The sequence below is a fragment of the Microbacterium sp. genome (assembly GCF_036566905.1).
Classification (GTDB): domain Bacteria; phylum Actinomycetota; class Actinomycetes; order Actinomycetales; family Microbacteriaceae; genus Microbacterium.
In genome coordinates this window covers 1-56,451 of record NZ_DATCVK010000224.1, presented here as the reverse complement: position 1 = coordinate 56,451, position 56,451 = coordinate 1, and the positions used below count along the sequence as shown (strand labels likewise).

Below are 56,451 nucleotides of genomic sequence, written 5' to 3'. Positions count from 1 at the left end.
AGCGGGTTCACCGCGATGATCGTCGCACCGCGCTGCTTCGCCTTCTCGAGCGCGGAGAGCATTCGGGGGTGGTTCGTGCCGGGGTTCTGCCCGGCGACGATGAGCAGGTCGGCCTCGTGGATGTCGTCGATCGAGACGGTGCCCTTGCCGATGCCGATCGTCTCGGTCAGCGCCGAGCCGGAGGACTCGTGGCACATGTTGGAGCAGTCGGGCAGGTTGTTCGTGCCCAGGCCCCGCACCAGCAGCTGATACAGGAACGCCGCTTCGTTCGAGGTGCGGCCCGACGTGTAGAAGACGGCCTCGTCGGGATCGTCCAGCGCCCGCAGCTCATCGGCGACCAAGGCCAGCGCGTCGTCCCACGAGATGGGCCGGTAGTGCGTCGCACCCTCCTCGAGCACCATCGGGTGGGTCAGCCGCCCCTGCTGTCCGAGCCACCAGTCGTCGTGGCCGCGCAGCTCGTCGAGCGAGTGCGCGGCGAAGAATTCCGGGCCGACACGGCGCAGCGTCGCCTCCTCGGCGACCGCCTTGGCGCCGTTCTCGCAGAACTCCGCGATGTGCCGCTTGTCCTCCTCGGGCCAGGCGCAGCCGGGGCAGTCGAACCCGTCCTTCTGGTTGACGCGCAGCAGCGTCTGCACGGACCGCGCCACACCCATCTGCTCGTTCGCTATCTCGAGCGCGTGCAGTATCGCGGGCACGCCGACGGCGACCTTCTTGGGCCGTGACACGTGCACGCGGGTCTCGTCGATGTCGGCTCTCGGGGGCTTCGTCGCCATACCTCCAGGCTATGCCTCGCGAGACCGTCGAGGGCGCCTCACGACGCATGAGCAGTACGCCTTTGCATGACGGACGCGGCGACCGCGGGCATCCGTCCGTGCGCGTCGTCCGGCGCGCTCAGCCGCCCCACCACGCACGCGCGGTACCGCGTAGGTCGTCGCGTGCCACGGCCCCACGTCCCGGCGCCGACACCGACTCGCGGGAGTCGGCCGATGCGGCCCGGTTGTCGCCCATGACCCAGACGGCACCTTCGGGCACGGCGACACGGAACGGGATGTCGCCACCCGGCCGCACCGCACCGGCATAGGCCTCCTCGATCGGCGCGCCGTTGAGGAGCAGCCGGCCGGTTCCCGCCTCGCAGCACACCACGACGTCGCCCGCGACGCCGACGACCCGCTTCACGAGGAGCGCGCCCTGGGTACCCGACCATCCTTCGCGGTCGACGAGGAGCACGACGTCGCCGCGCCCGGGCGGGCTCCACCGGTCGAACAGCACCGTGTCGCCGCTGTGCAGCGTCGGGTTCATCGAGTCGTTGCGGACCGTCGCGACACCGAAGGCCGCGGTGAGCGAGAGGGCTGCGCCCGTGGGGATCAGAAGCGCTGCGAGCCAGACGAGCACCCGTCGCCGGGCGCCGAGCGATGGGCGGACCACGGCCGAGCCGGCGACGATCGTCACGGCGCCTCGGCGAGGAGCGCCGTCATCGCCGCGATCTCGCGCTGCTGCTCGACGAGCACGTGCTTGCCGGACGAGCGCACGTACGCATTGGATCCCTCGCGGACCGCGCTCTCGGCCATCGCGAGCGCGCCCTCGTGATGGGCGATCGTCAGGTCGAGGAACATCCGGTCGGCGGCGTCGCCCTCGGCCGTGTCGAGCGCAGCGAGCTGCTCGGCGCTCGCCATGCCCTTCATCTGCGTGTGCGGGTGATCGCCGCATCCGGTCGGCACGGCTCCGGCGGGCTGCGCGCCGCCGTGACCCTCGTGCCCACCGCTCGAACCGCCGGCGGGGATCGCGCCGCGCCACGCATTCTGCCAGGCCCGCATCGTCTCGATCTCGGCGGCCTGGTCGGCCACGATGAACTCGGCGAGCGCGCGCGTGCGCTCGCGGACCCCGGTGGCGCCCAGCACGAGGCTGCTGAGCTCGAGCGCCTGTTCGTGGTGCGGGATCATGCCCTCGATGTAGCAGTGGTCCGCCACCGTCGGATAGGCGGTGGTGGCGGCATCCGTCCTCGCACCCGCGGAGGCGGCCTGCGGCGCGGACTCCGCACTCGTCGTCAGACTCAGCCCCACGGCCCCCGCCGCCACGGTCGCGGTCGACAGGGCCAGCACGACGCCGAGGGCGGCGATACGACTGCGCATGAGGGAGGTCCTTTCAGCTCCGGATGCCGCGGGCGGAGACTTCCGCGACACAGGGTTCCCGCGGGGCGACGCGACCGGCGCGCCGCCCCGCGGGTGGGGATCAGGCCGCGGCCTGTCCCTTGGCCGCCTGCTGACGGCGCAGGTGCCACGACGTGGCCGCGAGTCCGGCTCCTGCCACCAGGAGCAGGAGGCCCGACAGCGCCCAGTTGTTCGCGTCGGTCCCGGTCGTCGCGAGTGCGCCGAAGATCGCCGCGGGCGACGCGGACGCCACCGTGAACGATCCCTGGGCGACGGCCGACGAGGTCTGCCCGGTGAGGACCAGCGAGTGCTCGCCGGCGGGCGTGTCGGATGGGACGACGAACTGGACGCTGACGACTCCCTCGCTGTCGGCGACGAACGTGCCGACGTCGACGGGGTCGGAGTGCAGCACGGCGCTCACGGTCTCACCGGGGGTGAACCCGCTTGCGGTCGCCGACTGCGCGGCACCGGGCGCGACCTCGGCGCTGCCGAAGGTCACCGGCGCGGCTGCGGGCGCCGTCGAGCCCCCGTTGCCGTTGCCGTTGCCGTTCCCGTTGCCGTTCCCGTTCCCGTTGCCATTCCCGTTTCCGTTTCCGTTTCCGTTTCCGTTGCCGTTTCCGGACTCGGTGGGCGTCGGCGTGGGCTCCGTGGTGGGCTCCGCCGTCGGGGTGGGCGTCGGCGACGCGGTCGGCGTCGGTGTGATGTTCGGGTTCGGCACCCCGCGCATGTCGCCGTTGACCCACTTGCGGCCCTCGGGGATGTTCGGGTTCTGCGCCGCGAAATCACGCGGGTAGAGGGTGAAGCCCTGCCAGTGGATCGGCATGGGGCTCTGGTCCTCGTCACGGTTGATGTGGTGGAAGCCGACGTTCACCCACGCCACCGGGTCTGCGAGCGGCTCGCCGTCGGAGATGTAGTCGGTGACCATCTGCCCCGCCTTCGACGGGATGAGGTTGTGGCTGGCGTGGATCTCGTCCGACTTGGCCGACGTGAACGCGATGTCGTAGTCGGTCTCGGGGTTGAGGTTGTACGCCTGGTCGCGCGGCACGATGATCTCGTACGAGCGGGCGTGCCCGTCGGCGTTGATGCTCTCGGGGTTCACGACCCGGTACGCCTCGCGGTTCGAGCCCATCGTCTTGGTCTCGTTCGTGATCTGCGTGAGCTGCGTCTCGAGGATCGCAGTGTGGCCGGTGTCGCCCGTGGTGCCGTACTCGCCGGTCGGCGTGGTCGCGAACTTCTCGACCTGCTGGGAGGCGCCGGAGTCGATGCCGAAGTCCACGCGCCAGAACGCCGAGTGGTAGTGGTTGACCGCGAAGTCCTCCTGGCCCGGGGCGATCGGCCACCCCTGGTTCACGACGTCGACGTAGTCGTTGGGCGAGAGGTCGCCGGTGGCGCCGAGGCGGACCGAGATCTCGCCGTCGTCGTGGAACCGGTACTCGGTCTGGTACTCGTACCAGCCGATGCGCGACACGCTGTGCAGCACGAGGTCGGTGCCCTGCGCGGCGTACAGCGCATCGTTGGTGATGTTCGAGCGGTAGGCGAGTCCCGAGTCCTCCTCGCCGATGCAGATGGCGGGGATCTCGCCGCGGGTCGCATCCACCCAGGCGCTGTGCACCTCGCCGACCGGGCAGTCGACCTCCGCGATGGCCTGCAGGCGGCGCCCGCCGACCTGGTAGGTGGTCACGTCGTTGTACTCGGTGGCGCCGGTGTCGTACGGCACGTTGAGCTGGGCGAGCGCGATCGAGTCGAGCACGAGGATCGGCGCCGCGTCGTCGCGCGGCTGGTAGGCGATCTTGTCGAGGACGAGCCCGCGGTAGGTGTCGAGGCGCCAGCACATCTGCCAGCTGGAACCGGACTCGAGGGTCTTCGAGACGAGGGAGTCGCCGGAGCAGGATGCCTCGGTGACCGTCTGGGCGGACGCTGCGGCCGGTGCGGACAGCACGAGGCCACCCGCTAGCAGCGCCATCGCGGTGCCCGCGCCGAGCAGCCGGCGGAGGGGGTTTCGTTTCATCGGGAGGGTCTCCATGGTCATGAGATGGACAGGACGGCCCGCGTCGACAGGTTGACGACGTAGGTGCTGGTGGTGAGGAAGGCGCCGCCGTCGACCTGGGCGAGCAGCTGCACGCACCGGTCGACGCCGCACGACTCGGCACCGAAGGATCCGGCATCCGTGACGAACGAGTGGGCGGTGAGCAGGACCTCTGCGGATGCCGGGGTCAGGACCGAGCCGCCGGTGAGCGCGGCGAACTCGTCGACGACGGGCTGCGCCGCGTCGGAGTCGAGCAGCAGCTCCCACGCCAGTGAGGTCTCGGCATCCGTCGGAGCGGGCTGCGTGCCCGAGGCGCGGTCCACGGACTCGACCGCTCCGGTCGTCGCGTTCACGATCATGCTGACCGTCTCGTTGGTGGCGTAGTCGTAGTACAGCGAGATCAGGCGGCGCTGTCCGTCGGTGTACGCCTGCGGGTCGGCCACGTCGGTGGAGAGGAACTGCAGTCCCGGCTCGCCGAACACGTCCTGGCCTGCCGCGAACGCCGCGTCCTGTGCGCCCACGAAGCGCACGTACTCGACTTCGGCTCCCGAGAGCGCGTCGTAGGCGGCCGCGACCGTCGCGGGCTTGGCGACCTCCTCGGCCTTCTCGGGGGCGTCCTCGTCCGTGCTGTCGGCGGCGATGGGTGTGGATGCCGTGGTCTCGGGCGACGAGGTCGCCTGGACGGCGGTCTGCGTCGCGAAGACCAGCGCGACGGCGGCGGCGGCCGCGGCGACCGCGGAGCCGATGCCGAGGGCGCGCGGTGTGAGCAGTCGGCCGCGGAGCGTCGGCCGCTGTCGCGAGGGGGGCGGCGAATCCCCCTCGGGAGAGAGCTGTTGTTCGGTCACAGGATTCCTTTCGAGGGCGGTGACGCGGCTCGCACCCGCGTCGGGGCCGATTCTTCGCCCGCGCCGTTTCCCCGCCGTATGGGGTCGCGAACGCCGAGCGAAATCCTGGTGAGACGACGCCGGCCGATTCCGGCCCGCTGATCCCACGTCGTGTCACGCGGCCGAAACATGGGCCGCCGTTTTCGGCAACGCGCGCCCGGTAGCGTCACGGCCAGCCGCACCGCGGAGAGCGCCGGGCACCGAGGAGGACGCGTGAGCACTGCACTCGCGGACGCGATCGAGCAGGCGCGGCCGAGGAACGACCTCGGGTCCAGCTCGCCCTTCGCGGGCCTGCGCCGTCGCCACGCCCACACGATCGACGTCGTCGCGCAGTCCGTGGCGGCCACCGCGCCGGCCGGCGTCCTGCTGATCCACCCCGCCGCCGCCTACGCGCGCAGCGGATCGTTCGCGTTCCTCGACATCGCGATCACGATCACCCTCGTCGTGGGCGTGGGCCTGGTGATCGGCATGTTCGCCCGCCGCATCGCGAGCACCGGCTCGCTGTACACGTTCGCGGCGCGCGGCCTCGGCTCCCACGTCGGCCTCGTGACCGGCGCGGCCCTGGGCATCGGCTACCTCGCCGTCGCGATGAACACGCTGGCGTCGGGCTCCCAGCGCCTCGCGAACCTCCTCAGCGGCGGAACCGCTCCCCCGTGGCTGGTGGTCGTCCTCATCACCGTGTTCGGCGGCATCATCGCCCTGGTGGTCGCCCGCGGACTGCGGATGTCGACCCGCATGCTCCTGGTGCTCGAGTCGATTGCGGTGGTGACGGTGCTGGTCCTCTCGATCGTCGCCCTCAGCCTCACCCGGTGGGATCTGGGCCTGCTCGTCCCCCGCCCCTCGGACTTCTCGCTCGAGGCGATCATCACGGGCGTCGCCTTCGCCCTCATCGGCTTCGTCGGATTCGAGAGCGGCGCCGCCCTCGGGCCGGAGACGCGCCGTCCGTTCGCGGCCGTGCCGCGCGCCGTGATGGTGAGTGTGGGGGCGACGGGCCTGGTCATGCTGGTCGGGACGGCCGCGCAGCTGTCCATCGTGGCCGAGCGGCCGGGCGCGGCATCCCTCGCCGCAGTGACGAGCCTCTCCGGCCTCATCGACGTCATCGTGGCGATCTCGTTCCTCGCGTGCGCCCTGGCGATGACGAACGCGGCGACGCGGCTCGGGTTCGCGATGAGCCGCGAGGGCCTGCTGCCGATGGTGTTCGGCCGGGTCTCGCGCCGCGGCGTGCCCGCGGTCGCCGGCGTGCTGCTCACGGCGGTGGTGACGGCGGTGCCGGTCACGATCCTCGCGGTCGGCGGCGGCCGGCAGGACATGCGGATCGTCACCTCGCCCGCGTCGATCATCGGCTTCGTGCTGGCCTACGCGCTGGTGTGCGCGGCGGCGCCGGTCTTCCTCGCGCGGATCGGTGAGCTCACGGTGCGCGCCGTTGCCATCAGCGCACTCCCCCTCGCGGGCCTCCTGTGCGTACTCGGCTTCTATCTCGCCGCGACGCTGCGCGACAATCCCGGTGGGCTGCTGTGGGCGGCCGGGATCCTCGCCGTCGTCGTCGGCGCCGGCTCGCTGCGACTCGCACGCCACCCGCGCGTGGCCGCGCGGATCGGCGTGCACGACTGGCCGATCGACTCGGACTGCATCGAAGGGCCGGCCCGGACGTGAGCGGCGCGGGTCTCGCGGGCGACACCCGGCTTCCGGAGAAGGGCCTCGGCCTCGCGCTGGAGATCCTGGAGCAGGTCGCGCGCGACGACCGCGGCGCCTCGGCGGCCGAGATCGCCCGCGCCGTCGGCGCCCCGCGGGCGACGGTGTACCGCGTGGTCAACTCCCTCGTCCGGGACGAGTACCTGGTGCGGCGACCGGACTTCTCCGGGTTCCTGCTCGGCACGCGCGTGCTCGAGCTCGCCGCGATCGTGGGCGCCCGCACGCGGCCGGCTCACGCCGCGGTCGTGGACCGCCTCCGCAGCGACACCGGCGAGGCGGTGCACCTGTTCGCCTTCCACCGCTCCGGGCTCCTGGTGCTCGACGAGGACGCCGCCCAGCCGCTGTCGGACCCCGATGCGCTGCTGGCGGACCCCACGCGATCGGCGATCGGACACCTCTGGCTGGTCGCCCATCCCGACCGCCGTCTGCAGCAGGCGCCGAGCTGGCGGGTCGACCCGGCGTCCGGAGACGTCCGCGCCATCCACGAGGCATATGCGGTCCGCGGCTACACCGAGCAGGTCGCGTTGCTCAGCAGCGACCGCGGCTGCCTCGCCGTTCCGATCCACGACGAGGCCGCCCGTCCGGTCGGAGCGGTGACTCTGTCGACCGCGATCTCGCGCCTCTCGGTCGCCGCACGCCACGTCGGCGCGCTGCGCGACGCGGCGCGTGCGCTCGCTCCGATCGGCGCGCTCAGCGACTGGTGACCGCAGCGCCGCAGCCCCCCTCGGAGAAGACTGCGGCGACGTCGGGCTCGGGAGCCGACGGATGCCGTCCACGCGGCACCCGGCATCCGCGATCGCGTACTGTCAGGGCCCCTGCTCGAGGATCCCGTCGATGATCGCGGCATCCGAGGCGGCCTGCTCGAGCACCCGCTGCGCCGAGTCCGCTACGGCCGGATGCGGGTCGCCGTCGAGGATCAGGGTGACCAGCGCCACCATGCCGGTGTTCTGGTCGCGCAGGATCTCGGCGAACCGGCGCTCGGCGTCGGGGTGCTGGGCGTCGACGAAGCCCTGCAGAGTGCTCCAGGCCGGCATGCCCGGCATCTGCGCGTGATCGGCGCCGTGGCCGCCGCAGGGTCCGTCGGCGGGGGGCTCGGCCGGACGCGCGTCGACCCACGAGACGTACCACTCGCGCAGGTCGTCGAGCTCGTCCTCGTCTCGAGCGGCGATCCCGGTGGCGAAGCCGCTCGCCCCGGCGTCGAGGCCCTCCTTGCGCAGCAGCGTCTGTGCGAGCTCCTGCTCCTTGACGCGGTAGTAGATCATCGCCTCGACGTAGCAGTAGTCGTCGGCCGTCACGGGGATCGAGGGCGAAGCGGATGCCGAGGGCGTGGCGTTCCTGCCCGGCGACGCCCCGGACGGCGCGTCGGTGCCGGCCGTCGTCGCGGCGACGGCGAGCGCGATCCCCGCCGCGGCGGTCGCCACGGCGAGCGTCAGCGCGACGATGGCGACAGCTCTGCGGCGCACGCGGGGGCCTTCCGGGTCGGAGGGATCCGCCCGCGGGCGTCGCAGCGCTGCGCGCAGCGCGGCGCGAGCTCGGGAACGTGCGCCGGCGGGGTCGGGATGCCTCAGCGCCTGCCGGTGCCGAAGATCCCGCGGATCACTCCCCCGAGAATAGTCTGCGTCGACTTGGAGTTCAGGATCTGGTCCAGCGGCGACTTCTGGGCGGACCGCGACGTGCGGGTCGTCCCCGCCGTCTTCTTGAGCAGCCGCTCGTACTCCTGCTGCGCCTTCTTCTCGGCGGCGGCGCTCGCCTTGTCGGCGGCGGCCTGCTGCTTGTCGATGGCGGCCTTCTGCTTCGCGTACTCCGCATCGGCCCTGGCCTTCGCGAGGGCCGCTTCCTCCGCGGCGGCGGCGTCGTCGGCGGCCTTCATCTTCGCGGTGAGGATCTCGCGCGCCGACTCGCGGTCGATCTCCGTGCCGTACTTCGCGAGCAGCGGCGACGCCTTCACCGCGGCCTCGATGGCGGGGTCGGGCGTCGGGGACATGAGGCCCTGGGGGGCGCGCAGCCGGGTCCACGCGACCGGGGTCGGGGCGCCCTTCTCGCTCATCACGGTGACGATGGCCTCACCGGTGCCGAGCTCCTGCAGCACGCGCTCGAGGTCGTAGCCGGACTTCGGGTAGGTGCCCACGGTCGCGCGCAGTGCCCTGGCATCGTCGGGCGTGAACGCGCGCAGTGCATGCTGCACACGCGAGCCCAGCTGCGCCAGCACGTCGGAGGGAACGTCCTTCGGCGTCTGCGTGACGAAGAACACGCCGACCCCCTTCGACCGGATGAGCCGCACGGTCTGCACGATCGCGGCGAGGAAGTCCTTCGACGCATCCTTGAACAGCAGGTGCGCCTCGTCGAAGAAGAAGACCAGCTTCGGCTTGTCGGCGTCGCCCACCTCGGGGAGGATCTCGAACAGCTCGGCGAGCAGGTACATCAGGAACGTCGAGAACAGCGCCGGCTTGTCGATCACCCCCGGCACCTCCAGCAGGCTGATGATGCCGCGCCCGTCGGATGCGGTGCGGATGAAGTCGGCGACGTCGAACTCGGGCTCGCCGAAGAAGACGTCGGCCCCTGCATCCGCGAACGTGATCAGCTCCCGCAGGATCACGCCCGCCGTCGCCGCCGACAGCCCGCCGAGCTCCTTGAGCTCTGCCTTGCCCTCGTCGCCGGTGAGGTGGCTGAGAACGGCGCGCAGGTCCGACAGGTCGACGAGGGCGAGTCCGTTGGCATCGGCGTAGTGGAACACGAGGCCGAGGCTCGACTCCTGCGTGTCGTTAAGGCCGAGCACCTTGCTCAACAGCAGCGGCCCGAATCCCGACACCGTCGCCCGCACCGGGACGCCCTTGCCGATGCCGCCCAGCGCGAAGTACTCGGTGGCGGACGCCTCGGGCTTCCATTCCTGCCCGATCGCCTGGGTGCGCGCGAGCAGCTTCTCGCTCGGCTCGCCCGGCGTCGCGACGCCCGACAGATCGCCCTTGATGTCGGCCGCGAACACCGGCACGCCCTTCGCCGCAAGCTGCTCGGCGAGCCCCTGCAGCGTGCGGGTCTTGCCGGTTCCCGTCGCTCCCGCGACGAGCCCGTGGCGATTCATCATGCCGAGCGGGATGCGGATCTGCGCCGACGGCACCGGGTCGCCGTTGAGCAGGGCGCCGAGATCGAGGGTGGTCTCGTCGAACACATACCCGGTGGTGATCTTCTCGATGTCTTGTTGAGTGAGAGGGCCGGATTGCGTTCGGGGGATGGTCGGCTGGTCGGGTTCTGTCGGGGTTGCTTGCGTTGCCGAGATGGTCGGTTGGGGATTTTGTTCCTGCGTCGCCGGAGGCGAGCTGGGCGCTCGCGCGGGCCCCTGGGTCGTGCCGCCGGATGTCTCCCCGGCGTTGCTGGGGCCTGCCGAATCCGTGACTGCAGCCGCATCCTGAACGACGGGAATCGGCTGCGCCGACACGCGGTCGGGGGCGCCGGTCGCCTTGGCCTTCGCGGCGGCGGCCTCGGCGGCCGCGAGCGCGGCCCTGGCCTGTGCGGCCTTGAGCTGCGCCTCCGCCGCATCGGCCTCAGCGCGCAGCCGGGCGAGCTCAGCCTCGGCGGCGAGAATGGCCGGATCGGTCGCGGTGGAATCGGGCGCGGGCGAGTCGGGCGCGGTCATGCGCTCAGCCTAGTCACGGGCGTTTCGCCGCGGCATCCGCTCCCTCCCGGGCCATCGGCAGCGCGAAGACGCCCGCCACCAGCAGTGCCGTCCCTGCACCGATCATGGCGCCGCCGAGCGTGTCGCTCAGCCAGTGCGCGTGCAGGTAAGTGCGGCTGAACGCCATCAGCAGCACCCACACGGCCCCCACGATGCCGACCCACAGCCGCGGGAAGATCACGACAGCCGCCACCGCGATCGTGGCCGCGTTGGCCACATGCCCCGACGGGTATGAGCCGTAGTCCGACAGGACGAGGATGTCTTCCGGACGCACCCGCCCGAAGGTGTGCTTGAGCACCTGCACCCCGGCGGCCGACACCGCCTCGGCAGCCAGGAAGTACGCGGCTGCCCAGGGGCGCCGAAGCACGATGAGCGCGATGGCCCCGCCGATCGGCACCACGAGCACGCTGAACCAGCCGCCGCCGACGAAGTCCATGAGGTGCGAGAAGCCGGTGAGGAAGGGGGTCCACCACTCGGCGACGAGTGCGTTCCACGCGGTGTCGACGGCGAACGGCTCCTCTCCGCGTGAGAAGATCCACCAGCCGAGCAGGCACGACAGCACCACCAGCCCCGACCCGGCGATCAGGTAGGCGACGACGGGCACCGCCACCCGCCGCTCTGTCGTGGTCATCGCCCCATTCTGCCTGGCAAGCCGCCCGATCCACCTCATCCGGGCTTTTTCCGCGCACCCCTTGACAACCTCCCGCCGCACCGGGCCACACCGACCGTGACGGCGCCGTCGGCGTCGGGCAGGATGGGGACCATGCCAGCAAAGGCCGTCGACATCGTCCGTGCCATCGTCGCGCCTCTCACCCGCACCCGGCTGTTCCGGCGCGTGCTGGGGCCACTGCTGCTGCCGCCGGTCGAGCGCTTCGTCGCGTGGATCTCACACGGGCGGGTGCAGGTGAGTGCGCTGCTGGTGCCGTCGCTCGTGCTGCACACGATCGGAGCGAAGTCGGGCGAGCCCCGCGACGCGGCGCTGATGTACACGCCCGACGGTCAGGGGCGCGCGATCGTCGCGGGCACGAACTTCGCCGGCGCCCGCCACCCGGCATGGACGGCGAACCTGCTGGCGCATCCGGATGCCGCGATCACCGTCCGCGGGCGGCGTATGCGCGTCCGCGCGACCCCGGTGCCGGACACCGAACGCGACGCCGTGTGGGCGCGCATCGAGACCCAGTGGCCCGGCTACCGCAACTACGAGCGCGAGTCCGGTCGCACCGTGCGCCTCTTCCGCCTGCAGCCGGTCGCGCAAGCGGACTGAGCCGGAATCAGGGAGCCAGCCGCTCGACCGTGCGCGGACGCACCACGAGCCACAGCGACAGCAGGCCGACCACGGCGCAGCCGACCATGACAGAGGCCATGGTCGTGGCCGTGATGCCCGCATCCTTCGCGATCCACCCGACGAGGGGCGAGATGATCCCGGCGACGCCGAAGTTCGTCGCGCCGATGATCGACTGCGCCGTGCCCGCCGCCTTGCCGTGACGGTCGAGCGCTAGCACCTGCACGCACGGGAACGTGAAACCGCACCCGGTCATGAAGACGAAGAGGGGCACGATCGTCCCCCAGAGCCCGAGGCCCATCTGGTCGGTGACGATGATGGCCGCGGCCGCCACCACGAGCACCGCGGTCGACCACGCCATGACCCACTGCGGGCCGAAACGGGCCGCCAGGCGCGACGCAGTCTGTACACCGACCACGACGCCGAACGAGTTGACGGCGAACATCAGGCCGTATTCCTGGGCGCTCAAGCCGTAGCTGAGCTGGAAGAGGAACGACGAGCTCGAGAGGTACGAGAACAGGCCCGAGAACGTCATGCCGCCGATGATGAGCACGCCGATGAACACCCGGTCGCTGAAGACGCTCCGGTAGCGCTGCCACACGGTGGTCGAGCCGCGCTCGTGGCGGCGCGCCGGCGGCAGCGTCTCGGGCAGGAACACCATCGCCGAGACGAGCATGATCGCCCCGTACACGGCGAGGACGACGAAGACGCCGCGCCACGGCATGACGGCCAAGAGCGCCGAGCCGACGAGCGGAGCGAGCACCGGCGCGACACCCGAGACGAGCGCGAGGCGCGACAGCATGACGACGAGGCGACGACCGCCGAACAGGTCGCGCACGATCGCTGCGGCCACGACGCCGCCCGCCGCGGCTCCTGCGCCCTGGAACACCCGCGCCACCGAAAGCAGCTCGAGGGTGGGGGCGAGCGCAGCGGCGACGCTCGCGATTACGTGGAGGGCCGTGACGGACAGCAGCGGCACCCGGCGACCCACCTTGTCGCTCAGCGGACCGACGATCAGCTGCCCCAGCGCGAACCCGATCATCGTGCCCGTGAGGGTGAGCTGGATCATGGCGGCCGTGGTGTCGAAGTCGGCCTCGAGCACCGGGAACGCCGGCAGGTACAGATCGATCGTGAACGGGCCGAGCGCCGTCAGGGCGCCGAGCAGCACGATGTAGAGGACGCGGCGACGATGCGGGATCGAGTCGCCGGGGTGCAGCACGATCGGCGCCGTGGCCGGGTTGCTCCCGAGCGTGCGGATCGCACCGGTGGACGTCGGGTGCGGATGCGGCAGAGGCTGAGGCTCGTGCTGGCGTTCAGCGGGTGTCTGGGGCTTCTGGACGGGGAGCGATGCGGTGTCGAGCAACAGTGGGCTTCGTTTCGTGGCGGGAGATTCGACGGCGGCGTAGGGGGAACGGCGTCGACATCGCGGCGAGGCGGTGCGGGCGCGGGAGACGGATCGAGGGGAAGCGGATCATCCGGCGCTGCCGATCGGCACCGGGATCCACGTTTCGACCGCAGGGTCGAATCGATTCGAGTTCCCATGATAACGGATGCCTCCACCCGGCCGCACGCGCGACCCGGGAGTGCCGACGACTGCTGTCGGCGCCTTCCCAGGACCGGACACATGCGCTCGCATAGGATTGTGGGCAACCCGTCATCCGCCGTCCCGCGGCATGCGCCGGGCGCCCAGACCCCTGTTCATCGATTGGCAGAGATCACGAGCATGACCCCGACCGACAAGCGCACGAGCGGCAACCCGGCCACGCAGGCGAAGATCGACCTCACCGTCAAGCAGCAGCGCGAGCAGAAGCGCCAGGAGAAGCTCGCCGAGTATCAGAAGCAGCTCGCCAAGCGCCGTCGCAGCAAGCTGGTGTGGTGGATCGTCGGCTCCGCCGCCGCCGTGCTGGTCGTGGCTGCGATCGTCGCCTCCATCGTGTTCGCGCCCGTCCCGGCGCCGTCGTACGCGCGCGGCGACAGCGACGGCAGCGGCATCGAGGGCGTCGAGACCTTCACGAACACGGCGAACCACGTCGAGGGCGATGTCGAGTACGCCCAGACTCCCCCGGCGGGCGGCGACCACAACGTCGCGTGGTTGAACTGCGGCGTCTACACCGAGCCCGTGCCCAATGTGAACGCCGTCCACTCTCTCGAGCACGGCGCGGTCTGGGTCACCTACGACCCCGCGCAGGTGTCGGACGAGGAGATCGCCCAGCTCGAGGACGCGCTCCCGTCGACGTACACAGTCCTCTCGCCGTACAACGACATGGACACCCCGATCGCCCTCAGCGCATGGAACGCCCAGCTCAAGGTCGACTCCGCCGACGACGAGCGCATCGAGGAGTTCATCAAGACGTACTGGAACAGCACGAACGCTCCCGAGCCGGGCGCGGCCTGCACCGGCGCGTTCGACGCGCCGGGTAAGAAGTAGGCGCCGCGTGTCGGACGAGGCGTCGACCGGGGCGACCCGGCGATGGCTCGTCATCGGCGTCGCTCTGGTGCTCATCGCGGCGCTGGGCTTCGCGGTCGGAAGGTTCTCGACGTTCGGCTCTCAGGCCGCCGCGACGACTCCTGGCACGAGCTCGCCGGAGGCCGGATTCTCCCGCGACATGCAGGTGCACCACGCACAGGCGATCGAGATGGCGATGGAGATCTACGGCAAGACCGAGGACGACGAGCTGCGCATCCTCGCCTACGACATCGCCACCGGGCAGGCCGGCCAGCGGGGTCAGATGTACGACTGGCTCGTGCAGTGGGGCCTCCCCCAGCGTGGCGGCCCGATGATGCAGTGGATGGATGCTGCGGCCGACGGCCACGAGCACGGCGGCGCCTCTGGCGCGGCGATGACCGAGGACGAGGCGCACGAAGCCATGGGGATGGCCTCCGCAGACGAGATCGCCGCCCTGCAGGCCGCCACCGGGCAGGAGGCGGACTGCCTGTTCCTGCAGCTCATGATCCGTCACCACGAGGGCGCGATCCCCATGGCGGACGCGCTCCTCGAGCTCGGCACCGACCCTCGCGCGCTCGAGGTCGCCGGCGCCATCAAGAGCGGTCAGACCTCCGAGATCGATGCGATGCAGTCGATCCAGACGCGCCTCGGCTGCAGCGGCTGACGCCGACGCCGCCCGCTGGACAGACGGATGCCGCGGGCCGACGTCACACGCCCGCCCGCGGCATCCGTTCTCCGGCGTGTCAGCCCTTCGTCGCGCCCGCCATGAGGCCGCGCACGAAGAACCTCTGCAGGGAGAGGAACACGATGAGCGGCACCGCCAGCACAAGGAACGCACCGGCCGAGATCAGGAACCACTGATCGCCCCACGACCCGGACAGGGAGTTCAGTGTCTGCGTCATGGGCAGCGAGGACGACGGCGCGAAGATCGTCGCCACCAGCAGGTCGTTCCACACCCACACGAACTCGAGGATGGCGAACGACGCGAGCGCCGGGGTCGCCAGCGGCAGGATGATGCGGAAGAAGATCTGGCCGTGGCCAGCCCCGTCCACCCGCGCCGCCTCAATCACGTCGGAAGGGATCTCGGCGATGAAGTTGTACAGCAGGAAGATCGCCAGCGGCAGGGCGAAGATGACGTGCGCGATCCACATCGTCGCGAAGCTGTGATCGACCTCCCGCATCTCGAGGCCGGGGAAGACCGCGACGTCGCCGATTTCGAGCCCACGCGAGAACAGGCTCAGCAGCGGCACCAGCGCCATCTGGATGGGCACGATCTGCAGCGCGAAGACCGCCACGAACAGCACGCCGCGTCCCCTGAAGTCCATCCACGCGAACGCATAGGCGGCCAGCGACGCGATTGCGAGGGCGAAGATCGTCACAGGGATCGTGATCGCGAGCGAGTTCAGGAACGACTCGCCGAGCGTGAGCGCCGTGCCGCCGGAGGTGAGGGCGGCCTGGTAGTTCCCGAGGGTGAAGTCGGGGTTGGTGAACACCGTCCACCACCCGGAGGACGCTGAATCCGCCCCTGGACGGAACGACGTGATGAGCAGCCCGAGCGTCGGGATCGTCCACAGGAAGGCGATCGCGATGGCGATCACCGTCGCCACGGGCGACGTCATGCGCTTCTGGGCCTGCGCCTCGTTGCGACGAGTCTCGCGCGCGATCTTGCGCGCGGCCGCCCTGTCGGGTTGCGGGGTCGTCTTGGAGTCGACGGCGGTCATCACCGCACCTCCCTCTGCCGGCGGAGCTGTCTGACGTTGTAGATGATCAGCGGGGTGACGAACACGAAGATCAGCACCGCGAGTGCTGCCGCATGCCCGTAGCTCTGGAAACGCTGCTGCTGGTTCACCATCTCGAAGCCCAGCACCGTCGAGTTGGACCGGCCGCCGGTCATCACCGCCACGATGTCGTACAGCTTGAGGGCGGAGATGGTGATCGTCGTGAGGACGATGACGATCGCGGTGCGGATTCCCGGCACGGTGACGTTGGTGAACCGCTGCCACGCGTTGGTGCCGTCGAGCTGTGCGGCCTCCATCTGCTCGGCCGGCACCGCCTTGATGGCGGCCGACAGGACCACCATCGCGAAACCGGTCTGCGCCCAGACGAAGGCGAACAGCAGGCAGAACGTGTTCACGAGCGGCCAGACGTCCAGCCACCTCACCGGCTCTCCGCCGAAGGCGACCACGATCGCGTTGAGAATTCCGATCTGCTCCCCCTGCCGGTAGTCGTAGACGAACTTCCAGATGAGGCTGATGCTGACCGGGGCGATGGCGAAGGGGATGAACACCAGGATCTTGAGGATGCGGTCACCGCGCGCGCGCTCCATGAAGGCGGCGTAGGCCAGCCCGACGATCGTCGCGAAGATGGGTGCGAAGATCGCCCAGATCAGCGTGTTGATGATCGACCAGAACCCCTGCGGGTTCGTGAACGCCCACACGTAGTTCTCCATGCCGACGAAGTTCTCGCCGGTCTTGTCGAAGAACGATTGGATGATCGTCGCGATCGACGGGTAGATGAGGCCGATCAGGATCAGGATCGCCGCAGGTGCCAGGAACAGCGTCAGCTGGTACAGATACCCCGCGCCTTCGCGGGCGCGGTAGTCGGCGTAGAAGAGCAGTCCGCCCGCGATGAGCGCGATGGGGATCACGTAGATGACGGCGTTCTGATACGGCCGCAGCATCATGAACGCCAGCAGCGGGATCACGAAGCACGAGACCAGTCGCAGCCAGAAATAGCCCGTGCCCTGGCGGGGCGCGTACTCGATGAGCACCAGCAGAACTGCGACCACCACGCCGAAGACCAGCAGGACGATGGGAATCTGGACGAGTGGACCCAGGTTGCCGATCCACTGGAAGAACGAGTTGAACGAGAACCCCAGCGAGGTCGGCCGGGCGTCGGGTGCCGGCGGGCTGAGGAAGAGGAAGATCAGGAGCGCCGCGATCAGGATGAAGCCGATCGTGACGACGAGCCGCGTGGTAGTCCGCGACGGCGGCTTCTTACCGCCACGCTCGGGCGGCGGCGCTGCTTCCGCCTGCTCCGTCGCTGATGTGGTCTGAGACATGTTCTGCCTTCCCCCGTCGACGCCGACGGATGACGTCACCCCGGTGCCGGGTCCGCCGCCCGAAGAGCGTGCAGACCCGGCACCGAGGCGCGGTGCGTCAGTTCTCGTAGCCTGCCTGGATGTCTTCCAGCACCTGCGGCGTCGGCTTGCCGTCGACCCAGTCGACCATCCCGCGCCAGAACGATCCCGAGCCGACGGTCGCCGGCATCAGGTCGGAGGCGTCGAAGCGGAAGACCGTCTCGGGGTCCTGCACGACCGTCATGGCGTCCGTGAGGAACTTGCTCGACGCGAGCGACGGGTCGGCACCGGTGTTGGCCGAGATGGCGCCGCCGAGCGCGACGCGCGCGTCCGCGAACTCCGGCGTCGACATGTACTCGGCCACGGCCTGCGTCGCGGCGTCGTCCGAGAAGACGGTGACGAACTCGCCGCCGCCCTCGACCGAGAACGGTTCACCCTCGAATCCCGGCATCAGGAACGCGTAGACGTCGCCATCCTCGGCGACGTCGGGCGTCGCGCCCTCGGCCGTCTGCACGGCGAGGAAGTTCGCCGTGAGGAAGGAGCCCTGGTGCGTGAGCGCGCACGTGCCGTTGGCCACCGCCGAGGCGATGGGATCGCCGAAGGCGGTCGAGTTGATGCTCTTCACGTCTCCGAATCCGGCGTTGACGTACTTCGGGTCGAGCAGGACCTTCGCCACCTGGTCGAACGCGGCCTCGATGTCGGGGTCGGTGAACGGAGTGTCACCGGCTGCCCAGCTGTCGTAGACGTCGGCGCCGGCCTGGCGCAGCACGAGGTCCTCGACCCAGTCCGTGCCCGGCCATCCCGACGCGGCCTCGGACGAGAATCCGGCGCACCACGGCGCCTGACCGGTCTTCTCCTGGATCGTCTTGGTGAGCTCGAGCAGCTCGTCCCACGTGGTGGGCACCTCGACGCCCCACTCCGTGAAGCTCGCGGGCGAGTAGTAGATGTAGCCCTTCAGGTTCGCGAGCATCGGTGCGGCGTAGAACGTGCCGTCGACCGAGCCGTAGTCCTTCCACGCCGGAGCCCAGTACTCGTCGACGTTCGCCGAGACCTCGTCCGTGCCCTCCTGCACCTCGCCGGTGCCGACGAGCGACGCCAGGAGGCCGGGCTGCGGCACGATCGCGATGTCGGGCGCCGAGCCTCCGGCGACCTTCGTCACGATGTTGCCCTCGAACCCCTTGTCGCCCGTGTAGACGACCTCGATGCCGGTGTCGGCGGTGAACTGGTCGAACGACTTCTGAAGCGAGTCCGCCTCGGTGCCGGTGATGCCACCGGAGATCTCAACCGTCTCACCCTCGAGCGAGCCGTCGCCGTCCCCACCCTCGTCTGCGCCCTCGGCGCATCCCGCGAGAGTCAGAGCCGCGACGGTGGCGATCCCCAGAGCGATGTAGCCGTGTCGACGACGTGATCGCAGTGCAGTCATGTTCGTCTGCCTCCTCTTCGAGTCCGCGGGGCCGGCAGCGTTTCAGGCCCCGCACGTGTGAATCGGGAACCGATTCCATGTTCACGGTAGGGGATGCCGCATGACGGCACAACGCCCGTGGATCACAAGTCGGTAAACACCGAAAGCCGGGCTGGCATCGACGAGACGTTCACGGCACAATGAGGCCCGGAACCGGTTCCACAATTCGGGCGACGGCGGCGTCCCCGGAGGCGAGGAGGACCCGATGGCGGGCATCGCCGACGTGGCTCGCGCGGCAGGCGTCTCGAAGTCGACGGCCTCCCGTGCCCTCACCGGGTCCGGCTACGTCTCGGCGGCGACGCGGGCGCGGGTGAGGGATGCCGCAGCCACGCTCGGCTACGTCCCCACCACCAGTGCGGTGAGCCTCGTGACCGGTCGCACCCAGACCGTCGGCGTCGTCATGCCGTCGCTCGACCGCTGGTTCTTCGCCCAGGTGCTGGAGGGGATCCAGGACGCGCTGCTGGAGCGTCGGTACGACCTGGCCCTGTACGGCGCGCCGCCGGAGTCGGCCGCGCGTCGCGAGATGTTCGAGCACTTCCTCGCCCGTAAGCGGTTCGACGGGCTCATCGCGGTCGGCATCGAGCCGAGCGCCCGCGAACTCGAGCGGCTGGTCGCGTTCGGCAAGCCGGTGGTCGCGGTCGGCGGCTACGACGTCGGCACGAACGCCGTGTCGATCGACGACGAGGCGGCCGCGCGCATCGCCACAGAGCACCTCATCGGCCTGGGCCACCGCGAGATCGTCTTCCTCGGCGGCGACCCCGACGGGCGCCGGACGAGCTTCGGCGACGGCCGCCGGCTGCACGGCTACCGCAGGGCCATGCGCGAGGCGGGGCTCGAGGCGTCCGCTCGTCACGTCCAGTCCGAGGTCGCGCTGCCCGGCGGCTACAGTGCCGCCGTGGAGCTGCTGGGCGACCGGCGCACCCGCCCGACGGCGATCGTCGGCGTGTGCGACGAGGTCGCGGTCGGCGCGATCATCGCCGCCCGCCGGCTCGGCATCCGGGTTCCCGAGCGGCTGAGCGTCGTGGGCATCGACGATCACGCGTACGCCGAGATGTTCTCCCTCACCACGCTGCAGCAGCGCCCGCACCAGCAGGGCCGGGCGGCGGTGCAGCTGCTCATGTGGCAGCTCGACGATCCCGACGCGCCGATGAACCGGCTCTACGAGTCGTCGCCCCTCGTCGTCCGCAATTCCACGGCAGCGGTCGACGACGACGCGTCCGCCATCATCGGCGTCGGACCGCGCCGGGGCTAGGGAGCGAACCCCACCCGCTCACAGCAGCCCGAGCTCACGGAACGTGCGGCCCTCCCACGCGACCCGCTCGACGGCGTCCTCGACGCCCACCACTCGGCGGAACGTCTCGTCGCCGGCACCCCCGCCCTCGACGCGCACGAGTTCCGGATCGATCGGCGCAGCCGGCGGCCCTGTCACGATCGCTTCGAGCACCCGCGTGAAGGCGCCGGTGCGGTGCAGCGGAGCGAGCAGCTCACGGCCGTCGCGGATGTGCCCGGCGAGATCATCGAGCAGTGAGGTGCGTTCGAACGCGTACGCGCGCGGAAGTGCGGCACCGTCGCGGTGCACGTGGAGCGTGTCGAGGGTGTACACGTACACGAGGAAGCCACGGGTGCCCCGCACCAGCACGTACGGCTCGCGGCGTCGAGCGGCCGTCACCGCGAGACCCGCGGCGACGCGGACGCCCCCGCGCAGCTCCACGACGAGCGACGACGTGTCGTCGGTCTCGATGTCGTTCGCCCGGCGGAGGTCCGCGTCGATCGACACGACGTCGTCCGGCGCGGCCGCCCCGGCGATGGCGAACGCCGTGGCCACGGCATGGGCCAGCGGGTTCGTCACGACGCCGTCGCCGACGAGCCGTCCATCGATGACGCGATGGCCGGCCCACGGCGCCCGGCGCCAGTACTGCTCCGACCGCGACCACTGCCCCACGGCGCCGACGTGCACGAGGTCCCCGATGACGCCGGATGCCAGGGTCTCGGCGGTCGCCGCCACACCCGCGCTGCCGAGCGACTGGAAGCCGACCTGCACCGACCGGGAGGCGGCATCCGACGCGATCAGGAGCGCGTGGTGGTCGGCGACCGAGGGCACGGGGGGCTTCTCGAGAAGCACATGCACGCCGCGCGAGAGCGCGCGGCGTGCGAGCTCGGTGTGCGTCGGGATCGGCGTGCTGAGGACGACCACATCGAGTTCGACGTCGTCGATCATCGACGCGGCGTCGGCGAACACCCGGGTCGAGGAGGGCACGTCGCCGCCGCCCCGGGGGTCGGCGACGGCGACGAGTTCGAAGTCCGCGCCGGCGAGCACGGCGTCGACGTGGCTGCGGCCGTGTCCGTGGACACCGGCGACACCGACGCGGAGCAGTCCTGTCACAGTCCCGCCTGAGCGCGCAGCGCGGGAAGGGCCGCCTCGACCGCAGCGGCGTCGGCCAGCTCCTCGTCGAGGACGTAGGCGGTCAGCTCGAGATCCAGCTCTCCCCCCTCGGGGATCGTGCGCGGCTCGTCCCACGCCACCGAGGGACCGGCGCCGAGATACTCGGCGAACCGGACGAACCACGGCAGGCGCTCGTCGCCCTGGGTGAGCACGACCGTCGTTCCGCGGTCGGGGAAGGTGAAGGCCAGCCACGGCGTCGCCGCGCCGTGCACGTCGCGCTCGGTGTCGCCAGCGGGGCTGAACACCCGGGCGATCTCGGGCGCGAACCGCCAGAAGATGCCGCCGTAGCCGGCGCCCTCCCGGCCGTTGGTCGCGGGCGAGCCGAACGTGATGGCGTCGAGCGTCGCCTTGAGGTGGCTGCGCCAGCGCAGGGCCCAGCCCTTCTCGAGCTCGGCCGACCGGAGCTCGCGCACTTCGACGAGCTGCGTCGTGCCGTGCTCGTCGACCCAGCTGAGCCGCTCGTCGAGCGAGTGCCCGTCGATGTGCAGCCGGTCGCGGCGCTGCCGGCCATGATTGGGAACCATGATCGAGCCCTCGCCGCGCACATAGGTGCGGCCGCCCCAGTACGACGTGCCGTTGACGTCGGCGATCGCGAGGCTGACGCCGAGGTGGTGCGGGTGGTCGGTCGGCTCGGTGACGGTGAGCGGGGTTCCGGTCCGCGAGATCACCGCGTCGAGGTACGGCCGTGGCGACAGCACCGAGTCGACGGTCGCGCCCTCCTCGTACTGGGCGACCACGGTCGATCCGAGGCGCAGCACCGGACGGGCGGGACCCACCCAGCCGCTCGCGTGGGATGCCGGGCCGGAGCTCTGCCGCGCCACCAGGACGGGCCGATAGAACAGGGGGTGGTCGGCGTTCTCGCCGTCCAGTGCTTGACGCATGCGATTCCAAGCCTGCCGCCCGATCTCGATCCGCGGAACCGACATCGTCGTCAGCGGAGGGGCGGCGAAACGAGACTGCGGGATGTCGTCGATCCCGACGATGGAGAGCTGCTCGGGCACCTCGACGCCCACCTCGCGCAGGCGGGACATCAGCCCGAGCGCGACGAGGTCGTTGAAGGCGATGGCGGCGGTCGCGCCCGTCTCGAGCACGGCGTCGGCGGCGTCGTAGCCCGCCTCCATGCTCGAGCCCGCCGGGATGGTGAGGAACTCGAGGTCGGGGTACTCGCGGGCGAGCTCGCCGAGGCCCTGTGCGCGCTGCTCGTTCGCGTAGCTGAGCGCGGGTCCGGCGACGTAGGCGATGCGCCGGTGGCCGAAGCCGCGCAGATGGGCGCCGAGCTCTTTGACTGCGGTGGCGTAGTCCACCGAGAGCTGTGCTGCGGCAGTGTCGTCCACACGGCGGTTGACCACGACGACCGGCGTCGTGCGCTGGATGAGCTCGCGCAGCTCGGCATCCGGCATCCGCGGCGACACCAGCACGAGCGCGTCGCACTTGCTGCGCGCTTCGCTCGCGATGTCGGCTTCGACGCCGACCGACTCCGCGCTGTCGGCCACCAGCACGCGGTAGCCGTCGCGGGCCGCAGCGACTGTCAGGCCCTTGAGCACACCCTGGAACATCGGGTTCTCGAGATCGGGCACCAGCAATGCGATGGTGTGACTGCTCCCCCGCACGAGGCTGCGCGCCGCCTCGCTCGGCGAGTAGTTCAGCGCGGCGACCGCACGGTTGACCTTCGCGACGATCGCGGGGTCGACGGTGGCGACGCCGTTGAGGACGCGCGACACCGACGCCTGCGACACTCCGGCGTGCTGCGCGACCTGCGCCATCGTGATCGGGCGCGATGTGACCTCGGTCAACGGATCCCCTCCTCTCTCAATCTTGGGCGTCGTCGAGCCCGGTGCGGCGCATTCGCGCGTGCGACTTCTGCGCCGCGACGGTCGCCGGGCGGTTCTCGGCATGCCCGCCCGGGACCGGACCCCTCATCACTTCGGTCCGGCCCCGTGCGGTCTGGGGACGACGGGCCGCGCCTCGGGAGGACGCGGCCCGGTCGTCGGTCAGATGGCGGCGTCGTCGAGGGCCTGCTGCAGCTCCGCGATGAAGCTCTCAGCGGCGTCCTCGGGCGTCACCTCGCCGAACAGCACGCGCTGCGTGTGCTGGTCGATGATCGTCTCGATCGCGCCGCCGCCCGGCGGGGTCGCCGGCGGGGCGTCGCCGACGCGCGGTGCGATCTCGTCGAGGAAGTCGACGACCTCCTGGTTGACCTCGTCGAGCTTGGGCGTGATGTACTCGCGGATCTTCTCGTTCGCGGGCACTCCGCGCTCGGCGAGCAGCAGGTCAGCCGCCTCCTCGCTGTTCGAGAGGAAGTCGAGGAACAGCGCGACCTCTGCCGGGTGCTCGGTCTTCGCCGACGCCGACCAGAACATGGACGGCTTGTAGTACGCCGCCGTGCTCTCGCCTTCGTCGGGCGTCGGCACCATCAGCGGCACGAGGTTCTGGCCGCTCGCCTCACGCAGCGCGGCGACCTGGTTCGACCACCACGGGCCGAAGGCCGACTGGTTCGTCGCGGTGAACGACTCCGCGAGGCCCGCGGACTCGCGCTCGATCGTCGCGGAGGGGTCGGGCGTCCCGCCCGCCTCGGTGACATCGAGCAGGTTCTGCCACCAGGCGGCGAGCGTCTTGGCGCTCGCCGTCACCTCGGGCGATCCGTCCTCGGCGTAGAGGGACTCGCCGTGCTGGCGCAGCCAGTTGTTGAGGCCGCCGTCCTCGAAGCCCCACGACTGCGAGCCGACGACGGCGCCGCCGCTGGCTGCGGTGACCTCCTCGGCGATCTCGTTCAGGTCGTCCCACGACCAGGTCTCGTCGTCGGGCAGCTCGATGCCGAGGCTCTCCAGCACGTCGACGTTGGCCATGTAGGTGTACGAGTTGATGCCGACCGGGATGCCGTACTGCGTGCCGTCGAGGGCGCCGGTGCCGAGCACCGCCTCCGGGAAGTCACCGGTCGGCAGCTGGTCGCCCAGGGTGCCGAGGTCGAGCAGCACGCCGTTGGCGGCGTACGTCGACAGCTGCTTCTCGTCCATCTGGATGATGTCGGGGGCGTCGCCGGCGGCGACCGTCGTCGCCAGCTTGTCCCAGTACCCGGCCCAGTCGGTGTACTGCGGCTCGATCGTGATGTTCTCGTTCTCGGCCTCGAAGGCCGCGATGAGCTCCTCGGTGATGCCGTGGCGGACGTCGTTGCCCCACCAGGTGAAGCTGAGCGTCACGGGCTCGTCTGACAGGGTCGGGCCGGTCGCGGGGGTCTCCGTCGGTCCCGCGCACGCCGTCAGCGTCAGCATCGTCGCTGCGCCGACGGAGGTCAGCAGCAACCAGCGCGGTGCGGTTGTGGTGCGTCGCATGTCTTGCATCCTTTCGACCGAAGTCGGTGAGTGGGTGTTGGTGCGTGTGATGAGGGTGGGCCTGGCGGCCCGCGAAGGTGTGCGTGACGCGGACGTCACTTGATCCCGGTCGTCGCGATCCCCTTGATGAGGAACTTCTGGCCGAACAGGAAGATCAGGAAGATCGGGATGAGCGAGACGACGCTCATCGCGAACATCTGGGCGTAGTTGGTGGTGCTCTGCGCGTCCTCGAACGAGCGCAGCGCCAGCGGGACCGTGTACAGCTCGGGCTTGGTGAGGAAGATCAGCTGCGAGAAGAAGTCGTTCCACGTCCAGATGAACGTGAAGATCGCCGTCGTCGCCAGGGCCGGGACCATGAGCGGCAGGATGATCTGCAGGAAGATGCGCGGATGCCCCGCCCCGTCGATCCGCGCGGCCTCATCGAGCTCCTTCGGGATGCCGCGGATGAACTGCACCATCAGGAAGATGAAGAACGCGTCGGTCGCGAGCAGCTTCGGCACGATCAGCGGCAGGAAGGTGTTCACCCAGCCCAGCTGGGAGAACAGCACGTACTGCGGCACGATGATGACGTGGATGGGGAGCATGATGCTCAGGAGCATCACGGCGAACCAGAACCGCTTGGCGGTGAAGTCCAGGCGCGCGAAGGCGTACGCCGCCATCGAGCACGACACCAGGTTGCCGATGATGCACCCGATCACGATCAGCGCCGAGTTCCACATGTAGACGTTGAACGGGTACGCCAGGGCGTTCCAGCCGTCGGTGTAGTTCGAGACCTCGAAACTGTCGGGGATGATGCTCGGGTCGCGGAAGATCTCGTCGTTCGGCCGGAGCGAGCTCACAACCATCCAGATCACCGGATAGAGCATCGCCAGCGCGAGCGCGATGAGCAAAGTGTGACGCACGACGCTCGTGAGCGGCTTGCGGAACGGGCTCCGCCGCCGGGCGCGCGAGGCACGGCCGGTGACGATGGTCTCGGTCGCGGGCGGGGCCGTCATGGCGGCGTCGTCAATCTTGGTCATCGTAGAAAACCCAGAATCTCGAGGTCCAGAACATCAGGACGGTCAGAATGCCGATGATGACCAGCAGCAGCCACGCCATGGCCGACGCGTAGCCCATGTTGTAGTTCGTGAAGCCCTGCTGGTACAGGTACAGCGTGTAGAAGAGCGTCGAGTCGACAGGGCCGCCGGTTCCGCCCGAGACGATGTACGCCTGCGTGAACGACTGGAACGTGCCGATGAGCTGGAGCACGGCGTTGAAGAAGATGATCGGGGTGAGCAGCGGCACGGTGATCCGGAAGAGCTGCTGACGCCTGCTCGCGCCGTCGACGTCGGCCGCCTCGTAGTACATCGTGGGGATCTGGCGGAGGCCGGCGAGGAAGATCACCATCGGCGAGCCGAACGTCCAGACGTTCAGGATCATCAGCGTGCCGAGCGCCGTGTCGGGATTGGAGATCCATCCCTGCCCCTGGATGCCGAAGACGGCGAGCACCTGGTTGACGAGGCCGTCGACGCCGAATATCTGGCGCCACAGGATCGCGATCGCCACGCTGGCGCCCAGCAGCGAGGGCAAGTAGAACGCGGACCGGTAGAACGCCAGTCCGCGCAGTCCGCGGTCCAGCACGATCGCCAGGAACAGCGCGACGGCCAGCTGCAGCGGAAGCGAGACGAACACGTACGTGAACGTGACCTGGAGAGCGGTGTGCAGCCGCTCGTCCTCCCACATGCGGACGTAGTTCTGCAGGCCGATCCACTTCGGCGCGCTGAGCAGGTTGTAGCGGGTGAACGACAGGCCGAACGACGCCACCATCGGCCCGATGGTGATGAGGACCAGCCCGACGAACCACGGGGCGAGGAAGAGGTAGGCGGCCTTGTTCTGCTTCTTGCCGCCGGACTTGGCGGTCTTGAGCTTGCCGAGCTCGCTGATGGCGCTCATGCGGCGGCTCCGCGGGCACGGCCGGGCGGCCGTGTTCTGGGGCGGTGCGTCGTCGTCACCGTATCCTCCGGTCTCGTCGTCGAGGGTGAGAATGCGCTTTCTGGAATGCGCTTTCTCATTCTTGTCAGAACGGATGCCGAAGCGCAAGTCTCTTGGAAAATCAGGTGCGGTTCGAGATCAAACCGTGAGAAAGGGATTTCGCAGAACCGGGGGTTTCACCGCCGGATCATCGGTCCGGACATGACGAAAGCCCCGGATGCAGAGCATCCGGGGCTTTCGGGAAGGAACGAGATTACTTGAGGGTAACCGTCGCGCCGGCCTCTTCGAGAGCGGCCTTGGCCTTCTCGGCGGCCTCCTTGTTGGCGCCCTCGAGGACAGCCTTGGGGGCACCGTCGACGACGGCCTTGGCCTCGCCGAGGCCGAGCGAGGTGAGCTCGCGGACCGTCTTGATGACCTGGATCTTCTTGTCACCGGCAGCCTCGAGGATGACGTCGAACGAGTCCTTCTCCTCCTCGACAGCGGCCTCGGCGCCCGCGCCACCGGCGCCGGCAACGGCGACGGGAGCAGCAGCGGTGACGTCGAACTTCTCCTCGAACGCCTTCACGAACTCGCTGAGCTCGACGAGGGTGAGGTCGGCGAACTGCTGGAGCAGTTCCTCAGTGGTGAGCTTCGCCATGATGTTTCTCCTAGATAGATGGGGTTGTGGGAAGAGATCGCCGGTCGCTCACGCGGCCTCGGCGGTCTCCAGCTTTTCGCGAAGCGCGTCGATGGTCGCGGCAGCCTTGCCCATCGTCGCCTTCATCATGCCCGCGGCCTTCGCCAGCAGAACCTCACGGCTCTCGAGCGAGGCGTACTTGTTGACCTCGTCGGCGCTGAGGGGGTTGCCCTCGAAAACGCCGCCCTTGATCACGAGAAGCGGGTTGGCCTTGGCGAAGTCACGCAGAGCCTTCGCGGTGGCGACGAAGTCGCCGTGCACGAACGCGATGGCCGACGGACCCTTGAGGTCCTCGTCCAGCGCCGTGATCCCCGCGTTGTTCGCGGCGATCTTGGTCAGCGTGTTCTTCACCACGGCGTATTCCGCGTCCTGACGGATGCTGTTGCGCAGCTGCTTGAGCTGGGCAACCGTCAGACCGCGGTACTCGGTCAGCAGAACGGCGTTCGAGTCCTCGAAGTTCTTCGTGAGCTCGGCAACCGATGCGTCCTTCTGCGCCATGGTCACTCCTTGTGTGTGTGAGACGCTCCGCGGTGGCGGGGCGCCGGCCGGAGGCATCCGCTCATCTCTCTTCACGGCAACAAAAAAGCTCCGGCGCAAGCGCACGGAGCGGGATTCCTGAATTCAGGAGAAACGTTCGTGACACCTGCGCGGGCCTCTGCGATGCAGTGCTTCGATCTTCGTGACGCTTGCGCGCACGTCGATGACCGGCGGTCTTCGGCTCGTACAAGGGTAAGGGATGCGGGCGCGTCGGCCAAATCGAGGGCGCCTGCGCGTGCACGAGGCCGACCGGCGGCGGCGAGCGGGTCGCAACGTGCGCGCAGCAGGCCCCGTTGCGCACCGCGTCGTCGAGGTACAGGCTCGCATCAAGCCACCTGCACGACACAGTCGCACGGCGGTTCCCGCTGCGCGACGGAGAGGACGAAGATGTCCGGCAACAGAGCCGTCGCCTACAAGGGTCCCGGCGAGGTCGAGGTCGTCGACACGGATTACCCCACGTTCGAGCTCAAGGACGGCCCGGGCGTGAATCCGGCGAACGTCGGCAGGAAAGTGCCGCACGGCGCGATCCTCAAGACCGTGAGCACGAACATCTGCGGCTCCGACCAGCACATGGTGCGAGGCCGCACCACCGCACCCGCCGGGCTGGTGCTCGGCCACGAGATCACCGGCGAGGTCGTCGAGGTCGGCCCCGACGTCGAGTTCGTCAAGGTCGGCGACATCGTCTCGGTGCCCTTCAACATCGCCTGCGGCCGGTGCCGCAACTGCAAGGAGGGCAAGACCGGCATCTGCCTCAACGTCAACCCCGACCGGCCGGGGAGCGCCTACGGCTACGTCGACATGGGCGGCTGGGTGGGCGGCCAGGCCGAATACGTGCTCGTCCCGTACGCCGACTGGAATCTGCTGGTCTTCCCCGACCGCGACCAGGCTCTCGAGAAGATCCTCGACCTGACGATGCTCTCCGACATCTTCCCGACCGGGTTCCACGGCGCCTACTCGGCCGGCGTCCGGCCAGGATCGACCGTCTACATCGCCGGAGCCGGCCCGGTCGGCCTGGCGGCCGCGGTCGGGGCGCAGCTGCTCGGTGCGGCCGTGGTCATCGTCGGCGATCTCAACGAGGATCGCCTGGCACGGGCGCGGTCGTTCGGATGCGAGAGCGTCGACGTGTCCAAGGGCGACCCGAAGGACCAGATCGAGCAGATCCTCGGTGTGCCCGAGGTCGACAGCGGTGTCGACGCGGTGGGCTTCGAAGCCCGCGGACACGGAGCGGATGCCTCGCACGAAGCTCCCGCGACCGTGCTGAACTCGCTGATGGACATCACCGCAGCCGGCGGCGCGCTCGGCATCCCCGGTCTCTACGTGACGGGCGACCCTGGCGGCATCGACGAGGCCGCGAAGGTCGGGTCGCTGTCGCTGCGGCTCGGGCTGGGCTGGGCGAAGTCGCTGTCGTTCACCACCGGGCAGTGTCCGGTCATGCGCTACAACCGGCAGCTGATGATGGCGATCCTGCACGACAAGGTCGCGATCGCCGACGCCGTCGGCGCCACCGCCATCGGACTCGAGGACGCCCCGCGGGGATATGCCGACTTCGACCAGGGCGCGGCGAAGAAGTACGTGCTGAATCCCAACGGGTACATCCGATCCACCTGACAAGAAGCGGATGCCTCGGTCGAGGCATCCGCTCGCCGACGAAAGGAACACCACCATGTCCGTCACCCTCGAAGACGCCCGTCGCGTCATCGCCGCCGCAGAGAAGCGTGCCGACGAGATCGGCCAGCCCATGAACATCGCCGTCGTCGACGCGGGAGGCAATCTCGTCGCCCACGTCCGTCAGGACGGCGCGTGGATCGGCAGCGTCAACATCTCGATCAACAAGGCCTGGACCTCGCGGGCGTTCGACATCGAGACGAAGACCCTCGGCGAGAACTCGCAGCCGACGCAGCAGTTCTACGGCATCCACGCCACCAACGGCGGCAAGGTCGCGATCTTCGCCGGCGGCGTGCCCCTCTCCCGCGACGGCGCCGTCGTGGGGGCGGTGGGCGTCAGCGGCGGCTCGGGCGACCAGGACCAGACCGTCGCGGAGGCCGGCGCCGCCGCCTTCTGACGCACGTCGCCGCGGTCGACGCGCCGACCGCCTCGTGCCCGCGGGCTACTCGCGCCAGGGGCAGAGGTCGACCTTGTGGCCGTCGGCGTCGGCTAACGTCCACCACTCCGGCGCGTGGGAGTCGTCGACGATCACCCCGCCGGCGGCGAGCGCAGCCTCCATGCGCTTCTCGATCACGTCACGCGGAGCGTTGACGTCGAGGTGGGACCTACCGCGCAGCGGCTTGTCCACGGGCTGGAACCAGATGAGAGGCCCCCGTCCGTCGGCGTCGAACAGCACGCCGTCGCGCACTTCGCGAAAGCCCGTCGCCGCCTTCCAGAACGCCAGCGCGGCGCCGGGATCCGGCGTGGCCACGGCGAGCATGAGGTCCTGCATCCGCTCGGTCTCAGCCCGGATGTCGAGCTCGCGCGCCGCCTGGGAGATCTGCGCGGCGAGCGCGGCATCCTTCGCCGTCAGGCCGCCCGCCGAGTGAGTGAGCAGCCGCACGCGCACGGTGGCGTAGCGCACGTCGACGTCGGGGTGGTGGTCGGCCGCCTCAGCGAGGTCGGCGATCGCCGCGAAAAGCTGCGCGCCCGCCGCGAAGCTGCCGGTGCGGAACAGGGCGAAGGCGCCGGTCACGCGGGGACGCCAGTCCTCGACACCCGGGAACGCGCGGAATTCGTCTGACGTGATGGTGCTCATGATCCCGAGGATGCCACCGTCCCCGCCGATCGCAACCCCTCTTGCCGCATGGATGCCGCGACCGCTGCCCTCGCGCGACGGACCCGCGGCGCGGGTGCGTCGCAGGCGGCGGATGTCGGGTCGGCGGCGTAGCCTCGAAGGGTGAACCCCGAGCACGCCGCCGCACGCCCCTCGGCGCTGGCGGCGCATGCACCGGACGTGGCGGCCCGCATCGTCGCGGACTCGCGCGACCGGGTCGCCTGGGTGCGCGCACGGTCGCGCGGCATCACCGCGACCGACGTCGCGAGCCTCACCTCCGACCAGGCCATCGGCCGTGCCGCCGACGCCAAACTGCTCGGCTCGGGCTTCTCGGGCAACGCCTACACCGCACACGGCCGCGCTCGCGAGCCCGAGATCGCCGGATGGGTCGCCGCGACCCACGGCATCCAGCCCTCGTCGGCTCTGTTCCACGCCGTCGTCGAGAAGCGGCACCTCGCGACCCCCGACGGCATCGCCGTCGACGCGTCGGGGCGCATCACGCTCGCCGAGATCAAGACCACCAACAAGGCCTGGCGCAGCATCCCGCGCTCCTACCTCCGGCAGGTGTGGTGGCAGCAGCACGTGCTCGGCGCCGAGCGCACGCTCGTGGCCTGGGAGCAGCACGACGGCTTCGTGCCCGTCGGCGACGAGCCGCGGTGCGCGTGGGTCGATCGCGACGAGGCCGAGATCGCGAAGCTCGTCCGCCTCGCCACCGCCCTCATCGACGAGCTCTACCTGCGCACGACCCGCTCGCGACAGCAGGCAGAGCGGATGCCGCAGCCGCCCGCCGCCCCGCGCGAGCCGTTCCGCGCGCTCGCCCTCGCCGACTGAGCCGAGCTGCCGTGCCGGCTCGGCCGGCGCCTCATCGGATCGTGGTCACCCGCCGGGCATCGGCGTCCCACACACGCGCTCCTGTCGCCTGCCCGACGATGTTCGGCGCCTTTATCAACCGCATCGCCGTCGCCAGCCGCGCCGCGGTCAGCCCGCGCGCCAGAGTGATGTGCGGCGTCCACCGGTCGGTTCCGGTGTTCGAGTACCGCGGCTCGGGTCGTCCGGCGATCTCTGCGACGACGCGGTGGATCGCCAGGAGCCGTGCGCTCACGACGACATGCCGCGCGAGCACGTACCTGTCCCGATGGCCGAGGAGCACGACTCCCGCGAGCTCCAGGGTGACGGGGAGCAGATCGGCGATAGCGGCAAACGCCGACGGATCGAGCCGGTCCCGCACCGCGAGCGTCATGTGCGGACGGTTGCTCGGTGCGGGATTGCGCCCCGAGCTCGGCAGATCGGCCGCGAGGAGCCGATCCCAGTCATCCCGGACCGCGCGGTCGAGCTCGGCATCCGGAATCAGTTCGACACTGAACACGCCTCCATACTCCTCGCAGCGACCGTCTCGCGCGCCGAAGACCCGGCGCTCACCGCGCCTGTCCCGACGCCTCGACCTTCGCCGCCTCCACCGACGCGGCTTCCGTATCGTCGCCGGCGACCCGGTCCGGGCCCCGGGCGTCGATGCCGGCATCCTCGACCTCTGCGCCCACCTGCTCCGGATCCCAGCCGGGCTTCGGCACCGAGTCGATGAGCAGCCGCGTGTACTCGTGCTGCGGATCGGCGAGCAGCTCGGCCGTCCGACCGCGTTCGACGATCTCGCCGCGGCGCATGACGACGGTCTCGTCGCACACCCGCCGGACGACCGCCAGGTCGTGGCTGATGAACAGCACCGTGAGTCCGCGCTCGCGCCGGATGCGGTCGACGAGGTCGAGCACCTGCGCCTGCACCGAGACGTCGAGCGCGCTCGTCGCCTCGTCCATCACCAGCACGTCAGGCTCGATCGCGAGCGCGCGCGCGATCGCGACGCGCTGCCGCTGCCCGCCCGAGAGCGTGCGCGGCCGCGCTGCGGCGTGCTTCTCCCCCAGACCCACCTGGGCGAGCAGGTCCCGTACACGCGTGCGTGACTCGGATGCGGTGAGTCGCCGCTCGCTGCCCGATACGCCGTGCAGGCGCAGGGCGTCCTCGATCGCACGGCCGGCCGTGATGCGCGGATCCAGCGACAGGTAAGGGTCCTGGAACACCATCTGCACGCTGCGCGCGTGCGCCAGCCGCCCCCGGCGGCCGCGCGGAACCTCGCTGCGCGGCTGACCGTCGATGCGGATGTCGCCGCCGTCTGCGCCCTCGAGGCCCACGATCAGGCGCGCCAGCGTCGACTTGCCCGAGCCCGACTCCCCCACCACACCGAGTGCGCCGCCACGTGGCACGGCGATCGAGGCGTCGATCACGGCGCGCACCGCCTCCTTGCCTCGGCGGTGATAGGTCTTCGCGATCCCGATCGCCTCGAGCATCGGCGCGGCCGGCGCGACGTGCGCGACCGGCGCAGACGGCACGGAGTCTGAGCCTTCCGCAAGCCGAACCGCGGGTTCTCCCGACGAAGCCACAGGCTCGGCGGGAGGGTCCGTCCGCAGCGGACTCGGTCCCTCGGCCGCGGCAGGCGCGTCGTGCGGAGGCGTGGTTCCCTCCGCGGCACGAGTCACCGGTGCGCTGCCGAAGAGCGTCGGCGTCGCCGCGACGAGGCGGCGGGTGTACTCCGCCTGCGGGTCGCGCAGCACGTCGTGCGCGCGCCCCTGCTCGACGATGTGTCCGCCACTCATCACGTAGACGCGGTCGCAGAGCGAGGCGGCGAGGTTGAGGTCGTGCGTGATGAACAGCATGCCCATGCCCCGGCGTGCGCGCTGCTCGCTGAGCACGCCGATGATCTCGGCCTGCGTCGTGACGTCGAGAGCCGTGGTGGGCTCGTCGCACACCAGCAGTCGCGGCGACGTCGTGAGCGCACCGGCGATCATGACGCGCTGCAGCATGCCGCCCGAGAATTCGTGCGGATACTGACGCAGGTGCTCCTCGGGGCGTGGCAGGCGCACCGCGGTGAGCAGTTCGACGGCGCGGGCTCTCGCGGCGTCCGCCGACCATCCTTCGGCGAGCCGGAGCGCCTCGGTCAGGTGATCGCCGATCGTGCGCATCGGGTTGATGCCGGCGCGCGGGTCCTGGAAGATCATGGCCGCGCCGTGACGGCGCAGCCCGCGCAGCTCGGAGGGGGTGGCGCTCAGCACACCCGCTCCGCCGAGCACGACATCGCCCGTGGTGACGGCGCCGGCGGGAAGGAGTCCCAGCACGGTGCGAGCCGTGAGGGACTTGCCCGAGCCGGACTCACCCACGAGCCCGACCGTCTCGCCGGCCGCGACCGAGAGCGTGATGCCGTGGAGCAGCCGCGTGCCGTCGGGAAGGTCGAGCGTGAGATCGCGGATGCCGAGCAGGGCGTCGCCGTGCGCCGCAGACGCCCCGGGAGCACCGGCGGCTGCCGACTCGATGACGGAATGGCGCGCGTTCATGCCGGGATCTCCCCTCCAATGCGGTCGGAGACCTCTTCCCCGATGATGTTGACCGCCACGACGACCACGACGACAGCGACCGCCGGCACGATCGCGGGCAGGAAGTGTCCGCCGATGAGGCCGGCCTGCGCCTCGTTGATCATCGCGCCCCAGTCGGCGGTCGGCGGCTGCACGCCGAGCCCGAGGAACGACAGCGCCGCGAGCTCCGCCAAGACGTAGCCGAAGTTCAGCGTCGACTGCGCACCGACGATCGGGGTGACGTTCGGCAGCACGCGGCGCAATGCGATCCACGGTCCGGAGAATCCCTGGACGCGGTAGGCCGCGACGTACGGCCGGTTCCGCTCGGCAGCGACGAGCGACCGCGTCAGGCGCGCGACGAACGGCGCGTACGCGATGCTCATCGCGATGACCGGCGCCACCAGGCCCTTGCCGAACAGCGCCACGGCCATGATGGCGATGAGCAGCGACGGGAAGGCGAACAGCACGTCGAACACGCGACCGAGCGCGGCATCGATCCAGCCGCCGCGCCAGCCCGCGACGAGGCCGAGAAGGATGCCGAGCACGGTCGACGCGATGACCACGAGCAGCGGCCCGAGCAGCGCCGTGCGCGCCCCGTAGATGAGGCGGCTGAGCGTGTCGCGTCCCAGGCTGTCGGTGCCGAGCCAGTGCGCGGCGCTCGGCCCGGCGTTGACCGCGGCGAAGTCGACGGCGTCGGGGTTGTAGGGGGCGAGGAACGGCGCGAAGATCGCGGCCAGGGTCATCGCGGCGACGACCGCCAGCGCGATCGCGAGCGTGAGGCCGGCGCGCCGCCGCCGAGGCGCCCGCAGCACGCCGACGGCGACTGTCGCCGGGCTCGTCCGCGCGGACGCAGCGCTCGACTTCCCGGCGGGCGAAGGGATCGTGGAGGTCATCGGGCACCGGCTCCGGCAGCGGATCGGGGGTCGATCCAGGGTTCGAGGACGTCGATCACGGCGTTCACGAGCACGAACGCGGTCACGACGAGGAGGACGATCGCCTGCACGACCGGGAAGTCGAGGCGGTCGACCGACTGCACCAGCAGCGAGCCGATGCCGGCGAGACCGAAGGCCGCCTCGACGATGGAGCTCGACACGAGAAGCCCGGCCACCAGCATCCCGCTCACCGTCAGAATCGGCCCGACGGCATTGCGGAAGACGTGGCGACGCACGACGGTGCCGCGTCCGATGCCGCGGCTGATCGCCACCTCGACGTGCTCACGCCCGAGCTGGTCGATCATCGACGAGCGGGTCACCTTGCCCACGAGCACGACGAACACGATCGCGAGCGCGATGGACGGCAGCACCAGGTGGTACACCGTGTCCCAGAAGCCGTCGCCCGACCCGAACGACGGGAACCAGCCGAGCTGCACCGCGAACACCGCGATGAGAACGATCGAGCCGACGAACGAGGGCACGGCGCCCAGCACGGTGAGGCCGATGAGGATCGAGCGGTCGGCGATGCGCCCGCGCGAAAGTGCGGCCAAGGCGCCCGCGGTGAGCCCGACGACCGCGATCATCGTCCCCGCCATCACGACGAGCCCGAGCGTGACCGGCAGGCGCTCGCCGAGCACGACCGTCACATCCTGGCGGTACTGCAGGGAGCGGCCGAGATCGCCGTGCAGGAGGCCGGCCACCCACGTCAGGTACTGCTGCCACGGCGGAAGGTCGAGTCCGTATTGCGCGGTGATCTGCGCCACCGCCTCGGGGCTCGGCTTGCGACCCCGCAGGAGGAACGCGACGGGGTCGCCCGGCACCAGGAACCGCGAGAAGAAGACGAGGACGGATGCCAGGAACAGCGTGAGCAGCAGACCTCCGAGCTTGCCCGCGATCCGGCGGCCGGCGGTCATGGGGCGACCCCCTCTGCGAACGCGGCCGGACGGGGCCCGGCACCCAGCGCCGGGCCCCCGCTCAGGTCACCGCGAGCCAATGGTCGCCGCCCACGGGTAGTAGAGGAACGCCACCGACGGTGCGACACCGGTGACGCGGTCGCCCAGGAACACCGTCATCGGTCCCTCGAACAGGGGCAGCCAGGGCAGCTGCTCGTTGGCGATGCGCTGGGCCTGAGCCGTGATCTCGCTGCGCTGTGCGGGGTCGTCGATCGCCACGGCCTCGTCGACCAGGGCGTCGAAGTCGGGATCGCTCCAGCCGCCGTAGTTGCTGAACTCGCCGGTACGCAGCACTCCGTACATCTCGAGGGGGTCGGGGCTCGACAGGTACCACGAGGTGTAGAAGAGGTCGACGCCCTCGCGTGCGGTCGGGTCGGAGAACAGGGCGGTGTACGCGCTCGGGCTGACGGTCTGGATCGTCGCCTTCAGCCCGATCGCCTGCGCGGCCGCCGCCGCGCCCTGCGAAATCACGGCGAAGTCGTTGCCGAGCGGTGCGGTCGCGATGACGATCTCCTCGCCCGCCACGCCCGCTTCGTCGATCAGCTTCTTCGCCGCCTCGAGGTCGTACGGATACTCCTCGAGCCCGTCGAACGCCTCGTGCAGCGCCGCTTCGCTCGCGCCCACCCACACCGACTCGGTGGTGAGCGCGTTCGTGACGTCGCCGTAGCCCTGTGCCGCGGCATCCAGGATCCCCTGCCGGTCCATCGCCATGAGCAGCGCCTCGCGCACCCGCTGGTCGCCGAGAGGGCCTTCGAGATCGCTCACGATCAGGCTGCCGACCGCCGTGTTGAGGCCGAAGTACACGTCGCCCTTGCCGGAGCCCTGCAGCTGCGCGATCGCATCCGGCGGGATCATCCAGCCGCCGTCCACCTCACCGGACTTCAGAGCATTGACCCGGGCGTTGGGATCGGTCATGAAGAGGATCTCGACCTCGCCCGCCCGGGCTCGCAGGGACTCGTCCCAGTAGTCGTCGTACCGCGTCAGGGTCACCGATTCGCCCGACTTCCAGGCGGTCAGCGCAAATGGCCCGGTGCAGTTCACGAGGCCGGTGGAGTTGCCGTAGTCCGCGCCCTTGTCGGCCAGGGTCGCCGCCGACTCGACGACTCCCGCCGAGCCGCCCATCGCGAGGTTGAACTGGGAGTCGGGCCGCGTCATCGTCACCGTGACCTGGCGCTCGCCGGTCTGCTCGATCGCGGCGACGTTCTGGTACACCGAGTACCACGACGAGCCGACCTCGGGATCGAGGTGGCGGCTCATCGAGGTCACGACGTCGGCGGCGGTGAGCGGCGTGCCGTCGTGGAAGGTGACGCCGTCGCGGATCGTGTACACCCAGGTCTCGGGCGTCGGGTGCTCGAACGACTCGGCGAGGCCGGGCGACAGCGTGTAGTCCGGGTTGAGGCGCAGCAGCGACTCGCACACGTTCGCGAGCACCTGGTTGTCGGCGTAGTCGAACGCGTAGGCGTAGTCGAGCGAGTAGGGCTCGGAATAGCTCACCCACGTGAACGAGTCGATGTCGCCGGACGGCGCGGCTGTCTGGGCGGTGAGCTCCCATTCGGGCGCGGCGGTCGCATCGGGCTCGGCGTCGCCCGGGGTGCACGCCGAGAGGACGAGCAGGCCGACGAGACCGGCTGCTGCGAGAGCGCCGAGTCGATGGACGGATGATCGACGGGCGGTGCGTCGAGTGGTGATCATGGTGCTCCTCGGGTTCAGACGGCGGTGTCGGGTGTGGAGACGGGATTCGGTGCGGGGCGTCGTCGCGTCAGCCGTGGCTCGGCAGAGGCGCCACGGCAGCGGGCCGGCCGAGGTCGGAGGCATCGGACGACGAGGCGGCGGCCGGCGACGGAGTGGTGGCGACCGTCGGCGCGTCCTCGCGGGCGTAGACCCGCTCGCCGTCGATCCAGGTCGAGGCGACCCGGCACGCGTAGAGCTCCTCGGCGGGGACCGCGAACGGATTGGGCTCGACGACGACCAGGTTCGCGAGGTAGCCCGCGCGCAGGTAGCCGGTGTCGTGGTCGCGGTGGTTCACGTAGGCCGTACCCGACGTGTACGCGGCGAGCGCGGTCGCGAGATCCAGCCGCTGGTGCGCGCCGCCCAGCGGCTCGGCATCCGACAGCGGAGCGACACGGTTGACGGCGATGTGCACGCCGGCCAGCGGATCGGCGCTGGAGACCGGCCAGTCGCTGCCGCCGGCGAGGCGCACGCCTGCGCGCTGCAGATCGCCGAACGGGTACTGACGGGATGCCGCCGAAGCGGCGAGGAACGGCAGCGTCAGCTCGTCCATCTGGTCTTCGTGGCACGCCCACAGCGGCTGCATGTTCGCCACCGCGCCGACCGCCGCGAAGCGCGACACATCGGCCTCGTCGACGATCTGGATGTGTGCGAGGTGGTGGCGCCTGTCGGTGTCGCCGTTGGCCGCGGCCGCAGCCTCGACCGCGTCGAGGGCCTCGCGCACGGCGCGGTCGCCGAGGGCGTGGAAGTGCAGCTGGAAGCCGGCCGCATCAGCTGCGATCGCGTACTCGGTGAGCTTCTCGGCGGGGATGAACGACAGCCCGCGATTGTCGGTGTCGTGCCCGTGAGCGTCGCGGTACGGCTCGAGCATGGCCGCCGTGTGATTCTCGGCGACGCCGTCGACCATGAACTTGATGGAAGTGAGCGAGAACCTGTCCTCACGACCGAGCTCCGCGATCTCCTCGCGCAGGCGGATCATGTCGTCGAGCTGCTCGATGCCGTCGGCCCGCTCCCACCACTGCGCCCCGACGACATGCGCCTTGAGCGTGCCGTCGGCGAGGGCGCGCCGGTACGACGCGAGTCCGCCGGCGATCCCTGGGAAGTTGCCGACGAGCGCGTCCTGCCATCCGGTGATGCCCTGCGCGAGCAGGTCCCGCTGCGCACGCAGCAGCCCGGCGTACGCGAGGTCCTCCGAGACCCTCGGCCGCACGGTCGCGAAGAGGTCCGACGCTCCCTCGTGGAAGGTGCCGGCCGGGAAGCCGTGCGCCTCGCGCTCGATGCGCCCGTCGGCAGGATCGGCGGTCGCGGCATCCACTCCGGCGAGGCGGATCGCCGCAGTGTTCGCCCAGGACGAATGGTGGTCGCGGCTGGCGAGCAGCACCGGCCGGTCGGGCACGATCGCGTCGAGGGCGCCCCGCAGCGGCGCACCGCCCGGGAAGTGATCCATCGACCATCCGCCGCCCACGATCCACTCCGCATCGGGATTCTCCGCCGCGTAGCGGGCGATCGTCGCGAGGGCATCGGTGGCGTTCTCGGAGCCGGTGAGGTTGCACTGCAGCAGCTCGACGCCGCCCGACATCGGGTGGATGTGCGCGTCCTGGAAGCCCGGCGCCAGCAGTGCGCCGGCGAGGTCGACGACCTCGGTGTCAGGACCGATGAGGACGGATGCCGCTTCCTCGCCGCATACCGCGGCGATGCGCCCGCCGCGGACCGCGACGGCGAGACCCGTCGGCGCCTCACGGCTGCCCGCCGTCACGAGGTCGGAGCTGAACAGCGCACCCCCGGTGAACACGGTGTCTGCGAACGGCGTCTGTGCGTCGTCAGGAACGGCAGCGGCCACGGGACCTCTCCTTCGTCATCGAGCGGGTGGCTTGACGATAGACGCCTGTCATCACCTATGTCAACACTGTTGACCCAAACGATGACACACCCGATAGTCTCGACGTCACGGCGTCGCACAGCGGCTCCGTGGCACGATGGACGGCGACGGCGGAAGCGGGGATCATGGCGGCACGCAGCGGAGCGACGTCGGAGAAGTCTGGCGGCAGGCGCCTGGATCGAGCGACGATCATCGCGGCCGGCCTGGAGCTCGCGGAGACGACCGGCTCGACATCCGTCTCCATCCGAGAGCTGGGCGCGAAGCTCGGCACCGACCCCACCGCCGTCTACCGGCACTTCCGCAGCAAGGACGAGCTCATGGGTGCCCTGCTCGACGAGCTCACGGTGCGCACCCTCGCCGCCGTGACCGCACCCCCCGAGGACTGGCAGGAGCGGCTGCGCCAGTTGGCATCCGCCACGCTCCGCGAGCTCTCCCGCTACCCCGCCGTCGGCCAGGAGGCCATCGTGCTCACCACGCACGGCCCGGGCGAGCTCGACGCGATCGAGTTCATGCTGGACGCGTTCTCGCGCGCGGGGTTGACCGGTGAGGACCTCGTGCAGCACTACGCCCTGATGGCGACACACATCCTCTCGTCGGCTGCCGGCGTCGCGCGGGCGCGGACCGAGCGCGGCGCTGCCGCTCCCTCTGAATCCAGCCCATGGTTCGAGGGTCCCCTGCTGGTCGATCCCATCAAGCACCCGCACATCGCGCAGATCTCCGCGCAGCTGCTGGAGCTCGAGGACCGCGAGCTGTTCACTCTCGGCGTCGAGTGGGTCATCCGCTCCGCCGAGCGCGCCGCGCGTCCCGCCTGAGTCCTGCCGGAGGCGATCCCGCGGCTGAGGGTGCAGGCATCACCTTCATTCGCCCTGATAGTTGACGCACATCAACCATCGATGTATAGTTGACTCATCTCAACTGTTGACCCTGGTCAACCATCTTCTGCGCCGCCGTCGCCGCACCTCCTCAATCAACACTGTTCGAAGGACTCCTATGGCTACGTCCACCCCCGCGACCGGGTCGGTCGCCACTGGCTCAGCCGTCAGCGCGAGCGCCGACGAGAAGCGCCACCACCGCAAGGTGCTGCAGGCGCTCACCGGCCTGCTGCTCGGCATGTTCGTGTCGATGCTCGCGTCGACCGTCGTGTCGACGTCGCTGCCCGTGATCGTCCACGACCTGGGCGGCGACCAGGCGGCGTTCACGTGGGTCGTCACCGCGACCCTCCTGACAACCGCGATCTCCACCCCGGTCTGGGGAAAGCTCGCCGACCTGTTCAACCGCAAGCTGCTGATCCAGATCGCCATCGTGATCTTCGTGCTGGCCACCGCGGCTGCCGGCTTCTCGCAGGACCCGGGCACGCTCATCGCGTTCCGCGCGGTGCAGGGCATCGGCGCGGGCGGTCTCGCCGCGCTCAGCCAGGTCATCATGGCCGACATCATCAGCCCGCGCGAGCGCGGCCGCTACATGGGCCTGTTCGGCGCCGTGATGGCCGTCGCGACAGTCGGCGGCCCGCTCCTCGGCGGTTTCATCACCGACACGATCGACTGGCGCTGGAACTTCTTCATCGCGCTGCCGTTCGCCGTCGCCGCGCTCATCATCATGCAGCGCACTCTGCACCTGCCGGCCCGCCCGAAGACGAAGGCGCGCATCGACTACCTCGGCATCGTGCTGCTCTCGACGGCCGTCTCGCTGGTGCTCATCTGGGTGACCAACGCGGGCAAGGACTACGACTGGTGGAGCATCGAGACCATCCTGATGGTCGGCGGCGCGCTGCTGGCGGCGGTGCTGTTCGTGATCGTCGAGCTGCGCTCGAAGGAGCCGCTCATCCCCCTCACGATGTTCCGCAACCGCACCTTCACCCTCGCGGTCATCGCGTCGATCTCCATCGGCATCGCGATGTTCGGCACATCGGTCTTCCTCAGCCAGTACATGCAGCTGGCTCGGGGCGCCACACCGACCGAGGCCGGTCTGATGACCATCCCGATGATCGGCGGCCTGCTGCTGGCGTCGATCGTGATCGGCGGTCTCGTGACCCGACATGGCATCTGGAAGCCGTACCTCATCGTGGGCGGCGTGCTGCTCATCGCCGGCTCGTACCTGCTGTCGACGATCCACTACGACACGAACTTCGTTCTCGTCTCGCTCTACATGTTCCTGCTCGGCGCGGGCGTCGGCATGACCATGCAGAACCTCGTGCTGATCGTGCAGAACACGGCGAACCCGAGTGAGATCGGCGTCGCCAGCTCGGGCGTCACGTTCTTCCGGAGCCTCGGCGGCACCATCGGCGTCTCGGTGATGGGTGCGGCACTGGCCACCTCGGCCACGAACCTGTTCACGGAGCGCAAGGACGACATCGGTGCGGCCATCATGACCCTGGGCGAGAAGGGCGCCGCCGTCGCGGAGCAGCTCCAGTCGGGCACGATCCCGCAGGTGTCGGCACTGCCCGAGGCGATCCGCGTGATCGTCGAGGACATCTACGCACAGGCCATCGCCCACTCGTTCCTGATCGCCGTGCCGCTGGCCGTGGTGAGCCTCATCGCCATCATCTTCCTGCCGAACAAGCCGCTCACCCGCATGACGACGAGCGAGCGCGTGCAGGCCAGCGAGGCCGACTTCGCGACCGTCTCGGTCGCCGAAGGCATGGACGTGCTGACGGCGACGGCCACGGTGAAGACCCAGGATGACGAGACCTCGGCCCCCGCCGACTCCGACTCCGACTCCGCCGCCGAGTCTGCTGCCGACGCGGCGGATGAGACCCGCGTCACCCGACGCTAATGTCGAACACGATGACCTCCGAAGACACTCGAGCGGCGCGCACCGAAGCGGTGCGCGCCCTCGAGGCGGAGTTCGGCGAGCTGATCAACCGCTTCCGCCGCATCATCACCGAGAACGCCAACCGCGTGAGCCCCGGCATGCTGCCGGGCGCCTACAAGGTGTTCACCACCATCGTGCGTCGCGAGGGCATCACCCTCTCGGCGCTCGCCGAGGCGCTGACGGCCGACAAGGGCCAGATCAGCCGCACCGTGCGTGAGCTCGAGCAGCTGGGTCTGATCCAGCGCACCCCCGATCCCGACGACGGCCGATCGAGCCTGCTCTCGCCCACCCCGTTCGGGCTGGAGCGCCTCGCGGAGGCCCGCGCTCCGCAGGAGAGCCTGCTCGTCGACGCGCTCGCCGCATGGCCGGTCGACGACATCCTGAACCTGACGCGGCTGCTGCACGCGCTCACCCTCGGCGAGCGCCCCTCCGCCTGAGGCGGATCAGGCCTCGACGAAGTCGTACTCCTGGAACTCCGCGACCTCCGGCACCCAGCGCTCGGCGACGAACGACACATGGGTCGGGTGCTCGTTGTAGGCGCGGTACGCGGCGTCGTCGGCGAAGACCATCGAGAACTGGTGCGCGAGGTCGCTCTTCGCACTCACCTGCCGGTTCACCCGGAAGTCCTCGACGCCCGGGATCGACGTGAGGGCGGCCCGGCCGTCCGCCAGGAACGCCGTCTCCTCCGGCGAATCGGACGCGTGGACCAGGCGGAAGACGACGGTGTGCTGAATGGGCATGGGTCGAGTGTCGCTCATGATCGGGGTCGGCGCCAACGCCTCACTGGTTGCGGCAGGCGGCGTCGATCGAGCCTGTCGAAGGGCACTCAGCGAGCTGCCTGCAACGCCGTCAAGTGGCGCAGCGACCGCTCGGCCAGATCGTCCTGACTCGGCGCGAGCGGCCGCCACACCGAGGCCGCCACGGCGATGGTGGCGTTCTCGCCGGTGAAGCTCTCCAGCCCCAGGATGCCCTCATACCCGGCATCGTCGAGTGCCGCCAATGTCGCGGGCCAATCGGTGTGGTCGTCTCCGACCGCGCCGCGGTCGCTCCCGCACACCTGCACGTGGGCGATGTGCCCGGCTGCGGCGCGGATCGCGGCCTCCGGCCGCTTCTCCTCGATGTTGAGGTGGTAGGTGTCCAATGCGAGTCCGAGCCCCGGGCCCCAGAGCGGTGCGAGCGCCTCGAGCCCCTGCTCGACGGTGTTGATCACACTCGTCTCGTACCGGTTGAGCGGCTCGACGGCGAGCGCGAGGCCATCGGCGGCGGCCTCGTCGACGAGCGGCGCGAGGTTGCGGCGCAGTTGCGCGACCACGTCGGTGCGCTCGTCCGGCGTCATGCGCCACGTCACGCCGGTCGGCGCGTAGAACGGCCCGGCGACGACGGATGCCCCGACCCCGCGCGCCGCGGCGAGGCACGTCCGCAGATACACCTGGGTCGCCGGCACGTTGCCCGCACGGTCGACCAGCGACCGGCCCGGACCCATCGCGCCGATCACGACCGGCTGCAGATCCAGAGACCGCAGCAGATCCCCGGCGCGCGCGGCATCCCAGTCCCCCGCGTTCTCGAGCGGGAGCTCGATCGCGCCGAAGCCCATGCGCGCGATCTTCGGCGCGAGTTCGGCGAGCGACCTGTCGGTCAGCGGCGAGGTCCACACCCACGTGTTGACGCCGATCGTGCGCTGCATGACTCTCCTTCGCCTGCGTGGGGCGTTTCGTCTCGCTGCGCTCGCTCAACGACCGGACACGATGCCGGTCGTTGAGCGAGCGCTGAACGAGCGAGACGAAACGTCGCGGACCTGTGCCTTACGGGATCTGGCGCTCCTGCCAGACCTCGGGGTAGCCCGGCAGGTTCTCCCCGCCGAACTTGGCGTAGTGGCCGTCAGGCATGCCGTCGTTGGCCTCCAGGTACTGGTCGACCTCCTCCGCGGTGATCGGGCTCTGCGGCAGCACCCACTCCTTGGGGATCTCCTCGCCGGCGAAGATCTTCTGCGCCGCCAGCAGCGGGGTGCGCCACTGGAAGTTGGAGTAGACCGGAGCGAGGCCGGTCAGGCCCGTCTCCTTCCACTTCCGCAGGAAGCTCATCTCATCCTCGCCCGTCATGACCGGGTAGTCGACTCCGGCGTCCTCGAACGCCTCGATCGCCGCGACGGCGCCGTCACCGGCATCCATCCAGATGCCGGCCACGTCGCCCTTCGCGAGCTCGTCGCTGATGATGCTCTTGATCTCGGCCGGGTCGGCACCGGTGAAGTAGTCCACTGCCTCGATGCCGGCTTCCTCGAACATGTACTCGGCGGCCGCCCAGCGCTGCTCGAGCACGTCGACGCCCGGAAGGATGCGGAGTCCCACCACCTTGTCGCCCTCCTCGAGGTTGTCGATGAGGAACTGCGCCGTGTCGATGCCCCAGGCGAAGCCGCCGATGGGATGGATGAACGTCACCGGGCAGTCGGTCTCCACGCCGCGGTCGAACACGATCACCGGCTTGCCGGTGTCGCACGCGCGCTGGACCGCCGGAGTCATCGCGGCCGTGCTGTTCGGCGAGATGATGAAGACGTCGCAGCCGCCCTCGGAGATGAAGTAGTCGATGTCGGCGATCTGCGTGTCATCGGAGTCCTGCGCGTCGCGGGTCTCCATCTCGCTGATCACACCCTGTTCCTGCAGCACCTCCAGCTGCTGGTTCATGGTGATCCAGCCGGTCTGGCGCCACGGGTTCGAGATCGAGGCGTTCGCGAAGCACGCCTTCTTCGGGCCCGTGCTCGCGTACTCCGACGTATCGATCATCTCGGCGTCGATGTACTGCAGATACGGCTCGTCCTCAGGGCCTTCGGGCACGACCTCGCGCTGCGCCATCTGGGTGTCGAACAGGGCCTGGTCGAACCACTCGTTGGCGCCACCGTCGTCGGTCGGCTCCGCCGAGGAGTCCGGTGGTGCCACATTGGGGTCGGTCGTGCACCCTGAGAGGGCGAAGAGGCCGACGAGCGCCACCGCTGTGGTGGCGATCTTCATTGATCGTCGCATTGCTAACTCCTGTTGTTCGGTGCGGCGCCCTCGCCTGCGAGGGCCTGTGTTGCGGACGACTCCTCGGCGCCGTCGGGCGCGTCGGGTTCCTTCCCCGGAGAGGGAGGGGTCTGTGGTGCGCCACCGCGTCTGCGGGATCGGAAGACCAGCCCCGAGTACGCGACGGCGGCGATGATGATGACGCCCTGGACGGCGTCGCGCAGCGACGACGGGACGCCGGCGATGTTCAGCAGCAGGAAGAGCGCCTCGAGCACGAAGGCTCCGGCGACGGCCGCGACGATCCAGCCCCGGCCGCCGCCGAGGACGACGCCGCCCAGCACGACGGCCGTGATCGCGACGAACTCGTAGCCCCGACCGACCGACGGGTGCACGCCCGCGTAGCCGACGAGGAGCACCGCCGAGACCGTCGCCGACAGCGACGAGATCATGAAGGCCCGCGTGGTCACCCACCAGTCGCGCGCGCCCGAGTAGCGCGTCGCCCGGGCGTTGTCGCCGATCGCGATGAGGAGCTTGCCCAGCGGGCGCTTGGTGATCCAGATGCCGAGCGCGAGCCACGCCGCCAGGATCAGCACCGACCAGGGCAGGAAGTCGAGGACCGGCAGATCCCGGATGCCGCCGCGACCGATCTGGCGGAAGCTGTCGGCCGGGTTGCCCGTGGCCGCACCGCCGGTCCACCACAGCACGAGACCCAGGAGGGCCAGCATCATGCCGAGCGTGACGATGAACGACGGCACCTTCAGGAGCGTCGTCAGCAAGCCGTTCACTAGGCCGACGACGAGGCCGAGCACCACCATCAGGCACAGCACCGGGACGGTGCGCGCGTCGTCCTGGGCGACGAGGTTGCCCGCGACGATCACCTGCGCGGTGATCAGCGAGCCCTGCGACAGGTCGAACTCGCCCGCGATGATGACGAAGTACTGGCCGATCGCGACGATGGCGACCGGGGCGACGCGCTGGATGTAGCGCATGAGCTGGCCCGGCTCTGCGAAGTTCGGGTTCAGGACCATGACGGCGACGAGCAGGATCACCAGCAGCAGGAAGACCGCGCCGCGGGGGCTCACGAGCGCTGTGAGAAATTTCATCGTGCACCTCCCTGCATCGGTGCGCCGCCATCGGCCGCATCGGCCTCCGCCTCGAGCGCCTGGGTCGCCGCCACCATCGCGGGTGCGGCCGCCTCGGCAGGCGCATCACCGCCGGTCCTCGTGCCGCCCGGCCCGAACCGGGTGCGTCGCCGGACGATCGCACGACGGCTGTAGACGGCGACGGCCGCGACGATGACGACGCCGCGGACGACGTCCTTGAGGAACGGGTTCACCTGCATGACGCTCATCACGTTGTCGACGACGGCGAAGATCGCGACACCGCCGATGGTGCCCCAGACCGATCCCCGACCGCCCATGAGCAGGGTGCCGCCCAGCACGACGGCCGCGATCGACAGCAGCGCGTACCCGCCCTGCTGGCCGACCGTGGGGCTTCCGACGCCCAGCCGGCTCGCCAGCAGCAGTCCTGCCAGACCGGCGAACACCGAGCACAGGACGTGTGCCACGATCAGCGGCGGCCTCGTGCGTACGCCCGACAGGCGTGCCACCTCGGGATCGCCGCCCACGGCGAACAGGTGCGCCCCCGTGCGCGTGCGTCCGAGGAGGAACCACACCAGCGCGGCGAGCGCGATCATGATGATCCACGACACGGGGAGCGGTCCGACGCCGGTCGCTCCGATCAGCTGGAACGCCCACGGCACCGCTCCGGCGCTGCCCTGGAAGCTCGTGTTGAGGACGCCCTGCAGGATGAGGCCGACGCCGAGCGTCGCGATGAATCCGTTCACCTTCAGAACCGTGACGATGAGCCCGTTCGCCAGGCCGATGGCCGCGCAGACGATGAGGGTCAGCGTCACCGCCCACGGGATGTTGGCGGGGTTCCCGTTCATGGTGGTGGCCGCGATGAGGCTGGCGAGGCTGATCACATAGGTGACGGAGAGATCGAGGGAGGCGCCCAGGATGACGAGCGTCTGCCCGATGGCCACCAGCCCCAGCACGCTCATGCCGGTGAGGATGTCGCGGATGTTGCCGGGGCTGAAGAAGCTGCGGCCGACGGTCGCGACGAGGATCGCCCCGACCGCGATGACGAGGATGAGGATGCCGAGCACGATCACCGTCGAGTCGACTCTGATGCGCTTCACGGTCGGTCCCCTCCGTCCTCGAGGCGAGGATCGGGGATCTCGCCGCTCGCCGCCTCCGCATCGCTCGAACCCGTGGCGGCGGCGAGCACTTCATGCTCCGCGGAGCGCGCGGGGAGCTCGGCGGCGAGCTCGCCGTCGCGCATCACGAGGATGCGATCGCTCATGCCGATCACCTCGGGCAGCTCGCTCGACACCATGAGAACCGCCTTGCCCTCGGCGGCCAGCTGCCGCATGAGCTGGTAAACCGCCACCTTCGCACCCACATCGATGCCGCGCGTCGGCTCGTCGAACAGAACGATCTGCGGGTCGGTCACGAGCCATTTCGCGAGCACGACCTTCTGCTGGTTGCCTCCCGACAGGAACCGCGCCTCCTGGTCGACGCCGCGCGACGACACCTCGAGCGAGGTTAGGATGCCGGGCACGCGCTTGCGCGATGCGCGGGTGCGCCCGGCGAACACGCTGCGGACCACGAGCAGCGAGTTGTCCAGCACGGACTGGCCCAGCGCGAGCCCCTGGGCCTTGCGGTCCTCCGTGACGAGCGCGAGACCGGCGCGGACGGCCGCACGCGGGCTCGTGAAGCGCACCGACCGGCCGTCGAGGATCATCGCCCCGCGGGTGAAGCCGTGGACGCCGAAGATGCCCTCGACGAGCTCCGTGCGACCGGAGCCCTGAAGACCCGCGAGCCCCACGATCTCCCCCGCCCGCAGTGTCAGCGAGACGCCGTCCACGAACTCGTTGCCGCAGCCCGTCAGCTCGAGGCGGGGGTCTCCGAGGGTCGTGCCCTCGACCGGACCCGGGAAGTAGGACTGCAGCGGGCGGCCGACCATGCGACGGACGAGCTCGGCGTCCGTCAGGTCGGCGGTGGCGTCCGTCGACACCAGAGCGCCGTCCTTCAGGATCGTGATGCGGTCGCACAGATCGAAGATCTCCTTCAGCCGGTGCGAGACGTAGACGACCGCGACGCCGCGAGCGGTGAGCTTGCGGATGATCGCGTAGAGGAGCTCGACCTCGTGGTCGCTCAGTGCGGCGGTCGGCTCGTCCATCGAGATGACGCGCGCGTCGAACGAGAGCGCCTTGACGATCTCGACGATCTGCTGCTCGGCGACGGTGAGCGATCCCACGCGCGCACCCGGGTCGATGAACGTGACGCCGAGCCCCTCGAGGAGCGTGCGCGTGCGGCGCTGCATGCCCTTGTCGTCGATGAAGCCGCCCCGGCGCGGCTCGCGGCCGAGGAAGACGTTCTGCGCCACCGTGCGCTCGGGCAGGAGGTTGAACTCCTGGAACACGGTCACGAGGCCGGCATCCATCGCCTGGCGTGGATGGGTGAACGCCACCGGGCGGCCCTCGAACTCGACCGATCCGGCGTCGGCGTGGTGGACGCCCGCGAGGATCTTCATGAGCGTCGACTTGCCGGCGCCGTTCTCACCGACGAGGCCGTGCACCTCGCCGCGGCGGACGTCGATGTCGATGTCGGTGAGGACGCTCACACCGAAGAACGACTTCGAGATGCCCTGAGCGCGCAGGACGACGTCGGAGCCGCCGGAGGGCACCGGGGTGTCTGACAGCATCGTGTCGCTCATGAGGGCACCTCGATCCAGGATTTGCGCTCTGCGGACTCGAGCACGGCGTCGGTGATGACAGCGGCCCGCAGGCCGTCGGCGAAGGTGGGGAGGCCGTCCGGCCGCTCGCCGGCGATCGCGGCGTAGACATCGCCCACGAAGCCGTCGAAGGCATCCTGATAGCCCATGGGATGCCCCGCCGGAAGCGACTGCAGACGCGCCGAGCCGGGGGACGCCGTGGCCGGATCACGCAGCACCAGCCGCGAGGCCTTGCGCGCTCCCACCCACAGCTCCTCCGGGCGCTCCTGCGCGAAGCGGATGCTTCGACGGCTGCCGTGGAGCTCGATGACCAGGGCGTTCTTGCGACCCGGAGCCATCTGAGAGACCAGGAGGGTGCCGAGAGCGCCCGACTCGGTCTCGATGAGGAGTGCGGCGACATCCTCGTTGGTCACCGTCCGGCCGCCCCGCTCGTCGAACACCCGGTGCGTGCGCGCCGCCAGGCGCACGATGCGCTCGCCCGTGACGAACTCGACGAGATCGCACAGGTGCGAGCCGATGTCGGCGAAGGCGCGCGACGGCCCGCCGGCTGCGGCATCCGCCCGCCAGTCGTCGTCGTTCTCGCGCAGCATCCAGTCCTGCAGGTACGAGCCGTCGAGCGTGAGCAGGGTGCCTATCCGTCCGGACGCGACGCGGGCGCGAGCCTCGCGCACCATCGGGTGGTAGCGGTACACGAACGGCACGGCGGCCACCACGCCGGCTTCGTCGGCAGCGCGGACGAGTGCCCGCGCATCGGCCACGGAGGTGGCGAGGGGCTTCTCGCACACGACATGCTTGCCCGCGGCGAGGGCGGCTGCGGCAAGCGGCGCGTGGGTGGCATTGGGGGTGCAGATGTGCACGACGTCGACATCGGATGCCGATATGACTCCGTCGGCGTCGGCTTCGGCTCGTGCGACACCGAGCTGGTGCGCCACCGCCTCCGCGCGGTCGCGGTTCGAGGAAGCGACGGCCGTCAGCCGGGCGCCCGCGCGGCGGGCGGCGGCGGCGTGCACGCGCCCCATGAATCCGCCGCCGATGAGACCAGTGCGGACGGTACCGACGACGATGTCGATGACTTCCGTAGTCATGCCGCGATTGTGACACGGCGGCTTCGACTTTTGGTAGCTTCTCGTCAAAAGTGATCGGCTCGTGATGTTTAAGTCGTGACCTGGCCGATCCGAAGCCCTGTGCTTTACTGTCGCCATGGTCGATGCAGCGCGCGGCAGCGGAGCCGCCGGGGGCACTGGCGCGGGCGAGATCTTCCAGATCCTCCGCGACGGCCGCGCACGCACCAAAGCCGAGCTGGCGACGCTCACCGGACTCGCCCGTTCCACCGTGTCGAGCCGCGTGGACACGCTGCTGGCGGCCGGCCTGCTGCGGTCGGCCGGCGAAGCGGCGTCGACCGGCGGACGCCCGCCCGCCCGCGTCGCGTTCAACCCGATGGCGGGCGTCGTGATCGCCGTGGACCTCGGCGCCACCCACGCCACCGTGGCCCTCGCCGACCTCGCTGCCGACATCCTCACATCGAACACGCACCCGCTCGACATCGCCGACGGGCCCGAGCGCGTTCTCGACTCCGTGATCGCCGAGAGCGTCAGCCTGCTCGAGCAGCGGGGCATCGCCGCGTCGGACGTCGTGGGCGTCGGGATCGGCGTGCCCGGCCCCGTCGAGCACTCGACGGGACGCCCCACGAACCCGCCGATCATGCCCGGGTGGGATCGCTTCGACGTGCCGCACTACGTCCAGCGCACCTTCGACGTGCCCGTCCTCGTCGACAACGACGTGAACATCCTCGCGCTCGGCGAGCAGGCGCTCAGCTGGCCCGGCGTCGCGGACCTCATCTTCGTCAAGGTGTCCACGGGCATCGGCGCCGGGATCATCTCGGGCGGCACGCTGCAGCGCGGTGCGCAGGGCTCCGCCGGCGACATGGGCCACGTGCAGGTGCCCTACAGCCACGACTCACCGCGGTCGCCCGGCGACCAGCGCGACCTCGAGGCGATCGCGAGCGGCACCGCCATCGCCGCCGACCTGCGCGCGCAGGGCCTCGACGCCTCCGGCAGCGCCGACGTGGTCACGCTCGTGCGTTCCGGGGACCCCGCCGCCATCATCGCGACGCGTCAGGCCGGGCGCGAGGTCGGCGAAGTGCTCGCGACCGTCGTCAACATGCTGAACCCGTCCGTGATCGTCATCGGCGGCAGCGTGGCACGCGCGGGCGAGCATCTCCTGGCCGGTGTGCGCGAGGTCGTGTACCGGCGTTCCATCCCGCTGGCCACGCAGCATCTCGGCATCGTGCAGTCGCAGGCCGACGAGACCGCCGGTGTGCTGGGCGCGGCCATCATGGTGACGCAGCAGGTGCTCTCGCCCACGGCCGTCGAGCTCCGCGCCGCCCGAGACTGACAGCCGTGCCGGGGAGGCGGATGCCGGCTCCGGCGCACCCGTCTCACGCGCGTCTTCGCCCATCGGTAGCACCGGCGTAACACGGGTGAGACGAACGCAGGGTTGACTGTCTGCACCGGGTTCAGTTCTGGTGCCGATGACGGCACGCCCGCGGAAGGAGTGCGTCATGAGGATCCGACCGCTGCGATCGACACCCGAGGCACCGCTGGCGCCGGTGGCGGAGCCGCCGACCGCCATGCAGGCGATGGTCGTGGACGCGCCCGGCGCGCCGGATGCGCTGCGCGCGGCATCCGTTCCCGTTCCCTCCCCCGTGCTCAGCGAGCTGCTCGTGCGGGTCGTGGCCGCGGGGGTCAACCCGATCGACGCCAAGACGCGCGGCGGCGCGGGCGTGTCGGGGGCGATCGACGCCTACCCCGCGACCCCGGGCTACGACTTCAGCGGCATCGTGGTGAAGAGTCCCTACGAGTCGCACCCCCTTCCCCCGGGCACCGAGGTGTTCGGCATGGCGTCGTTCCCGCGCACCGGCGGCTCGTACGCCGAGTACGTCGTGGCGCCGTCGCTGTCGATCGCCCGCAAGCCGGCGTCACTGTCGCACGTCGAGGCGGCGGGCGTGCCGCTCGCCGCGCTCACCGCCTGGGGGCTCGTCGTCGAGACGGCCCACGCGCACGAGGGTCAGCGCGTGCTCATCCATGCCGGCAGCGGCGGAGTCGGCCACTTCGCCGTGCAGTTCGCCGCGTACTTCGGCGCCCACGTCACCGCGACGGCGTCGGGCCGCAACGCCTCGTGGCTGCGCGAACTCGGAGCGTCGGTCGTGATCGACTACACCTCGACGAGATTCGAGGATGTCGTCGGCGAGGTGGACGTCGTCATCGACCTCGTCGGCAACGTCGGCGGAGACACCGGCACCCGTTCGCTCGAAGTCCTGCGCCCGGGCGGCCTGTACGTCCTCGTGCCGACCGGTTCATGGCCGGGGTATGCCGAGGCGGCGGCCGAAGCCGGCGTGCGCACCACGTCGTACAAGGTGATCCCCGACGGCGGCGCGCTGGCGACGATCGCCCGCCTGCTCGACTCCGGCTCGGTGCAGGTCTACATCGAGCAGGTGTTCGAGCTGACGGATGCCCCTGACGCGCACCGGGCGATCGAGACCGGCCACACGCGCGGCAAGGTCGTCCTCCGCGTCAGCGACGGCTGACCCTCACCCCCCCCCGCGCGTCAATCGGTTCAGGCGGGCGCGAGCACGCGGCGGCCCTCGGCGACGACGGCGTCCGCGATGGCGTCGAGCAGCGGAGAGCGCAGGTTCCACTGCTGCCAGTACAGCGCGACGTCCACGGGCGGGCCGCCCAGGAGCACCAGCTCGCCGCGTTCGAGGGCGTGATGCGACTGGAACCGCGGCAGCATCGCCCACCCGAGCCCGAGCCGCACGGCCGTCGCGAAGTCGTTCGACGCCGGCACGTAGTGCCGCGGAGGCGCCGTGGGGTCGACACCCTGCTGCGTCAGCCACTCGTTCTGCAGGTCGTCGCGCCGGTCGAAGTCCACGAGCGGGGCGCTCGCGAGTGCGGTGGGGCGGTCCCCCACGAGCCACCGTTCGGCGTAGGCGGGAGTGGCGACGGCCTCGTAGCGCATCGCACCGAGCGGCGAGGAGCGGCATCCCGCTACGGGCGCGGCCCGAGAGGTCACCGCTCCCATGACTGTTCCCGATTCGAGCAGGCCGGCGGTGAAGTCCTGGTCGTCGCGGTGCAGATCGAAGACGACGGGATGCCGCTCCGCCAGCCGCGCGAGCGGCTCGAGGAACCATGTCGCCAGCGAGTCGGCATTGACCGCGAGCGGCACGGTCGTGAGCGCGGTCTCGTCGTCGTCGGCGCCGAGGTCGGCGAGTGCGTCGTGCTCGAGCAGCGCCATCTGCCGCGCCAGCCGGATGACCGAAGCCCCGGCCTCCGTCGCCCGCACCGGCTTGGAGCGCACCAGCACCAGCCGTCCGAGCTGCTCCTCGAGCGCCTTGATGCGCTGGCTGACCGCCGACGGCGTGACGTGCAGCCGGCGGGCGGCCGCGTCGAGAGTGCCTTCGTCGACGACGACGGCGAGAGTCTCGGCCAACTCGAACGGGATGCGCATCTTCAGTGCTGCTAATGGTACTGGAGATCCATGAGCTGGACTACGGTCAACTCCACTCGTACCGTCGAAGAGTGCTCACCCCCGTTCTCGCCGGCCTCGGTCTCGGCTTGTCGCTCATCATCGCCATCGGCGCGCAGAACCTCTTCGTGCTGCGGCAGGGTCTGCGGCGCGAACACGTGCTCGCGGTGGCCGCGATCTGCGCGATCTCGGATGCGATCCTCATCGCCCTCGGGGTCTCGGGCGTCGGCTTCGTGCTGCAGGCGGTGCCCTGGCTCGTCGACGTGGTCCGCTGGGCGGGCGCGCTGTTCCTCGTCACCTACGGCGTCCTCGCGGCACGGCGCGCGTGGCGGCCGACGGGCGCGGCTCTCGGCGCCGGCGACCCCGAGAAGCCGGTCGGAGCAGTGGACTCGCAGGGCACCACCGCCCCGCACCGCACCGCGTCGGCCGGACCGGCGCATCCGGGCGCCGGCGAGTTCCTCCTCGAGCCCGACGTCTCGGCTTCGCAGGTGCGCAGCGACATCCGCTCGGCCCCGCCCGCGTCGACCCGCACGCGACTGATCCCCGTGCTCCTCACCTGCCTGGCGCTGACGTGGCTCAACCCGCACGTCTACCTCGACACTGTGTTCCTCCTCGGCACGGTCGCGAACACGCACGGCGACGACCGCTGGCTCTTCGCCGCCGGTGCCATGACCGCGAGTATCGTCTGGTTCTTCGGCCTCGCGTTCGGCGCGCGCCTGCTCGGGCGCTGGCTGTCGACGCCGCGGGCCTGGCGGATCCTCGACGCGGTGATCGCCGTCGTCATGGTCGCCCTCGGCGTCTCGCTCGTGCTCCCCCATTGACGCCGAACGCCCGGCCGCCCAGAGGCGGCCTGGCCACTGACGCCGACCGCTCGGCGCGCCGGGAGCGACTGTGCGACTCGCGGCGCGCCCGGGTGCGGCGCGTCAGGCGACGGATGCCGGCAGCGCGACCTCGTCGAGCACGCTCGTGTGATCAGGGCTCCAGCCGAGGGCGCGCGCCCGGGCGCCGGTCGCCTGCTGATCCAGCAGGAGCGCGTCGGCGAACGCGACGCCGAAGCGGTCGTAGGCGTCCTCCGCAGTCGCGGCGACCACACCAGCCTCCGCGGCCGCGTGCTCCGCGATCTCGCGCACGCTCGTGGGTGCACCGTCGGACGCGATGAGGCGACCGTTCGCCTCAGGCGCGGTCAGCGCCAGTTCGTAGAGCCGGGCCAGATCGTCGACGTGCACCCAGCTCCAGTGCTGCGCGCCGTCGCCGATGAGCCGGATCGCCCCCGCGGGCGTGCGCGGACCGTCGAGGATCAGGTTCAGCAGACCCCTCCCCCGGCCGTAGACGACGCCGGGGGCGAGAATCGCCGCGTCGACGTGCGACGCGAGCAGCCGCTCCTCGATCGGCACCCGCCAGGCGACCAGTTCGGGGGCGTCGAGCGGCGTGGTCTCGACGATGCCGGCACCGGAGCCCCACAGCCAGATGCCGCTCGTCAGCACGAACCGCTTGCCCGTGTGCGAGAACGCGGCGATGACGGTGTCGACCACGCCCGCGTTGAACGCGGCGGCGCCGTCCGTGGGCGCGGCGGTGTGCACGGCGGCATCCGCCGCGTCGAGCTGTTCGGCGAACCAGGCCGGGTCCGCCACGTCTCCCTGCGCAGCGAGCGCGCCGCGCGCGGTGACCTGCGCCGCCGCCTCCGGCGTGCGCACGACCGCGACGACCTCATGGCCCGACGCGACCAGGCGGGCGAGCAGGGCGGAGCCGATGTATCCGGTGGAACCGGTCAGTAGAATCCTCATTCGGCAACAGTATGGATTCGAAACCGGTTACTTCAACGGAAGTTCCTTCAACGTAACCGAGCCGACCGCCGACCCGAGAAAGCCGAGGATGCGATGAGCGACGACTCCGCCCCGCGCCACAGACCCCCGATGGACGTGCTCGATCCTGCGTGTCCGAGCCGCATCGTGTTCGGGCGCATCGGCGAGCGCTGGACGATGTTCGTCATCCTCGCACTGGCCGACGGCCGCCCGATGCGGTTCACCGATCTCAAGTCCCGCGTGGGCGTGGTCACCGCGAAGGTGCTCACCGAGACGCTGCGTGCGCTCGAAGCCGACGGCCTGGTCTCGCGGCAGGCCTACCGCGAGTCGCCGCCTCGGGTCGAGTACACGCTGACCGCGCTCGGTCGTTCGCTTCTGGAACCGATCCAGGCCATGCGCGAGTGGGCCGAGCGGCACGTCCCCGAACTCCTCGCGTCCCGCGCGCGCGCCGCCCTCGCGGGTGCGGACTGAGCCGGTCGGCTCACCGCTTGCGCAGCGAGGGGTCCTCGATCTCGGCGACCCGCGCTGCCACGATGGCGCGGATCGTGGCGTCCGGCAGCGGCTTCTCAGGCTGGAAGCGGATCGTCCCCTTGTCGAACTCCAGATCGTCGCGATCGGCTCCCGTCAGCGTGCCGGCGACGACCTCCGGAACGCGGCCGCTGAACGGGTACACCCCGATGTGCTTCTTGGTCCGCATCACCGAGATGAGGGCCTTGTCGCGGTACAGCAGCGCCGGCATGCCGTAGCTCGTTCCCTGCGTGACGTCCGGGTGCATCTCGCGGACGACGTCGAACACGTGCGACACCACCGCCCGGTCGTCGGAGTCGAGGCTCTCGAGGTACTCGTCTACGGTTCCCATGGCGGCATCCTGGCCCACCCGCCCGCCTCGCGGCAAGATGGCGGCATGAGACGCGTGCACGTGACGGTTCGCGGCGACGTCCAGGGCGTGGGCTATCGCTACACGCTGCGCATGGTCGTGCGCGACGCGGGTGCGGCCGGCTGGGTGCGCAATCGTCGCGACGGCTCGGTCGAGGCCGAGCTCGAGGGCACGCCGGGGCAGGTCGACGAGGTTCTCGCGTGGATGGCCGAAGGCCCGCCGGGTGCCCGCGTCGAGGACGCGACCGTGACGGATGCCGAAGCCACGGGCGAACGCGGCTTCGAGGTGCTGCCGACGCAGTGACGCCGTGGCCGGGCGCGCTCAGTCGGGAACGCCGGCCGCCAGCTCGGCGAA

53 protein-coding genes (1 of these 53 only partly in view) are annotated in these 56,451 nt (G+C 70.3%); 17 read left to right on the top strand and 36 right to left on the bottom strand.

Annotation, left to right across the window (positions count from 1 at the left end; translation table 11 throughout):
- The 5 genes from VIP82_RS20270 to VIP82_RS20250 form a co-directional block, all read right to left on the bottom strand.
- Positions 1–773, bottom strand: partial view of an FdhF/YdeP family oxidoreductase gene (locus VIP82_RS20270; RefSeq protein ID WP_331911967.1) — the start only. It extends 1,759 nt beyond the left edge of the window; only the first 773 of its 2,532 coding nucleotides appear in the window; it begins with the start codon at positions 771–773; its stop codon lies beyond the left edge, outside the window.
- Positions 774–891: 118 nt separating this feature from the next.
- Entirely contained in the window at positions 892–1,449 is a 558-nt protein-coding gene (gene lepB, locus VIP82_RS20265; protein ID WP_331911965.1) for a signal peptidase I, read from the bottom strand.
- A complete protein-coding gene (locus VIP82_RS20260; RefSeq protein ID WP_331911963.1) occupies positions 1,446–2,129 on the bottom strand; it encodes a DUF305 domain-containing protein in 684 nt (227 codons plus the stop codon). Before VIP82_RS20260 ends, lepB begins: the two co-directional genes overlap by 4 nt.
- A gap of 100 nt (positions 2,130–2,229) precedes the next feature.
- Entirely contained in the window at positions 2,230–4,155 is a 1,926-nt protein-coding gene (locus tag VIP82_RS20255; protein ID WP_331911961.1) for a copper amine oxidase, read from the bottom strand.
- Positions 4,156–4,172: 17 nt separating this feature from the next.
- Positions 4,173–5,018: a hypothetical protein gene (locus VIP82_RS20250; protein ID WP_331911959.1), complete on the bottom strand. Its 846-nt coding sequence runs from the start codon at positions 5,016–5,018 to the stop codon at positions 4,173–4,175.
- A 252-nt stretch (positions 5,019–5,270) separates the two neighbouring features.
- On the opposite strand from VIP82_RS20250, the gene VIP82_RS20245 reads away from it, so the two are divergent.
- Both VIP82_RS20245 and VIP82_RS20240 read left to right on the top strand, forming a co-directional pair.
- Positions 5,271–6,710 (top strand): APC family permease, encoded by a 1,440-nt coding sequence (locus VIP82_RS20245; RefSeq protein ID WP_331911957.1) that lies wholly within the window; start codon positions 5,271–5,273, stop codon positions 6,708–6,710.
- On the top strand, positions 6,707–7,453 hold the full coding sequence (locus VIP82_RS20240; RefSeq protein WP_331911955.1) for an IclR family transcriptional regulator: 747 nt from the start codon (positions 6,707–6,709) through the stop codon (positions 7,451–7,453). Before VIP82_RS20245 ends, VIP82_RS20240 begins: the two co-directional genes overlap by 4 nt.
- A 102-nt stretch (positions 7,454–7,555) precedes the next feature.
- On the opposite strand, the gene VIP82_RS20235 is transcribed toward VIP82_RS20240, so the two are convergent.
- The 3 genes from VIP82_RS20235 to VIP82_RS20225 form a co-directional block, all read right to left on the bottom strand.
- Positions 7,556–8,212, bottom strand: a complete 657-nt coding sequence (locus VIP82_RS20235; RefSeq protein ID WP_331911953.1) for a DUF305 domain-containing protein — start codon at positions 8,210–8,212, stop codon at positions 7,556–7,558.
- 101 nt (positions 8,213–8,313) lie between these two features.
- Positions 8,314–10,380 (bottom strand): helicase HerA-like domain-containing protein, encoded by a 2,067-nt coding sequence (locus tag VIP82_RS20230; RefSeq protein WP_331911951.1) that lies wholly within the window; start codon positions 10,378–10,380, stop codon positions 8,314–8,316.
- 13 nt (positions 10,381–10,393) lie between these two features.
- Entirely contained in the window at positions 10,394–11,050 is a 657-nt protein-coding gene (locus VIP82_RS20225) for a phosphatase PAP2 family protein (protein WP_331911949.1), read from the bottom strand.
- Positions 11,051–11,182: 132 nt separating this feature from the next.
- Between VIP82_RS20225 and VIP82_RS20220 the strand changes: the two genes are divergently transcribed.
- Positions 11,183–11,683 (top strand): nitroreductase family deazaflavin-dependent oxidoreductase, encoded by a 501-nt coding sequence (locus VIP82_RS20220; protein WP_331911947.1) that lies wholly within the window; start codon positions 11,183–11,185, stop codon positions 11,681–11,683.
- A 7-nt stretch (positions 11,684–11,690) separates the two neighbouring features.
- Here VIP82_RS20220 and VIP82_RS20215 read toward each other — a convergent pair whose 3' ends face one another.
- Positions 11,691–13,064 (bottom strand): multidrug effflux MFS transporter, encoded by a 1,374-nt coding sequence (locus tag VIP82_RS20215; RefSeq protein WP_331911945.1) that lies wholly within the window; start codon positions 13,062–13,064, stop codon positions 11,691–11,693.
- 360 nt (positions 13,065–13,424) lie between these two features.
- On the opposite strand from VIP82_RS20215, the gene VIP82_RS20210 reads away from it, so the two are divergent.
- Positions 13,425–14,129: a thioredoxin-like domain-containing protein gene (locus tag VIP82_RS20210; RefSeq protein WP_331911943.1), complete on the top strand. Its 705-nt coding sequence runs from the start codon at positions 13,425–13,427 to the stop codon at positions 14,127–14,129.
- 7 nt (positions 14,130–14,136) lie between these two features.
- Positions 14,137–14,811: a DUF305 domain-containing protein gene (locus VIP82_RS20205; protein ID WP_331911941.1), complete on the top strand. Its 675-nt coding sequence runs from the start codon at positions 14,137–14,139 to the stop codon at positions 14,809–14,811.
- Positions 14,812–14,890: 79 nt separating this feature from the next.
- On the opposite strand, the gene VIP82_RS20200 is transcribed toward VIP82_RS20205, so the two are convergent.
- The 3 genes from VIP82_RS20200 to VIP82_RS20190 form a co-directional block, all read right to left on the bottom strand.
- Positions 14,891–15,868 (bottom strand): carbohydrate ABC transporter permease, encoded by a 978-nt coding sequence (locus VIP82_RS20200; protein ID WP_331911939.1) that lies wholly within the window; start codon positions 15,866–15,868, stop codon positions 14,891–14,893.
- Positions 15,868–17,208, bottom strand: coding sequence for a carbohydrate ABC transporter permease (locus tag VIP82_RS20195; protein WP_331911937.1), 1,341 nt, complete (start codon positions 17,206–17,208; stop codon positions 15,868–15,870). The genes VIP82_RS20200 and VIP82_RS20195 overlap by 1 nt, the downstream gene beginning before the upstream one ends.
- Positions 17,209–17,305: 97 nt before the next feature.
- On the bottom strand, positions 17,306–18,649 hold the full coding sequence (locus tag VIP82_RS20190) for an ABC transporter substrate-binding protein (protein ID WP_331911935.1): 1,344 nt from the start codon (positions 18,647–18,649) through the stop codon (positions 17,306–17,308).
- A 244-nt stretch (positions 18,650–18,893) separates the two neighbouring features.
- Here VIP82_RS20190 and VIP82_RS20185 point away from each other — a divergent pair, with 244 nt between their 5' ends.
- On the top strand, positions 18,894–19,940 hold the full coding sequence (locus VIP82_RS20185; RefSeq protein ID WP_331911933.1) for a LacI family DNA-binding transcriptional regulator: 1,047 nt from the start codon (positions 18,894–18,896) through the stop codon (positions 19,938–19,940).
- An 18-nt stretch (positions 19,941–19,958) separates the two neighbouring features.
- Here VIP82_RS20185 and VIP82_RS20180 read toward each other — a convergent pair whose 3' ends face one another.
- The 7 genes from VIP82_RS20180 to rplJ all read right to left on the bottom strand — a co-directional run bounded on the left by VIP82_RS20180 (position 19,959) and on the right by rplJ (position 27,605).
- Entirely contained in the window at positions 19,959–21,071 is a 1,113-nt protein-coding gene (locus tag VIP82_RS20180) for a Gfo/Idh/MocA family protein (RefSeq protein ID WP_331911931.1), read from the bottom strand.
- Positions 21,068–22,924 (bottom strand): DUF6807 family protein, encoded by a 1,857-nt coding sequence (locus VIP82_RS20175; protein WP_331911929.1) that lies wholly within the window; start codon positions 22,922–22,924, stop codon positions 21,068–21,070. The genes VIP82_RS20180 and VIP82_RS20175 overlap by 4 nt, the downstream gene beginning before the upstream one ends.
- A gap of 198 nt (positions 22,925–23,122) precedes the next feature.
- Complete coding sequence (locus VIP82_RS20170; RefSeq protein WP_331911927.1) at positions 23,123–24,460, bottom strand: ABC transporter substrate-binding protein; 1,338 nt, start codon at positions 24,458–24,460, stop codon at positions 23,123–23,125.
- A gap of 95 nt (positions 24,461–24,555) precedes the next feature.
- Positions 24,556–25,479 (bottom strand): carbohydrate ABC transporter permease, encoded by a 924-nt coding sequence (locus VIP82_RS20165; protein WP_331911925.1) that lies wholly within the window; start codon positions 25,477–25,479, stop codon positions 24,556–24,558.
- The gene (locus tag VIP82_RS20160) at positions 25,466–26,392 is read right to left on the bottom strand and encodes a carbohydrate ABC transporter permease (RefSeq protein ID WP_331911923.1); all 927 of its coding nucleotides are present in this window, start codon (positions 26,390–26,392) and stop codon (positions 25,466–25,468) included. The genes VIP82_RS20165 and VIP82_RS20160 overlap by 14 nt, the downstream gene beginning before the upstream one ends.
- A gap of 292 nt (positions 26,393–26,684) precedes the next feature.
- Positions 26,685–27,068 carry a 50S ribosomal protein L7/L12 gene (gene rplL / locus VIP82_RS20155; RefSeq protein WP_331911921.1) on the bottom strand — a complete coding sequence of 128 codons (384 nt, stop codon included), beginning with the start codon at positions 27,066–27,068 and terminating at the stop codon, positions 26,685–26,687.
- A gap of 48 nt (positions 27,069–27,116) precedes the next feature.
- Positions 27,117–27,605, bottom strand: a complete 489-nt coding sequence (gene rplJ / locus VIP82_RS20150) for a 50S ribosomal protein L10 (protein WP_331911919.1) — start codon at positions 27,603–27,605, stop codon at positions 27,117–27,119.
- Positions 27,606–28,031: 426 nt separating this feature from the next.
- On the opposite strand from rplJ, the gene fdhA reads away from it, so the two are divergent.
- Both fdhA and VIP82_RS20140 read left to right on the top strand, forming a co-directional pair.
- Positions 28,032–29,252, top strand: coding sequence for a formaldehyde dehydrogenase, glutathione-independent (gene fdhA / locus VIP82_RS20145; RefSeq protein ID WP_331911917.1), 1,221 nt, complete (start codon positions 28,032–28,034; stop codon positions 29,250–29,252).
- A 55-nt stretch (positions 29,253–29,307) separates the two neighbouring features.
- Positions 29,308–29,706 (top strand): GlcG/HbpS family heme-binding protein, encoded by a 399-nt coding sequence (locus VIP82_RS20140; protein WP_331911915.1) that lies wholly within the window; start codon positions 29,308–29,310, stop codon positions 29,704–29,706.
- A gap of 45 nt (positions 29,707–29,751) precedes the next feature.
- Here the strand turns inward: VIP82_RS20140 and VIP82_RS20135 are convergent, their stop codons facing one another.
- Positions 29,752–30,387: a 4a-hydroxytetrahydrobiopterin dehydratase gene (locus tag VIP82_RS20135; protein ID WP_331911913.1), complete on the bottom strand. Its 636-nt coding sequence runs from the start codon at positions 30,385–30,387 to the stop codon at positions 29,752–29,754.
- Positions 30,388–30,528: 141 nt separating this feature from the next.
- Between VIP82_RS20135 and VIP82_RS20130 the strand changes: the two genes are divergently transcribed.
- Positions 30,529–31,236, top strand: coding sequence for a YqaJ viral recombinase family protein (locus tag VIP82_RS20130; RefSeq protein WP_331911912.1), 708 nt, complete (start codon positions 30,529–30,531; stop codon positions 31,234–31,236).
- 31 nt (positions 31,237–31,267) lie between these two features.
- Here VIP82_RS20130 and VIP82_RS20125 read toward each other — a convergent pair whose 3' ends face one another.
- The 6 genes from VIP82_RS20125 to VIP82_RS20100 all read right to left on the bottom strand — a co-directional run bounded on the left by VIP82_RS20125 (position 31,268) and on the right by VIP82_RS20100 (position 39,253).
- Positions 31,268–31,771, bottom strand: a complete 504-nt coding sequence (locus VIP82_RS20125; protein ID WP_331911910.1) for a 2'-5' RNA ligase family protein — start codon at positions 31,769–31,771, stop codon at positions 31,268–31,270.
- A gap of 49 nt (positions 31,772–31,820) precedes the next feature.
- The gene (locus VIP82_RS20120) at positions 31,821–33,782 is read right to left on the bottom strand and encodes a dipeptide ABC transporter ATP-binding protein (RefSeq protein WP_331911908.1); all 1,962 of its coding nucleotides are present in this window, start codon (positions 33,780–33,782) and stop codon (positions 31,821–31,823) included.
- Entirely contained in the window at positions 33,779–34,693 is a 915-nt protein-coding gene (locus tag VIP82_RS20115) for an ABC transporter permease (protein WP_331911906.1), read from the bottom strand. Before VIP82_RS20115 ends, VIP82_RS20120 begins: the two co-directional genes overlap by 4 nt.
- Positions 34,690–35,646, bottom strand: a complete 957-nt coding sequence (locus tag VIP82_RS20110) for an ABC transporter permease (RefSeq protein WP_331911904.1) — start codon at positions 35,644–35,646, stop codon at positions 34,690–34,692. Before VIP82_RS20110 ends, VIP82_RS20115 begins: the two co-directional genes overlap by 4 nt.
- Positions 35,647–35,712: 66 nt before the next feature.
- Complete coding sequence (locus VIP82_RS20105; protein WP_331911902.1) at positions 35,713–37,377, bottom strand: ABC transporter substrate-binding protein; 1,665 nt, start codon at positions 37,375–37,377, stop codon at positions 35,713–35,715.
- 67 nt (positions 37,378–37,444) lie between these two features.
- Positions 37,445–39,253 carry an amidohydrolase gene (locus tag VIP82_RS20100; RefSeq protein WP_331911900.1) on the bottom strand — a complete coding sequence of 603 codons (1,809 nt, stop codon included), beginning with the start codon at positions 39,251–39,253 and terminating at the stop codon, positions 37,445–37,447.
- A 128-nt stretch (positions 39,254–39,381) separates the two neighbouring features.
- On the opposite strand from VIP82_RS20100, the gene VIP82_RS20095 reads away from it, so the two are divergent.
- From VIP82_RS20095 to VIP82_RS20085, 3 genes are all read left to right on the top strand, one after another.
- Complete coding sequence (locus tag VIP82_RS20095) at positions 39,382–40,104, top strand: TetR/AcrR family transcriptional regulator (protein ID WP_331911898.1); 723 nt, start codon at positions 39,382–39,384, stop codon at positions 40,102–40,104.
- Positions 40,105–40,282: 178 nt separating this feature from the next.
- Positions 40,283–42,064, top strand: a complete 1,782-nt coding sequence (locus VIP82_RS20090) for an MDR family MFS transporter (protein ID WP_331911896.1) — start codon at positions 40,283–40,285, stop codon at positions 42,062–42,064.
- 11 nt (positions 42,065–42,075) lie between these two features.
- On the top strand, positions 42,076–42,540 hold the full coding sequence (locus VIP82_RS20085) for a MarR family winged helix-turn-helix transcriptional regulator (protein WP_331911894.1): 465 nt from the start codon (positions 42,076–42,078) through the stop codon (positions 42,538–42,540).
- Positions 42,541–42,546: 6 nt separating this feature from the next.
- Here VIP82_RS20085 and VIP82_RS20080 read toward each other — a convergent pair whose 3' ends face one another.
- From VIP82_RS20080 to VIP82_RS20050, 7 genes are all read right to left on the bottom strand, one after another.
- Positions 42,547–42,843, bottom strand: a complete 297-nt coding sequence (locus VIP82_RS20080) for a Dabb family protein (protein WP_331911892.1) — start codon at positions 42,841–42,843, stop codon at positions 42,547–42,549.
- 86 nt (positions 42,844–42,929) lie between these two features.
- Positions 42,930–43,787, bottom strand: coding sequence for a sugar phosphate isomerase/epimerase family protein (locus VIP82_RS20075; protein WP_331911890.1), 858 nt, complete (start codon positions 43,785–43,787; stop codon positions 42,930–42,932).
- Positions 43,788–43,905: 118 nt separating this feature from the next.
- Entirely contained in the window at positions 43,906–45,105 is a 1,200-nt protein-coding gene (locus VIP82_RS20070) for a substrate-binding domain-containing protein (protein WP_414684711.1), read from the bottom strand.
- 14 nt (positions 45,106–45,119) lie between these two features.
- Positions 45,120–46,199: an ABC transporter permease gene (locus VIP82_RS20065; protein WP_331911886.1), complete on the bottom strand. Its 1,080-nt coding sequence runs from the start codon at positions 46,197–46,199 to the stop codon at positions 45,120–45,122.
- The gene (locus tag VIP82_RS20060; protein ID WP_331911884.1) at positions 46,196–47,296 is read right to left on the bottom strand and encodes an ABC transporter permease; all 1,101 of its coding nucleotides are present in this window, start codon (positions 47,294–47,296) and stop codon (positions 46,196–46,198) included. Before VIP82_RS20060 ends, VIP82_RS20065 begins: the two co-directional genes overlap by 4 nt.
- Complete coding sequence (locus VIP82_RS20055) at positions 47,293–48,876, bottom strand: sugar ABC transporter ATP-binding protein (RefSeq protein ID WP_331911882.1); 1,584 nt, start codon at positions 48,874–48,876, stop codon at positions 47,293–47,295. Before VIP82_RS20055 ends, VIP82_RS20060 begins: the two co-directional genes overlap by 4 nt.
- The gene (locus VIP82_RS20050; RefSeq protein WP_331911880.1) at positions 48,873–49,979 is read right to left on the bottom strand and encodes a Gfo/Idh/MocA family protein; all 1,107 of its coding nucleotides are present in this window, start codon (positions 49,977–49,979) and stop codon (positions 48,873–48,875) included. The genes VIP82_RS20055 and VIP82_RS20050 overlap by 4 nt, the downstream gene beginning before the upstream one ends.
- 115 nt (positions 49,980–50,094) lie before the next feature.
- Between VIP82_RS20050 and VIP82_RS20045 the strand changes: the two genes are divergently transcribed.
- Entirely contained in the window at positions 50,095–51,288 is a 1,194-nt protein-coding gene (locus tag VIP82_RS20045; RefSeq protein ID WP_331911878.1) for an ROK family transcriptional regulator, read from the top strand.
- Positions 51,289–51,454: 166 nt separating this feature from the next.
- On the top strand, positions 51,455–52,480 hold the full coding sequence (locus VIP82_RS20040; protein WP_331911876.1) for an NADP-dependent oxidoreductase: 1,026 nt from the start codon (positions 51,455–51,457) through the stop codon (positions 52,478–52,480).
- Between the two features lie 29 nt (positions 52,481–52,509).
- On the opposite strand, the gene VIP82_RS20035 is transcribed toward VIP82_RS20040, so the two are convergent.
- Positions 52,510–53,400 carry a LysR family transcriptional regulator ArgP gene (locus VIP82_RS20035; protein ID WP_331911874.1) on the bottom strand — a complete coding sequence of 297 codons (891 nt, stop codon included), beginning with the start codon at positions 53,398–53,400 and terminating at the stop codon, positions 52,510–52,512.
- Positions 53,401–53,471: 71 nt separating this feature from the next.
- On the opposite strand from VIP82_RS20035, the gene lysE reads away from it, so the two are divergent.
- Positions 53,472–54,239, top strand: a complete 768-nt coding sequence (gene lysE, locus VIP82_RS20030; RefSeq protein WP_331911872.1) for an L-lysine exporter — start codon at positions 53,472–53,474, stop codon at positions 54,237–54,239.
- Between the two features lie 102 nt (positions 54,240–54,341).
- On the opposite strand, the gene VIP82_RS20025 is transcribed toward lysE, so the two are convergent.
- Positions 54,342–55,202, bottom strand: a complete 861-nt coding sequence (locus VIP82_RS20025; RefSeq protein ID WP_331911870.1) for an NAD-dependent epimerase/dehydratase family protein — start codon at positions 55,200–55,202, stop codon at positions 54,342–54,344.
- Between the two features lie 93 nt (positions 55,203–55,295).
- On the opposite strand from VIP82_RS20025, the gene VIP82_RS20020 reads away from it, so the two are divergent.
- Entirely contained in the window at positions 55,296–55,691 is a 396-nt protein-coding gene (locus VIP82_RS20020; protein WP_331911868.1) for a winged helix-turn-helix transcriptional regulator, read from the top strand.
- A gap of 10 nt (positions 55,692–55,701) precedes the next feature.
- Here VIP82_RS20020 and VIP82_RS20015 read toward each other — a convergent pair whose 3' ends face one another.
- The gene (locus VIP82_RS20015) at positions 55,702–56,079 is read right to left on the bottom strand and encodes an iron chaperone (RefSeq protein WP_331911866.1); all 378 of its coding nucleotides are present in this window, start codon (positions 56,077–56,079) and stop codon (positions 55,702–55,704) included.
- 45 nt (positions 56,080–56,124) lie between these two features.
- Between VIP82_RS20015 and VIP82_RS20010 the strand changes: the two genes are divergently transcribed.
- Positions 56,125–56,400 carry an acylphosphatase gene (locus tag VIP82_RS20010; RefSeq protein WP_331911864.1) on the top strand — a complete coding sequence of 92 codons (276 nt, stop codon included), beginning with the start codon at positions 56,125–56,127 and terminating at the stop codon, positions 56,398–56,400.
- Positions 56,401–56,451: the final 51 nt, after the last annotated feature.

What these genes read in the sequence shown, in the direction of transcription:
- VIP82_RS20260 (WP_331911963.1), bottom strand. Translation starts at nt 2,129, where the DNA reads ATGCGCAGTCGTATCGCCGCCCTCGGCGTCGTGCTGGCCCTGTCGACC.
- VIP82_RS20255 (WP_331911961.1), bottom strand. Translation starts at nt 4,155, where the DNA reads ATGAAACGAAACCCCCTCCGCCGGCTGCTCGGCGCGGGCACCGCGATG.
- VIP82_RS20230 (WP_331911951.1), bottom strand. Translation starts at nt 10,380, where the DNA reads ATGACCGCGCCCGACTCGCCCGCGCCCGATTCCACCGCGACCGATCCG.
- VIP82_RS20225 (WP_331911949.1), bottom strand. Translation starts at nt 11,050, where the DNA reads ATGACCACGACAGAGCGGCGGGTGGCGGTGCCCGTCGTCGCCTACCTG.
- VIP82_RS20220 (WP_331911947.1), top strand. Translation starts at nt 11,183, where the DNA reads ATGCCAGCAAAGGCCGTCGACATCGTCCGTGCCATCGTCGCGCCTCTC.
- VIP82_RS20210 (WP_331911943.1), top strand. Translation starts at nt 13,425, where the DNA reads ATGACCCCGACCGACAAGCGCACGAGCGGCAACCCGGCCACGCAGGCG.
- VIP82_RS20200 (WP_331911939.1), bottom strand. Translation starts at nt 15,868, where the DNA reads ATGACCGCCGTCGACTCCAAGACGACCCCGCAACCCGACAGGGCGGCC.
- VIP82_RS20195 (WP_331911937.1), bottom strand. Translation starts at nt 17,208, where the DNA reads ATGTCTCAGACCACATCAGCGACGGAGCAGGCGGAAGCAGCGCCGCCG.
- VIP82_RS20190 (WP_331911935.1), bottom strand. Translation starts at nt 18,649, where the DNA reads ATGACTGCACTGCGATCACGTCGTCGACACGGCTACATCGCTCTGGGG.
- VIP82_RS20185 (WP_331911933.1), top strand. Translation starts at nt 18,894, where the DNA reads ATGGCGGGCATCGCCGACGTGGCTCGCGCGGCAGGCGTCTCGAAGTCG.
- VIP82_RS20170 (WP_331911927.1), bottom strand. Translation starts at nt 24,460, where the DNA reads ATGCGACGCACCACAACCGCACCGCGCTGGTTGCTGCTGACCTCCGTC.
- VIP82_RS20165 (WP_331911925.1), bottom strand. Translation starts at nt 25,479, where the DNA reads ATGACCAAGATTGACGACGCCGCCATGACGGCCCCGCCCGCGACCGAG.
- VIP82_RS20160 (WP_331911923.1), bottom strand. Translation starts at nt 26,392, where the DNA reads ATGAGCGCCATCAGCGAGCTCGGCAAGCTCAAGACCGCCAAGTCCGGC.
- rplL (WP_331911921.1), bottom strand. Translation starts at nt 27,068, where the DNA reads ATGGCGAAGCTCACCACTGAGGAACTGCTCCAGCAGTTCGCCGACCTC.
- rplJ (WP_331911919.1), bottom strand. Translation starts at nt 27,605, where the DNA reads ATGGCGCAGAAGGACGCATCGGTTGCCGAGCTCACGAAGAACTTCGAG.
- fdhA (WP_331911917.1), top strand. Translation starts at nt 28,032, where the DNA reads ATGTCCGGCAACAGAGCCGTCGCCTACAAGGGTCCCGGCGAGGTCGAG.
- VIP82_RS20140 (WP_331911915.1), top strand. Translation starts at nt 29,308, where the DNA reads ATGTCCGTCACCCTCGAAGACGCCCGTCGCGTCATCGCCGCCGCAGAG.
- VIP82_RS20135 (WP_331911913.1), bottom strand. Translation starts at nt 30,387, where the DNA reads ATGAGCACCATCACGTCAGACGAATTCCGCGCGTTCCCGGGTGTCGAG.
- VIP82_RS20120 (WP_331911908.1), bottom strand. Translation starts at nt 33,782, where the DNA reads ATGAACGCGCGCCATTCCGTCATCGAGTCGGCAGCCGCCGGTGCTCCC.
- VIP82_RS20115 (WP_331911906.1), bottom strand. Translation starts at nt 34,693, where the DNA reads ATGACCTCCACGATCCCTTCGCCCGCCGGGAAGTCGAGCGCTGCGTCC.
- VIP82_RS20110 (WP_331911904.1), bottom strand. Translation starts at nt 35,646, where the DNA reads ATGACCGCCGGCCGCCGGATCGCGGGCAAGCTCGGAGGTCTGCTGCTC.
- VIP82_RS20105 (WP_331911902.1), bottom strand. Translation starts at nt 37,377, where the DNA reads ATGATCACCACTCGACGCACCGCCCGTCGATCATCCGTCCATCGACTC.
- VIP82_RS20090 (WP_331911896.1), top strand. Translation starts at nt 40,283, where the DNA reads ATGGCTACGTCCACCCCCGCGACCGGGTCGGTCGCCACTGGCTCAGCC.
- VIP82_RS20085 (WP_331911894.1), top strand. Translation starts at nt 42,076, where the DNA reads ATGACCTCCGAAGACACTCGAGCGGCGCGCACCGAAGCGGTGCGCGCC.
- VIP82_RS20080 (WP_331911892.1), bottom strand. Translation starts at nt 42,843, where the DNA reads ATGCCCATTCAGCACACCGTCGTCTTCCGCCTGGTCCACGCGTCCGAT.
- VIP82_RS20075 (WP_331911890.1), bottom strand. Translation starts at nt 43,787, where the DNA reads ATGCAGCGCACGATCGGCGTCAACACGTGGGTGTGGACCTCGCCGCTG.
- VIP82_RS20070 (WP_414684711.1), bottom strand. Translation starts at nt 45,105, where the DNA reads ATGAAGATCGCCACCACAGCGGTGGCGCTCGTCGGCCTCTTCGCCCTC.
- VIP82_RS20065 (WP_331911886.1), bottom strand. Translation starts at nt 46,199, where the DNA reads ATGAAATTTCTCACAGCGCTCGTGAGCCCCCGCGGCGCGGTCTTCCTG.
- VIP82_RS20055 (WP_331911882.1), bottom strand. Translation starts at nt 48,876, where the DNA reads ATGAGCGACACGATGCTGTCAGACACCCCGGTGCCCTCCGGCGGCTCC.
- VIP82_RS20050 (WP_331911880.1), bottom strand. Translation starts at nt 49,979, where the DNA reads ATGACTACGGAAGTCATCGACATCGTCGTCGGTACCGTCCGCACTGGT.
- VIP82_RS20045 (WP_331911878.1), top strand. Translation starts at nt 50,095, where the DNA reads ATGGTCGATGCAGCGCGCGGCAGCGGAGCCGCCGGGGGCACTGGCGCG.
- VIP82_RS20040 (WP_331911876.1), top strand. Translation starts at nt 51,455, where the DNA reads ATGAGGATCCGACCGCTGCGATCGACACCCGAGGCACCGCTGGCGCCG.
- VIP82_RS20035 (WP_331911874.1), bottom strand. Translation starts at nt 53,400, where the DNA reads ATGCGCATCCCGTTCGAGTTGGCCGAGACTCTCGCCGTCGTCGTCGAC.
- VIP82_RS20025 (WP_331911870.1), bottom strand. Translation starts at nt 55,202, where the DNA reads ATGAGGATTCTACTGACCGGTTCCACCGGATACATCGGCTCCGCCCTG.
- VIP82_RS20020 (WP_331911868.1), top strand. Translation starts at nt 55,296, where the DNA reads ATGAGCGACGACTCCGCCCCGCGCCACAGACCCCCGATGGACGTGCTC.
- VIP82_RS20015 (WP_331911866.1), bottom strand. Translation starts at nt 56,079, where the DNA reads ATGGGAACCGTAGACGAGTACCTCGAGAGCCTCGACTCCGACGACCGG.
- VIP82_RS20010 (WP_331911864.1), top strand. Translation starts at nt 56,125, where the DNA reads ATGAGACGCGTGCACGTGACGGTTCGCGGCGACGTCCAGGGCGTGGGC.